This is a genomic window from Brevibacterium sp. LAARM3_SD1, from assembly GCF_057364765.1.
This window is the reverse complement of sequence record NZ_JBNFOL010000024.1, coordinates 1-56204: the sequence shown is the minus strand read 5'-3', so window position 1 is coordinate 56204 and position 56204 is coordinate 1. Positions and strand designations below refer to the sequence as shown.

The following is a 56204-nucleotide window of genomic DNA, read 5'->3' as shown; positions in this document are numbered from 1 at the left end:
CACCGGCAGGCACCGCAGAGTTCTCCGTCTCTGATACGGACGTAGCGCAGCTCCTCTACACTTCCGGCACCACCTCGGCGCCCAAGGGAGCTGTGATGACTCATCGTGCTCTTATCCACGAGTACCTGTCGTCGCTGATGTCGCTCGACTTCGCAGCCACGGATCGTGCCGTCCATGCCTTACCGCTCTATCACTCGGCGCAGATGCACGTCTTCCTGCTTCCGCTGCTGTCGATCGGCGCGCACAACATCATCGTCCCCGCCCCTGTTCCCGATCAGCTGCTGGCGCTGTTCGAAGAACGCGAGATCAATTCGTTCTTCGCAGCCCCCACCGTCTGGGTGGCTCTGGCCAACAGCCCCGACCTCGACACCCGCAACCTCGACAGCCTCCGCAAGGCCTACTACGGAGCTTCGATCATGCCGGGACCGATTCTCGAGCGTCTGCGCCAGCGGCTCCCGCAGCTCGGTTTCTATAACTGCTTCGGCCAGTCGGAGCTCGGCCCTCTGTGCGCAGTCCTGCGTCCCGAGGAGCACGATGGCCACCCGGGTTCGGCCGGACGGCCGGTCATGTTCGTCGAGGCCCGAGTCGTCGACGCCGGCGGCGTCGATGTCGGTCCCGGAGAGGAAGGCGAGATTCTCTACCGGTCGCCGCAGCTGTGCGAAGGCTATTGGAATCGTCCGGAAGCCACCGCTGAAGCCTTCGACAACGGCTGGTTCCATTCCGGCGACCTCGTCAAAGTGGACGAGGACGGCTTCATCGAAGTCGTCGACCGGGTCAAGGACGTCATCAACACCGGTGGTGTCCTGGTCGCCAGCCGTCAGGTCGAGGATGCGATCTTCGATCTGCCCCAGGTCGCCGAGGTGGCCGTGGTCGGCATTGCCGACGAGAAGTGGATCGAGGCGGTCGCCGCCTTCGTCGTCCTCAAGGAGGGCCAGCCTCCCTTGTCCGCCGAGGATGTCATCGTCCACGTCAAATCTCGTCTGGCGGGGTTCAAGGTGCCTAAGAAAGTGGAGTTCGTGGCCGAACTGCCGAAGAACTCGGCTGGGAAGATCCTCAAGCGCAGCCTGCGCCGGTCCTGAACGGAGAACTCTCAGGCATTGGCGGATGCGACGGTGCCTGCGCCGCGTCGGCGGATGACGGGATCGGTGTGGTCGGCCGCCTCGGCGGTGGTCTGAGCATCCGAACAGCAGGTACCGGCCGTCTTCTCTTCCTGGCCGAGGATGGTGATTCCGTTGTCGCGGATCATGGCGAGGTCATCGGCGGCGGCTTGACCTTCAGCGGTGAGATAGTCGCCGAGGAAGATCGAGTTCGCCAGGTGCAGGGCCATCGGCTGCAGCGACTTGAGGCGGATCTCTCGACCGCCGGCAAGTCGGATCTCACGGTCGGGGCAGACGAATCGTGCCGTCGCGACGATATTCATGCACTGCATGGGGGTGAGGTTCCACTGCCCCTCGAGCGGGGTGCCGTCGAAAGGGACGAGGAAGTTGATCGGGATTGATTCCGAGTCGAGAGCCTTGAGCGCAAAGAGCGCTTCGATGATCTGCTCGTCGCTTTCGCCGAGTCCGACGATGAGGCCGCTGCACGGTGAGAGTCCGGCGGTCTTGGCGAGTTCGACGGTGTTCGTCCGGTCCTCATAGGTGTGGGTCTTGACGATGTTGTCGTGGAAGGACTCGGCAGTGTTGATGTTGTGGCTGTAGGCGTCAGCTCCCGCTTCCTTGAGCGATTCGGCCTGCCCTTCCTTGAGGATGCCCAGGCATGCGCAGACTTCGACCTCCGGGTTCTCGCCCTTGAGGCGTCCGACGATCTGACCGACGCGGTCGACGTCCCGACGGCTGGGACCGCGACCGCTGGCGACGAGACAGACTCGCGAGGCTCCCCCGCCGACGCCCATGCTTGCCTGATCCATGGCCTCCTCGGTGCTCAACCACGAGTATTTGAGGATCTCCGCCTTCGATCCCAGCGACTGCGAGCAGTAGGTGCAGGTCTCCGGACACATACCCGATTTGAGATTGACGAGGTAGTTCAATCAGAACCGCGATTTTCTCCTCTGTATCGGACTCCGCATCGGAGTGGGAGAACACCCGAACCGAGCGCATAGGACAATCGCGGACTCGGCGAGATAGCGAGCGGGAGCATAGACTTCTGTCGCCGGCTCGGACCGCTGTCCGACGCTCGGACGACGGCCCGCAAACGGGAAGAACGGAACGAGGAGCACTATGGCGGATTCGGAACAGACGGACACTCACGACGGAACGGGCAGTCGTCGCGGCTGGCGTCTGCACGGAGACGGCCGCACGATCGCTCCCGGTGAGAAGGTTCTGCCCGAGGAGCGTCTGAGCTGGCCGCGGACCATCAGCATCGGCGCCCAACACGTCGTGGCGATGTTCGGCGCGACGTTCCTCGTTCCCCTGCTCACCGGATTCCCGCCGTCGACGACGCTGTTCTTCACCGCCATCGGCACGCTGCTCTTCCTGCTCATCACGAAGGGCATGATGCCCTCGTACCTCGGATCGTCTTTCGGGCTGCTCGCCCCGATCGGCGCCGTCACGGGATTCTCGGCGACAGCCGGAGAGGACCTCGAACCGCACGCCATGGCCTTGGCCCAAGGCGGAATCATCTCCGTGGGCGTCACCCTGGCACTTGTCGGTCTCGTCGTCCACTTCGTCGGCGTTCGCTGGATCGAGGTGACGATGCCGCCGGTGGTCACCGGTGCCATCGTCGCACTCATCGGCCTCAACCTGGCCCCCGCCGCCTGGGACTGGGTCAAGGCCGCTCCCCTGACGGCCGTGATCACGATCATCGCCATTCTACTCACCACGGTGCTCTTCCGCGGTATGCTCGGCCGGCTCTCGATCCTCATCGGCGTCCTGGTCGGTTATGGCGCGGCGTGGCTGCAGGGCGAACTCGACTTCTCCACCGTCACCGAAGCCGACTGGGTGGGTCTGCCCGCGTTCCATGCTCCGGCCTTCGACCTCGGTTACCTCGGCCTCTTCCTACCTGTCGTCCTCGTCCTCATCGCCGAGAACATCGGCCATGTGAAGTCGGTCGCCGCGATGACCGGCCGCGACCTCGACCACCTCACCGGCCGAACGCTCTTCGCTGACGGATTCTCCACCATCCTCGCCGGATCCGGCGGCGGTTCCGGTACGACGACCTATGCCGAGAACATCGGCGTCATGGCAGCCACACGCATCTTCTCCACCGCCGCCTACCTGTGCGCGGCGATCATCGCCCTCATCCTCAGCATGCTGCCGAAGTTCGGCGAAATCATCGCCACGATCCCACCCGGAGTCCTCGGCGGCGCGGCAACCGTGCTCTACGGAATGATCGGCATGCTCGGCGTGCGCATCTGGGTGGAGAACAAGGTCGACTTCTCCAACCCGATCAACCTCAACACCGCCGCGGTCTCACTCATCGTCGCCATCGCGAACTTCACCTGGACCCCGGGCGGACTGCAGTTCGAAGGCATCGCCCTGGGCACCGCCTCGGCGATCATCATCTACCAGGTGATGAAGGCGATCGCCCGGTGGCGGGGCACGGATCCCGATCTCCTCGCAGAGAACTTCGCCGAGGCGGCCCATCGATCCGATGCCGGCTCCCGGAAGCCAGGCTCACCCTCCTGACCGCGAGTCGTGAAGATGGGGGTGCGCTGCATTCGTGCAGTGCACCCCCATCGCGACGATAGCCGGCGGTGAATGCAGAAGTGCCGCATCCTCGCCTGAGCGATGATGCGGCACTTTCCCTTGGTCGGGATAGCGGGATTCGAACCCACGACCTCCTCGTCCCGAACGAGGCGCGCTACCAAGCTGCGCTATATCCCGTGACCAGGAACTACTATAGCGATGGGAACGCGATCTGAAAAATCGGGACCGGCCACTTTGGAAGAATGAAAGGTATGTCTCATTGGCACTGACCGCCGAAAGCATCACCACCACTGCCCTGACCATCCTTTCGCGTTACGGTCTCGGCGATCTGTCCATGCGCCGACTCGCCCGTGAACTCGACGTTCAGCCCTCTGCGCTGTACTGGCACGTCAAGGACAAGCAGTCTCTTCTCATCCTCATCTCGCGCAGCCTCAAGGCCGAAGTCGATACTCTCTGTCCCGCCACCGTCGATCCGCTCGCTGCCGCGATGTCACTTCGCGAGGTGCTGCTGAAATACCGTGACGGTGCCGAGATCGTGCTGCTCGGCTATTCGATCGCCCCAACGGATGTCACTCCGCAGGCGTTGACGACCGATCGGCTGGGAGCCGAACTCTCTCATGGAATCCTCACGCTCACTCTCGGTTCCGTGGCCGTCGAACAGAACCGCAGACTCTTCGACGTCGACCCCGCCGATGCAGCAGAGAACTTCGCAGCAAATGCGGCGCGGCTGCTGCGATCCTCCCGGTCACAGGTCTGATCATCACCGTGTACGCCGGCGCTCCCGTTTCGCTGCTCACCCTCGGGTATGGCATACTGATCAAGCGCTGTCGCAGTCGTCGACGACGCAGGTGGGGCCTATAGCTCAGTTGGCTAGAGCATCTCGTTTACACCGAGAGGGTCGGGGGTTCGAGTCCCTCTGGGCCCACCGTCAAGGCATCCCGTGAGCACGGGGTGCCTTTTCCATATTTCGCCCCGAATCTCGCCGAGGCGGGGCTGGCGCTGAATCGAAAACCGCCGAGGCGGGGTCGGAGTCGCAGACCGGCTCCGGAGTCGAATACCGGGACCGGAGTCGATCACCCCTTGTCGATCTCCGTACGGATCGTGAGCAGGAATGCCGCATCGGTCAGGGCTTCCACCGAGTGCTTCTGAGGGGGAATGGCGATGAGTTCTCCGGCGCTCAGTTCCCAGGTCTCATCGGCCGTCACCATCCGCACCTGACCTGTCACGACCTGCAACGTCGCTTCCGGTGGGGAATCATGTTCTGCGAGCTCGGCACCCGCTCGCAGCGTGAGCAGGGCCTGCCGAAGATAGGTTCCGGTGAACACGCCCTTAGCGGCCCGCCCGCTGCGTACCCCGCGAGCCTTCTCCAGGAGCTCTGCGCTGAGACGCTCCAGGTTCTGTGCCGACGCCTGTTCGGTCATCGTGAATTCCTTCCTCAGTGGTGTACAGCTCGGAGGCTTGCTTCCTTCCTCAGCGTAATCGCGATTTCCCACTGTGGTGATAGTTTCGATGCGGAATCATCGAAGCGACTGAGAGGTATTGCTGTGGCAGACGAACCCGTCATCGACGTCCGGAACATACCGAAGCCGGAGCGGCATCCGCTCATCATCAAGGCGTATGAGGAACTCGAGGTCGGCACAGGCCTGATCCTCGTCAACGATCACGTACCCGAAGGCCTGCGTGTGGAGATGGTCCGCGAGTTCGCCGGTGCGGTCGGTTGGGAGCCGTTGGAGAGCACAGAGGGTGAAGCTCGGGTGCGCATCGTCCGTCGCGCCGGCACACCGGCCCCTCGCGTCGTCCTCGACGTCACCGAACTCAGCGATACCGCCGAGGACTCCGGATCCGTCTGGCAGCTGCCGACGCAGCGGCGTGACCTAGACGCGAATGTCATTGCCCTGGCCCCCGGCGGGGAGATCCGAGAACATACCGGTCCGTCACTCGACGTCCTCATCCACGTCCTCGCCGGTGCAGGCATCCTTGAGACCGAAACGGGAACGATCGACCTGTCCCCCGGCCAGCTCGTGTGGCTGCCCCGTAAGTCCCGCCGCCGATTCCTCGCCGACGCCGAGGCGGGACTCCAGTACTTCTCTGTCCACCAGCGCAAACAGGGGCTGAGTATCACTGCCCGCAGCTGATCACGGACCCGTGATCAGCAAACCGGAGTCATCCATCGGCTTCCAACCGGTGCCTGTGATCAGTCGGCCGGTTCCGGATCGTCGGGACGGGCCGCGGCGATGGCAATGAGTCGGCGCAGCACCGCCTCGTCGATGTTCTCCAAACGACGCACATAGACGCAGCCGGCACCCTCTGTGTACTTCCCGAGTTCCGGGAGCAGCTTCGCCGCCTCGGGCAGGTCCTTGAGTCCGTACAGCGAGAGTTGACTTTTGCGAGGGGAGAACCCTGTCGCGGGCCACTCGCCGTGGTTGCGCGGGTTCACCGGGGATCGATAGTGATAGCGGCCGTAGCCGACGATCGAGGGACCCCACATCACGGGTTCTTCGCCGGTGACCTCACGGAAGATCGAGTCGAGGGCGAGTCCGTCCTCGCGGCGCTTCTCGGGAGTCACCGAATCGAGGTAGACGGCGACATCGGCGTCGGTCGGCTGGGTCTTGTTCTCTGCCATGAGGACAGTATGGCAGTTCAGGGCACCTCTGGGATCATTCCTCGGGGATCCAAGCGGAGCCGTCTTCGACACGATAGATGAGGTTCGTGCGTGTATGGGCCACGGCAGGATACCGAGTGAGATAGTCGAGGACGAAGGACTGTACGGCCGCGGTGTCTGTGGCGACGATGTGGAGCAGGTAGTCGTCGGCGCCGGCCATATGGTACATCCGCACCACCCCCGGGAACTTCGGCGCGGCCGCAGTGAACGCGTCGATCTCGGTCCGATCATGCTTGGCCAACCGAATCGAAATGAGCGCCTGCAGGCCGACTCCCAACGCCGTCGGATCGACGTCGATATGGAAGCCGCGGATGACACCGAGCGATCTCAGTCGTTTGAGACGCAGGGACACCGTCGATTCCGAGATGCCGACGGCCGCGGCCAGAACCGCGCCCGATGCGCGTGCATCGGCATTGAGCTCCTGCAGGAGGCGAAGATCGGTGCCATCGAGTGAGACATTCTGCGACATGAGTCACAGTCTCCCATACCTCATCGCAGATTCTCCTGGAGAGCATCGAATACCTGCAGGTCATTGCACATTCGTTGCGTACATCGGGAGAACTGGATTGAATACGCTTATGACATCTATGCACCCTGAGACCCGAATGGTCCACGGCGGGATGGACGGTCTCGCAGACGAAGGCGTCCACGTTCCCGCAATCGACCTCTCCACCACCAACCCGGTCAACGATGTCCGCACGGGAGGAGATTCCTATGAGAGCCTCGCTGGAGGCCATGCTCTGAAAGAGGGGGACTCTCCTGTCTACCAGCGGCTCTGGCAGCCCGGTGTGGCACGCTTCGAGTCCGCGCTCGCCGAACTGGAGAACGCCGAATCCGCCGTCGCCTTCGCCACTGGAATGGCAGCCATGACCGCTGCGCTCCTCGCCGCGGTCGAGGCTGGCACTCCTCATATCGTCGCCGTTCGCCCACTCTACGGAGGAAGCGATCACCTGCTCGAGTCAGGACTGCTCGGCACCTCGGTGACCTGGGCGAAAGAAGATGAGATCGCCTCGGCGATCCGAGAGGACACCGGCCTCGTCATCATCGAGACTCCAGCCAACCCGAGCCTCGACCTCGTGGACATCGGCGCCGTCGTCGCAGCGGCAGGAGACGTGCCGGTACTGGTCGACAATACCTTCTGCACCCCAGTGCTCCAGCGTCCGCTCGACCATGGGGCAGCTCTCGTGCTGCACAGTGCCACGAAGTACCTCGGCGGTCATGGCGACGCGATGGGCGGGATCATCGCGACGAACAGCGACTGGACGATGCGTCTGCGTCGGGTCCGCGCCATCACCGGAGGGTTGCTGCACCCGATGGGCGCCTATCTCCTGCACCGCGGACTGCGCACGCTGGCAGTGCGGATGCGCGCCGCCCAGGACACCGCAGGCGAACTCGCCCGGCGCCTCCAGACACGCCCCGAGATCGCCCGCGTCCACTACCCCGGTCTCGCCGACTCCGATCCGCGCGGGCTCGTCGGTTCGCAGATGCACGGCGGCGGCGCGATGATCGCCATCGAACTCGCCGGAGGGTTCGAAGCGGCCAGGACCTTCGTCGAACACTGCGATCTCATCGTGCACGCGGTCTCCCTCGGCGGTGCCGATACGCTCATCCAGCACCCGGCCTCGCTCACGCATCGGCCCGTGGCGGCCACCGCGAAACCCGGTGACGGCCTCGTCCGCCTGTCGGTCGCTCGAACATGTCGACGACCTCGCCCGAGACCTGCTCATAGCACTCGACGCCATTCGCGACGCTGCCTGAGTCGGCGTTCCGAGACAGGGTCAGAACTTTCTCCTCGTGTCGATCAATCCGGCCTTGACCTTGACGTTGCGTCAACTTCTAAGCTGTCAAACATGGACTGGTCCATTCAGGAAATCGCGCGGCTGACGGGAACGACGAGCCGAACTCTGCGTCATTACGACGCCATCGGTCTGCTGCCGCCGACCTCGATCGCCGCCAACGGCTACCGCTGCTATGACGAAGCGGCACTGGTGCGACTCCAGCGCATCATGCTGCTCAAGGAGCTGGGTCTGTCATTGACGACGATCGCCGAGGTGCTCGATCGGAGCGACGATCCGGTCGAAGCGCTGTCACAGCATCTGGTCTCGCTCGGACGCGAGAGAGACGGCTCGACCGACAGCTCGCCGCCGTCACCGCGACCATCACACGATTGAAAGCAGGTGAGCCGCTCATGGCTGAAGAGATGTTCGATGGCTTCGACCATCGCCAACACGAAGAGGAAGTGACCAGGCGCTGGGGTGCCGACGCCTACCGGCGGGGAGACCAATGGTGGTCCAGGCAGTCCCCCGAGGAGAAACGGGAGTGGAAGGCCCGCGTCGGCTCTCTGTCCGAGGACTGGATCGCCGCCGCCGAGGATGGGGCACGGCCCGAATCGGACCGCTGCCAGGAACTCGCCGAACGCCATATCGAGTGGCTGCGAGCGGTTCCGGGCACCCCAGCGAATGATCCCGAGGGAAACCTCGCGGGCTACGTACGCGGTCTCGGCCAGATGTACGTCGACGACCCTCGATTCGGTGCCAACTACGGCGGAGCCGTCGGCGCCGAGCTCGTGAGAGACTCGCTCGACCGCTGGCTCGAGGCCCACGGTCTCTGACCCGGCCGAATCCGGCGCCGACTGGCTCAGGACAGTTCGGAGAGCGCCTGTCGGATCTTCTCGGCAGGCGCCTCCAGCTGTTCCGGAGTCTGCATCGGAGCACGGTCAGAGATGTCGAAGTCATCCATCGACGTCGTCGGCAGGACGTGGATGTGCAGGTGCGGAACCTCGTAGCCGACGATGAGGAGGCCGATGCGGTCGCAGTCGAATGCTCGCTTCTGTGCTTCGCCGATCGATTTCGCCACCGCGGTGAGATGAGCGAGAAGGTCCGCATCGGCGTCGATCCAATGGGAGATCTCCTCACGGGGAACGACCATCACATGGCCTTCGGTCATTGGAGCGACATCGAGGAATGCGACGCATTTGTCATCCTGATAGACGAAGGTGCCGGGGACCTCTCCATTGATGATCTTCGTGAACAGCGTGGCCATGAGGTGTCCTCCTCAGCAGTCTCCGAAGGTGCCGACGATCGGCACTTCGGTGGTGGGTCGTTTGTCAGAGGCTGGACAGCGCTGCAGCGAAATCCTCGGAGAAGTCCCGAGTCTCTGTGCGGGCGACCTGCCTGCCTCTCACGATCGTACCCGCAGATGAGATGACGAAGACCCCTCGTTCGGCGACTCCGTGGATCTCATCGAAGACCCCGAAGGCACGTGCGGCTCCACCGTGGGGCCAGAAGTCCGAGGCCAGAGTGACGTCGGCGCTCGCCTGCGCCGCCCACGCCGCCAAGGTGTACTTGGAGTCCGTGGACACCACGATGACGTCGACCGCATGCGAGCCCTGCCGCATCCGCTCCTGCCACCCGTCGAGGGCGGCGAGTTCGTCTCCGCAGATCGGAGAGAAGGCGAACGGAACGAATGCGAGCACGCGGGCAGTGTGCGGGGCAGCCTCGGTGAGGGTGATGACCGATCCGAGATGATCGGGAAGGGTGAGATCCGGGGCCCGGTCACCGGGCCGCAGGATCATGAATAGTTCTTCTTGCCCACGAGCCGAAATCCGGCCCAGTCATCGGCGGCACTGACCGTGGAGGTCACGTGCATTCCGGCGGTGGGAGCCGCTTCGGAGATGTCTGCGGGACTGATGTGTCCCGGGCGGTTCGCCTTCGGGCTGAGCAGCCACACGACTCCGCCCTCCTTCAACGTGGTCTGGGCGTCGACGAGGCCGTCGATGAGGTCATCGTCGTCGGACCGCCACCACATGAGGATCACGTCGTAGACATCATCCTCTTCGCCGTCGGCGATCTTGTCTCCGATGATGTTCTCGATCGCCTCGCAGAGTGCCTGATCGACGTCATCGTCATAACCGACCTCTTGCACATAGTCGCCCTTGTTCAAGCCGAGGTTGTGTCCCAGCTCGTTTGCGAGGGTCGAAGTGGAGGATGTCCTTTCAGAAGCGGAGTTGCTCATGCCTGTATTGTTCCGCCAACAGTGGCCAAGGTGCAAACTATCCGCGCGTCCGCGCGCGGCAAGCGCACTCAAACAGCACCCAAACAGCGCACCGGACTGCGACCATGTCTCATCGCCGGGCACGTGCGTCAGAGAGATCACAACTTCGCGGGAGCGCGAAGTTCGGCTGCGCGTACTAGGCTGACAGGTGTATCGGGTGGCCTCTGGGCTCAGACAACCTGCGGAGCACACACCATCCGATGGACACGGTCTCTACACCAAAGAAGATCGTGGAGCTGAAGAGAGGACCACATCGTGGACAATCGGAATCAGGGCGGACCCATCCTCAACGGGCTGCCCAGCCAGGTGCCCGACATCGACCCGGAGGAGACCGCTGAGTGGCTGGCCTCCCTCGATGGCCTCATCGACGAGGGCGGTCGGTCTCGAGCACGCTATGTCATGCTGCGCATGCTCGAGCGCTCGCGCCAGAAGCAGATCGGCGTGCCCAGCCTCACGGCCACCGACTACGTCAACACCATCGGTCCGGAGAACGAACCTTGGTTCCCCGGCGATGAAGAGGTCGAACGCCGCTACCGCCGCTGGAACCGCTGGAATGCGGCGATGCTCGTCCACCGTGCCCAGCGTCCCGGTGTCGAGGTCGGCGGACACATCTCCACCTATGCCTCCTCGGCGACTCTCTACGAAGTCGGCCTCAACCACTTCTTCCGCGGCAAGGATCATCCCGGCGGCGGAGATCACATCTTCTACCAGGGCCATGCCTCCCCCGGCATGTACGCCCGCGCCTACCTCGAAGGCCGGATGAGCGCCGAGCAGCTCGACGGATTCCGCCAGCAGCAGTCGCACTTCATCGACGGCAAGCCGCAGGGTCTGCCGTCCTACCCCCACCCGCACCAGCTGCCCGACTTCTGGGAGCACCCGACGGTGTCGATGGGGCTCGGACCGATGAACGCGATCGCGCAGGCGCAGTTCGACAAGTACCTGCACAACCGCGGGATCAAGGACACCTCACAGCAGCAGACCTGGGCCTTCCTCGGTGACGGCGAGCTCGATGAGCCCGAGAGCCGCGGCATGCTCCACGTCGCCGCCTTCGAAGAGCTCGACAACCTCAACTTCGTCATCAACTGCAACCTGCAGCGTCTCGACGGACCCGTCCGCGGCAACGGCAAGATCATGCAGGAGCTCGAGTCCTACTTCCGCGGCGCCGGCTGGAACGTCATCAAGGTCGTCTGGGGTCGCGAATGGGACGCGCTGCTGGCCAAGGATCGCGACGGCGCGCTCGTCAACCTGATGAACGCCACCCCCGACGGCGACTACCAGACCTACAAGGGCGAGTCCGGCGGGTTCGTGCGCGACAACTTCTTCGGCCGCGACCCGCGGACGAAGGCGATGGTCGAGAACTACAGCGACGAACAGATCTGGAACCTCAAGCGCGGCGGCCACGACTACCGCAAGGTCTTCGCAGCCTACAAGGCCGCGATGGAGCACACCGGTCAGCCGACCGTCATCCTCGTCAAGACAGTCAAGGGCTACTCGCTCGGACCTCACTTCGAGGCCCGCAACGCCACGCACCAGATGAAGAAGCTCACGGTCGACGATCTCAAGCTCGCCCGTGACCACTTCCAGATCCCGATCTCGGACAAGCAGCTCGAGGACAACCCGAAGCTGCCTCCGTACTACCATCCGGGAGTCGACGCTCCCGAGATCAAGTACATGCAGGAGCGCCGTGCGGCGCTCGGCGGCTACTCCCCCGAGCGTCGGTCGACTCATATCGATCTCAAGCTGCCGTCGGACAAGGCCTATCAGGCCGGGCGCCGCGGATCCGGCAAGCAGGAGATCGCCACCACGATGGGCTTCGTGCGCGTGCTCAAGGACCTCATGCGGGAGAAGGAGTTCGGTCACCGGATCGTCCCGATCATCCCCGACGAGGCCCGCACTTTCGGCATGGACTCGTTCTTCCCGACGGCGAAGATCTACAATCCGCACGGGCAGAACTACGTCTCCGTCGACCGCGACCTGTTCCTCGCCTACAAGGAGGCCACGGACGGTCAGCTGCTCCACGTCGGCATCAACGAGGCCGGAGCGACCGCGGCGCTGACCGCGGTCGGCACCTCGTACGCCACACACGGTGAGCCGATGATCCCGTTCTACATCTTCTACTCGATGTTCGGCTTCCAGCGCACCGGTGACTTCTTCTGGGCAGCAGGCGACCAGATGGCCCGCGGGTTCGTCCTCGGCGCCACCGCGGGACGCACCACCCTCGTGGCCGAAGGTCTCCAGCACGGCGACGGACATTCGCACGTGCTCGCCTCGACCTATCCGTCGGTGGTCTCCTACGATCCGGCCTACAGCTACGAGATCGCGCATATCGTCAAGGACGGCATCCACCGGATGTACGATCCCGCCGATGAGCGTGACCCCGACGTGCTCTACTACATCACGATGTACAACGAGCCGATGGTCCAGCCGGCCGAACCGGAGGACCTCGATGTCGACGGCGTGCTCAAGGGCCTCTACCTGCTGAAGAAGGGCCCCGACAACGGCGGTCCGAAGGTTCAGCTCATGGCCTCGGGCGTCGGTGTGCCGTGGGTGCTCGAAGCTCAGGAGCTGCTCGATCAGGACTGGGGCGTCTCGGCCGATGTGTGGTCGGTGACCTCGTGGACCGAGCTGCGCCGCGATGGGCTCGACGCGGAGAACGAGCGCCTGAAGAACCCGCAGTCCGAACCGCGAATCCCGTATGTCACCGAGAAGATGGCCGAGACCGAAGGACCGGTCATCGCAACCTCGGACTATATGCGCGCCGTTCCCGACCAGATCCGTCAGTACGTGCCCAGCCACTTCACCTCGCTGGGAACCGACGGCTACGGAATCTCGGATACTCGTCCCGCGGCACGCCGCTACTACCTCGTCGACGGTCCGTCCGTGGTCACGCAGGCGCTCATCTCGTTGGCCGACACCGGAAAGATCTCGACCGACAAGGCCGCCGAGGCGGCTGAGAAGTACCAGCTCCACGATGTCCGTGCCGGCAACTCCGGTTCGACCGAAGGGGCAGGTGCCTGAGCTCGCCCGCACACTGAGCGCTGATATGGCCGGAGTCTCCAAGACTCCGGCCATATTTGTCATCTTTTCCGGATATTTGTATGTCGGTGACAACCGGATTGTCCTCAGTCATCTAAACTCGTGCTCATGATGTCTGATGCCGAGACCCTGCGCCGTCGCGCCGAAACCGCCCGCAGACTGCGTGCCGGAGTCGGTGTCCTGTCGTCGGTGACTCTGCAGCGGCTGGAGGCGCAGCTGCCCTGGTACCGCACGATGTCATCATCCGACCGCTCCTGGGTGGGACTGCTCGCCCAATCGGGCATCTCCTCGTTCGTCGACTGGTATCGCAAACCCGATACGAATCTGCGCGTGGTCTCCGACATCTTCAAGACCGCGCCACGCGACCTCATCCGCGCCATCAGCCTGCAGCAGACTCTGCAGCTGCTCAAGATCGTCGTCGAGGTCGTCGAGGAGCGCGTCCCGGACATCGCTCGCCCCGTCGAACAGCCGGCCCTGCGTGAGGCCGTCCTCGTCTACTCCCGTGAGATCGCGTTCGCCGCGGCCGATGTCTACGCCCGCGCCGCAGAGGCTCGAGGCAGCTGGGACGCCCGACTCGAGGCGATGGTCGTCGACGCCCTCGTCCGCGGCGACTCCGTCGACGAGCTCGCCAGCCGCACTGCGGCCTTCGGGTGGCAGTCCGAGGGCCCGGTGTGCGTCATCGTCGGCCGTGCCCCGCAGCGCTCGGCGAAGAAGGGATTGGACGGCATCCGCCGCAAGGCGAGTCGGTGGGCCGATGATGCGCTCGTCGGCATCCACGACAACCGCCTGCTCATCGTCCTCGGCGGGGTCACCGAGCTCGACGATGCCGTCGAGGACCTCTCGGACTGCTTCGGCCCTTCCGAAGTCATCGTCGGACCCGCAGTGCCGGGCCTCGCCGAGGCGGCCACCTCGGCGAAGGCGGCGATCCGGGCGCTCAAGGCGGCGACCGCTCGTCCGGACTCCCCTCGTCCGGTCAAGGCCGATGACCTTCTGCCCGAGCGCGCCCTGTCCGGGGACCAGATCGCTCTGACCGAACTCATCGAACGCTACTACGTGCCGCTGACCTCGGGAACGGGCCAGCTGCTGAAGACCGTGAGCGCCTATGTCGAATTCGGGTCCTCGCTCGAAGCCACGGCCAAGGCGCTGTCCGTGCACCCGAACACCGTCCGCTACCGGCTGCGGAAGATCACCGATGCCATCGGGCTCGATCCGACCACGTCGCGTGATGCCTTCGTCATCCACATCGCCTTGGTCTATGGGCGACTGTCCGAGGACGGCGTATTGTCGAACAACGACAAATCTCATTGAGATCGGCACAGCATCCATTAGATTGATCAACGGAACCCAACGAAAAGAGAACTGAGTGCTTGCAATCACCTGTCCGGGCCAGGGAGCCCAGAAGACCGGTTTCCTGAGTTCGTTCCTCGAACTCGACACCTTCTCGGCACAGATCGACGAACTCTCGACCGCCTCGGGGATCGATCTGCGTCTGCACGGAACCGAATCCGATGACGAGACGATCAAGGACACCGCGGTGGCACAGCCTCTGCTCGTCGCTTCCGCCATCGCCTGCGCTGCCGAACTCGGCGTCAGCCCTGCCGTCGTCGCCGGACACTCGGTGGGAGAGATCGCCGCCGCGCAGATCGCAGGCGTCTTCACACCTGCCGATGCCATGCGCTTCGTCAAGGTGCGAGCCGATGGAATGGCCGCGGCTGCCGCCACCACCCCGACAGGGATGTCCGCCGTGGTCGGAGGCCAGCCCGAGGACGTTCTCGCCGCCATCGAGGCCGCCGGCGCCAGCCCCGCCAACGTCAACGGCGGAGGTCAGACAGTGGCCGCCGGATCCCTCGACGCTCTCGAGGCACTGGCCGAGAACCCACCGGAGCGCGCCCGGGTCATTTCGCTGGCCGTGGCCGGTGCCTTCCACACCGAGTACATGGCCGCGGCCACCGATGATCTCGCTGCCGCCGCCTCGGCGATGGAGGTCTCCGATCCCACCGTCTCGATCCTCAGCAACTCCGACGGCACCGCGGTCGAAACCGGGCGCGAGTACGTCGACCGCCTGGTCAGGCAGGTCACGAACCCGGTCCGCTGGGACCTGTGCCAGGAGACGCTGCTGAGTGCCGGGATCACCGGAATGATCGAACTCGTCCCCGGTGGAACACTCACCGGAATCGCTCGACGCGCCATGAAGGGCGTCGAGACATTCGCCATCAAATCGGCCGCCGACCTCGACGGCGCGCGTGAGTTCGCGGCAGCCCACGCCTGAGAATCGAAAGAAGACGCCATGCCTACACTCAAGACTGCCGAGCCCGGCACTTTCTCCCGCATTGCCGGAATCGGCGCCTACCGTGCGGAGAACCTCGTCAGCAATGACGATATCGCCGGACCGATCAACTCCTCCGACGAATGGATCCGTCAGCGTACGGGCATCATCACCCGTCGTCGTGCCAGCAAGGACGTCGGCGTCCTCGATATGTCCGAAGAGGCCGCGCTCGAAGCGATCGCCTCTGCGGGCCTCAAGCCCGAGGACATCGGCGGCATCATCATCTCCACCGTCACCTTCGAGTACTTCACGCCCTCAGCAGCCTCCGCTCTCACCGCGCGGCTGGGCACCGGCCCGATCCCGGCGTGGGACATCAGCGCCGCGTGCGCCGGCTACTGCTACGGCATCTCCCAGGCCGATGCTCTCGTGCGCGCCGGAACGATGGACAACATCCTCGTCATCGGTGCCGAGAAGCTCTCCGAGGTCATCGACCCTGAGGACCGCTCGATCTCCTTCATCCTCGGCGACGGAGCCGGCGCCGTCGTCGTCAGCTCCTCAGACGAACCCGGCATCTCGAAGACCGTGTGGGGTTCGAAGGGCGAGAACTGGTCGACGATCCGGATGACCGATTCGCTCTATGACATCCGCGACGATCGCGAGCTGCCCTTCCCGACCCTGCGTCAGGATGGACCGACCGTCTTCCGCTGGGCAGTGTGGGACGGCGCCGAGGTTGCCAAGGAAGCCCTCGCCGCTTCCGGAATCGAAGCCGAGGATCTCGCTGCCTTCATTCCGCACCAGGCGAACATGCGCATCATCGATGAGCTCGCCAAGCAGCTGAAGCTTCCCGAGTCCGTCGTCATCGCTCGTGACATCGCCGACAACGGGAACACTTCTGCGGCATCGATCCCGTTGGCCACCGAACGGCTGCTGCGCGAACAGCCCGAGCTCAGCGGCGGTCTCGCCCTGCAGATGGGCTTCGGGGCGGGCCTCGTCTACGGCGCCCAGGTCGTACGCCTGCCCTGAGACACACCCATTCACGGAAAACTCTCCGTGAATGTCCTAAGATATTCGGCGGGACACTCGTCGAAAAGTTCCTCAAACGGTCGAAAAACCCTCGACCGAAATCAGAAAGTAGGAAAGAAATGGCATTCACCGAAGCTGAAGTCCTCGCTGGGCTGGCAGAGATCGTCAACGAAGAGACCGGCCTGGCTGTCGAAGCAGTCGAAGCCGACAAGTCGTTCACCGATGACCTCGACATCGACTCCATCTCGATGATGACCATCGTCGTCAACGCCGAGAAGAAGTTCGGCGTGAAGATCCCCGATGACGACGTCAAGGACCTCGTCACCGTTCAGGACGCTGTCGACTACATCAACAAAGCTCAGGAAGCCTGAGACACAGCAGCCGAACACGGCCCGTCCACAGACGGGCCGTGTCCACACTATCGACGAGGTTTGTACCATGACATCTAAAGTTGTCGTCACCGGAATCGGTGCGGTAACCCCCCTGGGCGCGACTGTCGATGCCACTTGGGAAGCCATCCTGGCAGGTCAATCCGGCGTTCACACAATGGACAACGATTGGTCGGAGAAGTACGGCCTCGCCGTGGACTTCGCAGCGCAGGTCGACCCACAGGTCGTGCCCGACAACCTCAAGCGGGTTCAGGCCAAGCGCCTCGACCCCTCGAGCCAATTCGCTCTCATCTCCGCTCGTGAAGCCATGGCAGACGCCGGCCTCGAGGAGACCGATCCGGAACGCACCGCTGTCTCCTGGGCCACTGGCATCGGCGGAGTCTGGACTCTGCTCGATGCTTGGGACACCCTCCAGGCGGAAGGCCCGCGCCGGGTCATGCCCCTGACCGTTCCCATGCTCATGCCCAATGGGCCCGCGGCCGCGATCGGAATGGAGTTCAAGGCCCGCGCCGGGGTCCAGACCCTGGTCTCCGCCTGCGCATCATCGACCGAGAGCCTCGGCCACGCCTATGACGTTCTCAATTCGGGCCAGGCCGACGTCATCATCGCCGGTGGTTCCGAAGCCGCGATCCACCCGATCACCCTCGCCTCGTTCAATTCGATGCAGGCGCTGTCGCGTCGCACCGATTCGCCCGAGACCGCCTCGCGTCCCTACGACATCGACCGTGACGGCTTCGTCATGGGCGAAGGCGCGGGCACGCTGATCCTCGAGACCGAGGAGCATGCGAAGGCTCGTGGAGCGAAGATCTACGCCGAGGTGGCCAGCTGGGGCATCTCGAACGACGCCTACCACATCACCGGCGGAGAGCCCGAGGGCAAGCACGCGCTGGCTGCCATGCAGCAGGCACTCGATGCCGGCGGCCTCACCGCGGCCGACATCAAGCACGTCAACGCACACGCCACATCGACTCCAGTCGGTGACGTCCCGGAATCGCTGGCCATCAGCGAACTGCTCGGCGACAACGTCTCCGATGCACTGGTCTCGGCCACGAAATCGATGACCGGCCACCTCCTCGGTGGTACCGGTGCCGTCGAGGCGATCCTCACGGTCAAGGCGCTGCAGACTCGCACCGCTCCCCCGACCATCAACATCGACGAGGTCGACCCGAAGGTCAAGGGAATCAACATCGTCCGTGACACTCCGCAGGAGCTGCCGGCGGGCGATATCGCAGCGATCACGAACTCGTTCGGCTTCGGTGGTCACAACGCCGTCGTCGCCTTCCGCTCCGCCTGAGGCTCTGCGCGACCTCAGTCAGCATTACGGCCCACTTTGAGCCGGAAAGCACGGTTTTGAAACTGTGCTATCCAGCTTAAAGTGGGCCGTTTCCAATTGTGCGAAAGAACGTAGCTTGAAAGGATCAGAACGGTCTGCGCATATGCGCATGATCCTGGTGGCGCAGGATGTTATGTTCAGGCACGCGAGCACGCAAAATGGGCACACCCGAGGCAGGTAGGTGTGCCCATTGAGCTTCAGTGAGCGATCTGAACCGTCACGTCACTGTGCGGCCCGGAGGCGAGAGGAAAGGCTCAGCCGACCTTAGTGAGCCAGCGCACCGGTGCGCCCTCGCCTGCGTGGCGGAATGCGTCGAGTTCCTCGTCCCAGGCCTCGCCGAGGGCGATCGCCATCTCCGAGGAGAACTTCGCGGGGTCGCCTGCAGCGCGTTCCATGACGGAGCGGATGCGGTCCTCGGGAACGAGGATGTTGCCGGCGGTATCGGTCACTGCGTGGTAGATGCCCAGATCGGGAGTGTGGCTCCAGCGTCCGCCGTCGACTCCGGCCGAGGGTTCCTCGGTGACTTCATAGCGAAGCGAGTCCCAACCGCGCAATGCGGATGCGATACGAGCTCCGGAGCCTGCAGGCGCGCGCCAGCAGACTTCTGCGCGCACGAGGCCCGGTGCTGCCGGCTGGGGTGTCCAGTCGAAGCGTGCCTGTGCGCCGATGGCCCCGCCCGCTGCCCACTCGATGTGAGGGCACAGCGCACGAGGTGCTGAGTGGACGAAGAGTACGCCCTGTGTCATATCCATTTCTGCCTCCTACCTCGGATACGTCTTCCCCTACGATCCGAAAGGAGGTGCTGACCACATGATAGTCGATGATCGACGTGCAGCCAAGCATCAAAGACGCTGGTGGCGTCGGGTGTCGGTAGTGCCTGTCGTCTATCGGGCGAAGTGATGGGAGCAGGGCTGTCGCAACTCCCTGGACGACGACATCGAAGTGGTGTCGGAGGCGGCGGCGCGCACCATCGCCGAGAAGGGGATTCGGCTTACCCAACTCGTGTTCTCAGAGGTGGGGCCGTGCTGCATGGTGCCCCCGGTCGGACTTGAACCGACGGCCAAGGAATTATGAGTTCCCTGCTCTAACCAGCTGAGCTACGGGGGCCAGCCGAGACAACATTAGCACCATCGGAGTCCACCGCCCCATTCGGTTCACGCACGCGTTCACAGGAGTCGAGACACCCGGACTCGCTCTGCTCAGGCGCGCAGGTTCGCCATCGCGTTGAGAGGGGCGACGCGAGTGAGAACGCTGCGTGCGGCATCGACACAGGTGTAGCGATCGGTCGTGATGTAGACGTCGAAGACAGTCTGTCCGTCGCTTCCCGGATCGTTGCGTTTCGACGCTGCGACCATGCCGGACCAGTCGGGCCCGACCACGACGACGCCGTGTTCATTGCGCATGGGATCCGAGGCATCGACGAGTCCGGTGCGCACTCCGGGAATCGGCGGTCCGTCGAATCCGCCGGAGAACATGGCCGTCAGACCCACCGTGTCACGGATCTTCTCATACCGCAGTCGGGTCGCCTCGGAGAATCCGTCGTCCTCCCCGAACACACCGAGGGCGATAGTCGCCGTTCCCGACGCCAGAGCGCGTTCTTCCAAGGCCGCGATCTGAGCGACGAGGAGTTCGCGGTTCATCACCAAAGGCTCACGCCGGAGTCCCTGCGAGATCGAATACGGCGTGCCGAGTGCCGGCAGGTTGCGAGAGTAGTGGGAGACGAGAGCGTCCTCGCTCGGTTCGGAGAACGACTGCGGTTGCTTCGTGGCCTCACCGAAGTAGGGCCCGGACATGAACCGCGCCCCCAGCGCGCGCACTCGGTCCAGATCGTCTTCGGTCTCGACACCGTCGGCGAGGATGACCGCTCCGGTGCGTTCGAGATGGGCGTGGAGAAGTCGGTTGAGTTCAGCCAGATGGGAGTCGCAGTCGATGCGCAGAACGTCCGGGTGGAGTCCGACCACCGATGGATTGACCAGCGGAACGAATGAGGTGCTGCGCAGGTCGGGACCGACCGAGGACATGCCCACGCCCCAACCCATGGCCCGTGCCGAGCGCACAGAGCGCAGCACCGAGGCCGGAGACGAGGCGACGCGATTGGCGTCGAGCTGCAGAATGACCGAGCGGTCGGGCTCCCCGGTGCGGTCTTCGAGGGTTGCGAAGGATTCGGCTTCGGCGTGGAGGAACAGGCGGTTCGACTTCGGCAGGCCGGCGCCTTCTGCAGTGCGCAGCGCCGAGTCCCGCAGCGAGGCGTCGATATCTCCGGTGATCGTCGAGACGCGCATGGCGTGGCGGAGGTTCTCCGACTCGGCTCGACCCAGTTCCGGATCCCCCGTGGGGGCCTGCAGTATCTGATGGCCGACTCGTTGGAAGGTCAGTGCATCGACGACGGGGGCGAAATAGGTTTCGATCCCGCCCGAGCGCACGAGTTCCTCGAGCGCGAGCTCGTCATCGGGTACCGCCTCGACCACTGTGTTTCCTTCCATGGGCTGATGTGCGTTCACAGTCTTCCACATTCGGACACAGCGGATTGTCTAAAATCCGTAACATTATTGCGCTGACAGCTGACGATGTTGGTGCGGCTCCGGGCATGCCGCGAATGTCCTCTCAGGCGCGGCGGGGACCGCCTCGGCGAACTTCGACGATGCCGACGGCACCGGCGAGGACGACAACGAGTGCGATCGCGACGAACGCCGCGATCATCCCCCAGTGCCAATTGCTCACTGCGGTGATCGAGAACGCCAGGGCAGTCATGATCGCCAGCCCCATCGACGTGCCGATACGCTGCCCCGTCTGGAGCACTCCTCCGGAGGACCCGGCGTATCGCAGCGGGACCTCCTGCAGGGTCAGAGTCTGGTTGGGGCTGATGACCATACCCTGAGCGGTGCCGATGAAGGCCAGGGTGAGCAGCATCCACCACTCGCTGCCGATGCCCCGGGACAGCAGAGCGACGACGCCGATCGTCGCCACCAGGCCCACGAGGCACAGCGCGATCCCCCAGACGACGAGGCGGCGCCCGATCTGGAAGACGAAGCGTCCGGACACATCGGCGGAGACTGCCGAGCACAGCGCGGCCGGCAGACCGATCATTCCCGCAGCCAAGGCCGTATGCCCCAGCCCTTGCTGCATGTACATGGCGACGAGGACCCAGACGCTGGTGACGCCGAGGAAGTAGAGAGCGATGATGATCGAACCGTTGCTGAAGCTGCGGATCCGGAAGAGATCGAGGTCGACCATGGGAGGGCGCCCCAGTCGCGCATAGCGCCGTTCCCACCACGCCCACAGCCAGATTGCGCCGACGCCGAGCGGCAGGGACAGCCAGATGAACCAACCCAGCGATGACTCGACGAAGGGCAGGAGGATGAGAAGCACGCCGACACCGAGGAGGATGACTCCCACCGGATCGAGGTCCTTCCCCTCCTCGGTGCTCTTCCCATCCTCGGCGCTCTTCCCATCTTGAGCGACGGCAGCTCGCCACGCACCGCTCGGCAGCCAGACGCGGGCGAGGAGGAGAGAGGCGATCGCGAAGGGCACATTGACGAGGAATGTCGCCCTCCAGCCGAGGCCGCTGCCGAACAGCGCGATGAGGGCACCGCCGAGCACGGGACCGACCGCCACCGACAGGCCGACGGTGGTGCCCATCAGCCCGAAGGCACGACCACGAGGCGGACCCTGGAAGTACTGCTGCAGCAGGCCCACGACCTGCGGGTTGAGGAATCCCGAGCCCAGCCCCATGGTCACTCGCGAGATGTTGAGCGTCAGCGGGTCCGGGGCGATTCCAGCCACCAGCGAGGAGAGACCGAAGAGACCCACGCCGATGACGAACAGCTGCCCGCGACCGAAGACGTCACCGGCTCGCCCGGCGGCGACGAGGACGACGCCGAAGGACAGCGCATAACCGGTGAGCACCCATTGCAGGGCCGAGGTGGAGGCATGGATATCGGCGGCGATGGCGGGTAGGACGACGTTGATGCTGGAGACCGAGAGCAGGGACATGAAGAGGGGGACGAGGCCGATGATGAGGATGCGCTTCTGCGTCTGCGTCATCTTCGTGCTCTCGCTCACTCGGTCTCCCCTGGTGGTGAATCGTCCCTGGTGATGGATCTTCTCTGATCTCTCACATCATACGTTCGCGGACAGAGCTCTGACGGAACCTCTCAGTGCGCACCTGCAGGCACCCAGCCGAGAGCCGGTGCGACGTGCTTCGCGAAGGACTCGAGGATGTGCAGGTTGTAGTCGACGCCGAGTTGGCTGGGGATCGTGAGCATGAGGGTGTCGGCGGCTTGGATGGCCGCATCGGTCTTGAGCTCCTCGACCAGTCTGTCCGGTTCACCCGCATAGGTGCGGCCGAAGGTCGAACGCGTGTCGTCGATGATCCCGATCTGGTCACCCTGCCCGGCTCCGCGCCTGCCGAAGTAGAGGTCGTCGAGGTCGGTGGTGATCGGGAAGATGCTGCGGCTGACGGACACACGCGGCGTCCAGTCGTGCCCGGCTTCGTTCCACGCCTGGCGGTACCGGGCGATCTGTTCGGCCTGCAGGTCCCCGAATGCGGCGCCGGTCGCCTCGGTGAGCAGGGTCGAACTCATCAGGTTCACCCCCCATGCGAGCCGCACTTTCAGCGGTAGCAGCCGAACCGGCGCCCCACCAGATGCGTCGGTCCAGTCCGGGCGAATGCGGTTCTCCACGCAGCCGCACGCCGGGACCGAACTGCTGGGGATCGGCAGGAGCAAGCTTCTCACCGCGGATGGCGCGAAGGAAGCGGTCGAACTTCTCTCGGGCCATGTTCGCAGCCTTGGGCTCGGTCTGATCCTCGTATCCGAAGGCTTCCCAGCCGCGCAGGGCAGGCTCCGGGGACCCGCGGCTGATGCCCAGCGCCACCCGCTGGTCAGACAGCAGGTCGAGGGCGGCGGCCTCCTCGGCGAGATAGAGCGGGTTCTCGTAGCGCATATCGGGGTTGCAACACTGGTCCACGTAAGCTTGGTTGCATGGTCGAACTGGTAGCGCTGAGGAAGACGAACGAGGTGGCGGCCTACGTCCGCGCCTCCATGGACCGCAAGGGCGACCGCTGGACGGTCGATACCCAGCTGAGGAAGATCAAGGCGCTGGCCGAGGCCAAGGACTGGAACGTGGTCGAGGTCTACGAGGACAACGCGGTGTCGGCGACGAAGAAGCGCCGCGCTGGCACCCGGTGGGCAGAGATGCTGGACGACGCCCGAGCAGGCCGGTTCTCGATGGTCGTCGCCGTGGACATGGACCGCCTCCTGCGCAGCACCAAGGATCTCAACACACTGATCGACCTCGGTCTGCGCGTCGTCACCGTGGACGGCGAGATCGACCTCTCGACGGCGGACGGCGAGTTCCGGGCGACGATGCTCGCCGCCCTCGCCCGGTTCGAAGCCCGGCGCAAGGCAGAGCGCCAGATCAGATCGAACGAGCGCCGACGTACAGAAGGCATCCCCACGTCGGCCTGGAAGGCGTTCGGCTGGACGCGCGATGGCGAGTTGATCCCCGAGGAGGCCGAGGCCGTGCGGCGAGCCTTCGACGCGTTCCTCGGCGAGCCGTCGCTGTCGATCCGACGCATCCGCGAGGACCTGAACAGCGCCGGTCACCTCACCGCGCGCGGGTCGGAGTTCTCAGTCGATGCCGTGAGGTACCTGCTGGCGAACCCGCTCTACGCTGGCTACATCAAGCACTACGCGTCGGGCGAGCTGTACCCCGTGCAGGGCGAGGTGTTCCCGCCAATTGTGAGCGAGCAGACGTGGCGGGCCGCGGTTGCGAAGCTGGAGGACAACGTGCGGAGGTCGGCGAGGCAGGGGAACCAGCCGAAGTACCTACTCTCCGGGATCGGCCTGTGCGGAAAGTGCGGGGCGACGCTTGTCTCGGGGACGAACAGCCGCAAGCAGCCGACGTATCGCTGTGGAGAGCACTTCCACCTCACGCGCCAGCGCGAGCCCGTCGATGCGATGGTCACCGAGGCGGTGCTCACCCGCCTGTCCTCGGTGGACGTGCACGACCTGGTGATGCCGCAGGAGGACGGTAGGCCGGACCGCGAGGAGCTGCTGACCGAGCGGAACGCGCTGGTCGAGCGCGTGAAGGAACTGAGCCCGCTGCTGCGCGACATCCATCAGCCGGTCCTTGAGATCACGGCGGCGATCAATGACGTGAAGGCCCGCATCGACGAGATCGACGCGGAGCTGCTCGACCGCTCGGTGTCGGCGGCGGTGAAGCTGCTCGCGGACGTGGACGAGCTGGTCGGAACCGTGGAGCGCCGGGAGATGGTCGAGTCGAAGTGGAAGGCGCTGGATGTGGACCGTCGCCGGATGCTCGTGGACGAGCTGGTGACGGTGACCGTCGCGCCGATCCGGCCCGGTCACGTGCGGTTCGATCCCGACCTCATCCGGATCGAGCCGCGTCGCGATTGACTCATGATTCGACTCGTCATTGCAATGGTGAGTCGAGTCATGGGAGAATCGTTGCAGAGGCGAATGGACAGCGCTTCGTGGTCCGCGGGGGCAGCGAAGTGGCATGTCCCCGGGCTGGCAAACGGAGTGAACCTCGCGTGAGCGAGGGTGAGACACCCCCGGTGAAACGAAAGCAATCCCCGACGGGCGGGCCACCGTCGAAGCTCCGACCGAGAGGTCGCCAAGAGTGAGGGCTCTTGGAACTCCCGAAGAACGATCTTCGGGAGTTTTCTATGTCCTCGACGGACACCCGCACTTTCACGAGCCTTCCGCCTGACCTCGAGCAGGGGCAGGGGCTCCCTGCCCGCGATGAGGGCCTCGCGCCCGTCATCGCCGCCGCCCGCGCTGCGGGTCGCGTGGCTGGTGAGCGGTTGACTCATACTCCGCTGAACCCGCGCCAGCGCGCCACCGTCGCCGCCATGATGGGCGGTGATCGCTGATGAGCGCGAACTCCGCCGCCTTCGATCACCTGACCGGCTTCCGCTGGCGTCAGGGCGACCCCTCCCTCGCCAACATGGAGGCACGGCTCTACGACCTCGGCGTGCTCCGCTCCGTGCTGGAAGAGGCCGTCGAGATCGCCGTCGCCGACGCCCGCGCCGAGGGCGTGACGTGGGCCAGGATCGGCGACGCCCTCGGCGTCACGCACCAGGCCGTGATCAAGCGTTACCGCAAGGGCGGTGGTCGCTGATGCACCCCGACGCCCGCAACCTCAGCACCGATCCCGTCGACCTGACCCCGCCCGGAGGGCCTGGTCTGGCACCCGCCGAAGGCGGGGTGCCCGGTGCCGTTCCGAGCGACGGGAACCGGGCTCTCCCCGTCGGGGACGATTTTGCCGGAAACGGCTATACGGCTGCACCGACCGATTCCGGCGAGTCCGAGATTCCCGCCGATCTCAGCTCTGACCAGGGAACTGTCGCCGCTCTGCATGCGCGGCCCTCCTTGGGTGGCCGCGCATCCGTTTCGGAAACGGCTGCACCGGCGCCTACCTCGGGTGCAAGCGTGGACTTCGCCGAGCTGGACGTGCCGGGGGCCGATCCCGGTGACGAGGTCGAACCGTTCGTCGTCGAGTCCACGCCTGCGCAGGTCGCCGAGGCGAAGGCGTTCTTCGCCGCCGCGAAGACGGCGGAGAGCCCGGAGCAGGCGAAGCGCACCCGTATGCAGTCACGCGTGTTCTCGGTGATGCAGTACCGCGAGCACCCGGAGACCGGCGAGGTCATGCTCACGCAGGAGCAGATCGACGAGGGCCTCGCGGCGCTGGGCGATCGCCTCCACCGCTGGGCCTACGTGTGGCACCCGTATGACCGCCTGGTCGAGGTGGACGAGGGTACAGGCGAGACGGTGTGCTGCGGGATCAAGGGCCTGCACGCTCACATGGTGTTGTGGGTCGCTGATGCTGATGGTCCGCGTCCTACGATCCGCACCGTCTCCGACGCCTTCTCGATCCCCTCGGCTCGCGTGAAGCCGCCAAAAGAGACTGCCGAGCAGGAAGGCACCGAGCACAAGGGCCGCGGCGCGGCAGAGAAGGCGTTCTTCGATCTCGCTGAGTACCTGCCGCATGAGTCGCGGGGGAAGAACGCCATCCCGGGCATCCACCAGCCGGAGCGGCACTACCTCGTGGACAAGACGCAGGAGGGCATGCCTGGCAAGTACCAGTACGGCCGGGGCCGGATCGTCGCGAACTTCGATTTCGGGCGGGAGCTGGACGCGCACATGGCGATGCGCCGCAACGCCGCTGAGGGCGGAGGCAGGGCGAAGCTCAGCAAGCTCTTCCAGGCCGTGGGCAAGGGCTCGCTGACGCTGAAGCAGGTCCGCGATCAGGAGCCCGCGATCTACTTCGCGAAGGGCAACCTGGCGCACTTCCAGAAGCTGCGCGGCGACTTCCTCGCGTATCAGGACGCACCGGAGTCGGTCATGAACTTCTACGTGTTCGGCGAGGGCGGCACGGGCAAGGACCTGCTCGCGAAGGCGCTGGCTCGCGCTCTGGCCCCGGATGCGGACAAGCCGTACTTCAAGGTGGGCGGCGAGAACGTCTCGTGGGAGGGCTACGACGGCGAGCCGGTCGTGATCTGGGAGGACACGCGCGTCGGTGACATGATCCGCACGGCCAAGAGCCGCGGGATGCTCTTCCGCATTCTCGGCCCGTGGCGCGAGCCGGACGAGAAGCCGATCGTGAACATCAAGGGATCGAAGACTCAGTTGCTCAACCGGGTGAACATCGTTACGGGTCCCGAGGGCTACGAGGAGTTCCTCCGCGGCTTGGCTGGCGAGTACGAGTCGATGCAGGGCGGCGTGCGGGTCAAGCACCAGGCGGAGAACCTCGGGCAGGGGTTCCGCCGCTTCCCGGTGATCATCCCGGTCGCCGAGCGCGAGTTCTCGATCTTCGTGAACTCCGGTGTGCTCAACGGCACCCGCGAGTACCAGCGTTATGAGCGGTACGAGCACATGAGCCAGGACCTGGAGTTGCTGGCGCGCAGGTGCAAGGCGATCAAGGACACCGCGGAGCGCGAGCGCGTGCGCGGAGAGATCGAGGCGCGCACGGTCGCGCCGATCGTGGAGCAGCACGACCGGATAGCGCGCCCCGAACTGGAGGCGATCAACGGGGACGAACTGTTCGCGGAATTCGCTGGAGTCGGCCAGCCGATCCAGCCGAGCGCTGAGGAGATCGCCGCCGCCGAAGAGGCGGCGAAGTGTGACCGTGAGGTCGTCGAGGAGCAGCAGCGCAGGCGGCTCGCCGAGCTGGAGGAGCACAACCGTGAGTTGCAGCTCTGCACGTGTTCCACTCCGCAGGCGGGCGTCTACGCGCGGCATGGGGATGAGTGCCTGGCGCTCTCCGAGGATGAGCGTCAGCGCCGCGCTGAGGCGAAGCAGAAGGTGCTCGATGCGAAGGTCGCGCGGCTCCGCGCGAACGGCGGTCTGCTGGTCGCGGGAGGTGCGGCATGAGCACCGAACTCGATGGGCACTTCCAGGGGATCGAAGGGGGCGCAGCCCCCTCGCAAGCAGGCAAGGAGGACATGAGCGCCAGCGAAATGTCCGACGCGCCTACTGCTTGCCACTCTGGCGTACAGGCGGAGCAGCAGGCCGACTCCCGGGTGAACACCGGTCGGGCTGATGCGGAGGCTGTGCGCCAGAGTCACGGCGGCGCGGAGCGTCGTCGTGGCAGCGGCGGGCGGCTCGATACGCGCTTCGATGACGCCACGCTCGGGGCGGTTCGCACTCGTGCGAAGCGGCTCGGGCTGGCTCCGAGCACGTGGGTGCGGACCGTCGTGCGCGATGCGCTCCATGCATCTCGGAGCGAGGAGCTGGACGCCGCCGTGGCCGCGCACCTGCTCGGGGTCGAGGAGCGCGTGCAGGCGTCTGCTGATGCTCGGGAGCTGGCCGCCCAGGTGCGCCCGCTCGCGATCAACGTCAACGACCTGGACCGCCGTGCTCGCGCGGGTGAGCCGGTGTCGCTGTCGGCGGAGGTGCCCGAGCTGATCGAGCTGCTCCGCGAGATCCGCGCCCTGCTCGGTGATCGGGCGGCCTCATGAGCACGACACATTACAGTCCGAGCGCCAGCGCCGCCGACACCGAGCGCTACATCCGGGGCAAGGAGGACGAGCGCGGCGTCGCGATCACGTGCGACGTGCCGGGAGGCCCCGGCGCGTTCTCGGCGCGCGCCCGCGCGCTCACCCAGAACACGAAGCGCGACGTCGAGGCGCTGCACTACAGGCAGTCGTTCAGCGACGAGGAGTTCGACCCGAAGAATCCGGAGGACGTGCAGCGGGTGAACGATCTGGGCTATCAACTCGCGAAGAAGATGCACCCAGATTCCGACTGCCTCGTGGTCAGTCATGTGGACGGACGCGGGAAGAAGCCGCACAACCACATCTTGGTCATCAACCACAGCAATCGGACGGGAAGAGCGCTCAGCGACTACCGCACGTTCCACGACCGCAAGGCCGGGAACCAGCGGGGCGTTCAGTCAGCGAACGACGAACTCATGCGCGAGCACGGTCTCTCGGTCGTGAAGCGTCTGGAGCACGCACCGAAGGACTGGGAGCTGCGCCGCGAGGACTTCGCCGAGGGCGGGCTCGACCGCGAGATGGGCGACCGGATGAGCGCCGCCCTGGCTGATCCCCGTGCGGTGGACAAGGCCGGTCTCGAAGCGGTGATCGAGGAGCAGAACCAGCAGCTCGGCGATGACGGGGAGCGGGTGCCGCGGATGCGCCTCCACACCGCCATCAGCAAGCGAGGGAAGAACGTCGGCAAGGAGACGTGGACGCTCTACATCGAGGACCGCCGCGGCGAGTCCGGGCGTGCCGAGCGACGCAAGCGCACGAGTGCGCTCTCGACAGATTTCACCCCGGAGGGCGCGCGGGCGTTCTTCGACTACCACCAGCAGCAGGAGGAGCAGGAACATGAGCGCAGCGCTCGACAGTCCGGAGACGATGGAGGCGTTGACCTCGATCCTCGCCGCCGTCGAGGCGCAGAACGCGAGGCTCGACCGGCTGGCCGAGCAGCAGAAGAAGCTCGCGGGGTTCGTGAAGGTCATGGACGAGGAGACGACGAGGCGGCTGGAGCGGATCACGGCCCCGGCGTCAACCTCCTCGCCCTCCAGCGACGTGTCCGCGAGGATCGCGAGTATCGAGAGCAGGCAGAACGAGATCGCGAGCACGCTCGGCGAGTTCGCGCAGAGTCTCAACGGCGAGAGCTTAAACGCCGCGTCGCAGAGCTTGGTCGCGGAGGCGCAGAGGAACCACGTGGCTACGGCATCGGCGATTGAGGGGCTCAAGGCGCAGGCCGCGGCGAACCAGAAGCTCGTCAGACAGGTCGGCTGGGCGGTGCAGCGGATCGAGAAGCACACCGAGGAGCGGGTCCAGAAGGCCGTCGAGCAGGTCACCGGAGAGGCTTCGACTACGATGACCGCGAACCTCGACGCGTCGAACGAACGGGCCGAGCGGATCATCGCCGCCACCGCGAAGCTGGAGGCCCGGCAGCTGTGGTCGGCCGCCGCCGCGATGTGCCTCGCGCTCCTGCCGGTGGTGGTCGTCATCGCTGGGCTCTGGATGGGCATCGCCGGGCTCATCACCGGCGCTCAGTGGGCGCTGGACGTGGACGGTAGCGTGTGGCTCGGGATCGGGCGCTGGCTCGTGATCGCCGTGGGCCTCGCGGCGGCCGGCTACGGGGTCTTCGCGTCCGTCCGCTGGGTTGTTGGTCTCGTGGAGACCTGGAAGGGTCGCGGGATGCCGACGTGGCCGAGCTGGCGACGATGACTGGAGCCACTCGAACTACTGACCCCGGTCAGTAGTCGAACGATTGCCGCAGCCGCCGGTCGAGCGACGTCGGTGCCGCGGCAGTCGCCGGAGGACGATCGCCGCTGTGACGGCCACCCCGACTGCGATCCCGGCACCGATGAGCCAAGGGTTGCCGAGGAAACCTCCGATACCTGCAAGGGCTCCGCCCGCGGCGAGGAGAGGCAGGCCGCAGCAGATCAGCAGCGGAAGCGCGCAGCATGCCAACAGGAGCAAGCCCGTCCCAGCACCGACAAGCACGCCCGCGCGATGCGAGTCGTGGCCCTTATCGCCGCTCATCGTCTGTTCCTCTCCCAGCTGAGCGTTCCCCCCGATTGTCTGCGTGCGCGTTCACGCGCAGCACGACAGGAGCGACGGATCGGTGGTGAAGGCCTTGGCGGCGATCCGGATGCCCTCGGCCATGGTCAGGTAGGGGGCCCAGGCGTCGGCGACCTCGGCGACGGTCTTGCCGAGCACGTGGACCCCGGCGGCGGCGAGCTCGCCGGCGTCCTTGGCGACGGCGGTGATGCCGAGGATCTTCCCCGTGTCGGCGTCCACGACGATCTTGACGAAGCCGCGGGTGTCGCGGTTGACCAGGGCGCGGGGCACGTGGTGCAGGGGCAGGACGCGGCAGTCGCAGCGGATCCCGGCGGCGACGACGTCCTTCTCGGTCATCCCGACCGCGCCGATCGCCGGGCCGGTGAACGTGACCCTCGGCAGCCGGGCGTAGTCCACGGCCCGGTCGGCGTCGGTGAACGCGTTCTCGGCGACGAGGGTGCCGTGCTGGGCGGCGACGTAGACGAATTCGGGGTGGCCGGTCACGTCGCCCGCGGCCCAGATCCGCGGGTGGGAGGACTGCATCCGGTCGGAGACGACCACCTCGCCGAGGTCCCCGGTCTTGACCCCGACCGCGTCGAGGCCGAGCCCGTCGGTGGCCGGTCGTCGTCCGAGGGCGAGGAGCACCTGGTCGGCGCGGAACTCCTCCCGGCCGCCGGCGACGTCCGCGGTGACGACGGCCTGCCCGGTCGCGGCGTCGCGGGACACCCGCGTCGGCAGCGCGCGGCGGACCACCCGGATGCCCTCGTCGGCGAACACCTCCTGCAGCGTCCTGGACACCTCCGGCTCCTCCTTCGACGCGAGCCGGGACCGGGCCAGCACGGTGACCTGGGAGCCGAGCCGGGCGAACAGCTGCGCCTGCTCCAGGGCGACGTAGCCGCCGCCGAGCACGAGCAGGGACTCAGGGAGTTCGGTCAGCTCCATCGCCGTGGTCGAGGTCAGGTACCCGGTCTCGTCCAGGCCGTCGATCGGCGGGGCCCACGGCCGAGAGCCAGTCGCGACCAGGTAGTGCGCGGCCTCGATCGTCTCGGTGCTGCCGTCGTCCTCGGCGACCTGGAGGACCGGTGCGTCGGGGGTGCCGGCGAACGCGGCGTCCCCGCGGCGGACGGCCCACCCGTAGGAGTCGGCGACGTCGGCGTACTTCTCGCCCCGCAGCGACTCGACCAGCGCCTGCTTCCCGGCGATCAGGGCGGGCATGTCCACCGGCCCCGCCGTCGTCTCGATCCCCGGGAACCGGTCGGCGGCGTCGGCCGCGGAGTGCCATGCGTCGGCCGCGGCGATCAGGGCCTTCGACGGTACGCAGCCGGTGTTCACGCAGGTGCCGCCGAGCGTCCCGCGCTCGATCATCACCACCGACTTGCCGAGCGTGGTCGCGCGGATCGCGGCGGCGAACGCACCGCCGCCCGATCCGATGATGGCGAGGTCGTACTTCGTGGGCATCGCAGCTCCTGTCAATACTTGGACTTCCGGTCTATCTCAGCCATACTGGACCTTCCAGTGCAGGGGAAGGTCAAGAGGACTTCTGCCGAAAGAACAGGGGGCCTGCGATGCGCATCGGGGAACTCGCCGAGCGGGCGGGAACGACGGCGAAGACGCTGCGGTTCTACGAGGAGCAGGGCCTGCTGCCCCCGGCCGAGCGCACGCCGTCCGGATACCGCGACTACGCGCCCGAGACGGCCGCCCGGATCGACTTCGTCCACCGCGGCCAGGCCGCGGGCCTCACCCTCGCCCAGATCCGCCAGATCCTCGAAATCCGCGACGGCGGCGCTGCTCCCTGCGAGCACGTGCGCGACCTCCTCGACGCGCGCCTCGCCGAGATCGAGCAGCAGATCGCCCAGCTCACAGCGCTCCGAGACACCATCGCCGAGCTCAGGCACGACGCCGCGCAGCCCGACCCCGACTCGTGCAGCGCGGACCAGGTCTGCCGATACCTGTAAACGGCAGAGCCGTTTGCGCCAACGCCACAACCCCGACATGCGCTACCTCATATCGATGACTCCGGTGCCCACCTCGATCGCGCGGGTCTTCGCGGCGATCGTCGACAGCAGCGGAATCGGAGAGGCCGCCTGGGTCGCGAAATGGTGGACGCGGAAGTACGCGCCGTTGACGCCCAGCTCGTCGGCACCGACGGAGATGTCCACCGCATCGCGCAGCATCTGTCCGGCATCGAGGTCGCCGTCGGAATCGTAGTGACCGAAACTGAGGAATCCGAAAGACTTCATGCCTGGTGAACCCGCTGCGCACCACGCCTATTCCCGCGGCTGTCCGGCGATAGCGACCACGGCATCAGGCCTCGATCAAGGCGGAGCGCGGATATCGCACTGTCCACGGGCCGACAGACGCGCTGCGACTTGATCGAGCGCACGAGAGGCGGTGCTCCGAGATGACCGGGCACGACGAAGGCCCCGTCCGATCGGACGGGGCCTTGGTGGCTCCCCCGGCTGGGCTCGAACCAGCGACCCTTCGATTAACAGTCGAATGCTCTGCCAACTGAGCTACGGAGGAATGCCGCAGTTTCCTGCGGACGTGTGTTCCAGCTTAGCAAACCCCTGGGCCGGCGAACAAAACCGCGACGAGTGCTTTAGCTCACAACGATGAGGGTTTCCCCACCCGTCGCCCCGGGGTTGCCTTACAGTCAGCACAAACACAGTCCACGGCCATCTTCGGCGTCGGTCCGCGCGATAGACTCGAAGCGATCTGCTCCCCGCATCCGCACCGTCGAAACCGGAAGACTCATCGTGACCATAGTGGCAATCGCCCTCGCCGTCGTCTCGGCTGTGGCACTGGCCTATGGCGCCCTGTATCAGCACGATGCGGTTGCCGGGCAGGATGACTCCCACAACGGACTCAGCTGGGCACATTTCACCGAGCTGCTGCGCAACCGCCGGTGGCTGCTGGGACTGAGCATCCTCGGTGTGGGCACGGCCGGCAACTTCGTGGCTCTGGCACTGGCACCTGTGATGGTGGTGCAGCCGATCGGGGCATTCTCACTCATCGTCTCCGTGCTGCTCGGCGTCCGTCACCGTGGGCTCAAGGTCAACAGACGGCTCGTCCAGTCCGTCGTCTGGTGCACCGCCGGGGTGACGCTCTTCGTCGCGCTCTCGGCCACGACAGCGCAGTCGGAAGTCCACCTCGGTGCCGATGCGATGCCGCTGTTCTGGATCACCGCCGTCGCCGTCGTCATCGGCCTGGTGATCATGTTGGCCTTCCGTCACGCCCCTCAGCTCGTGCTCATCATCGCAGCCGGGCTGCTCTTCGCCTGTGTGGCGACGAACGCGCACCTGGTCAGCGTCCAGTTCCTGAAAGCCGGACTCGATCAGGTCACCTGGATCAACGTCGCAGCACTGCTGGCGGCGGTGGCACTGGGGTCCCTGTTCGTCCAGAACGCCTATGCGGCAGGACCCCCCGAGATGGTCATCGCCGGGCTGACCGTCATCGACCCGATCGGGGCCGTCATCCTGGGCACCGTCGTACTCGGCGAGGCGGCCCACTCCCCCGTCTGGCTCATCGTTCTCATCACCCTCACCGGATTGGTCGCCTGCGCGGCCGTCGTTGTATTGTCGCGGTATCATCCCGATGTCAGAGATCGAGAAGCTCAGCGCAGGAACGCCCGGCGTTCCGACACCATGACCGACACCGAGGAGAGCTGAATCCTGTCTGCGCACCGTCCCACTCCGAATCGCCGAATCCTCATCCCGGCGGAGACGTACGCCCCTGAAGTCAACGGTGCCGCGAAGTTCGCCGAACGGTTGGCCGAGGGCCTTGCCGCCCGCGGCAATCACGTCCACGTCGCGTGTCCTTCGCCGACAGGCAAGCCCTCCGTCGGTGTCGAGAACGGGGTCACCGTTCACCGCCTCACCGCTCACAGGTGGCCCCTGCACCCGACGTGGATGATCTGCATGCCGTGGGAGACGAAGCCCGAGCTCTCGCGCCTCCTCGACAGCGTCCGCCCCGATGTCGTCCACACTCAGGCGCACTTCGTCATCGGCCGCTATGCGTTCTCCGAATCGATCAGGCGCGGGATCCCCGTCGTGGCCACGAACCACTTCATGCCCGACAATGTCCGCCCCTATCTCAAAGCCCCGAAGGCCGTGCTCGACGGCGGCACTGCCATCGCCTGGTGGGACCTGCGTCGCAAATTCCAGTCCGCCGATTCCATCACGGTACCCACACAGCTGGCCGCCGATCTGCTCACCGAGAACGGGTTCTCCTCGCCTATCCGGGCGGTCTCCTGCGGAATCGACCTGCAGCGCTTCGCCCATCTGCGCGAACTCGACTGCTCCGCATCACGCGCCATCCCGCCTCGAGTCCTCTTCGTCGGGCGCCTGTCGTCGGAGAAGCATGCCGCAGACATCGTCGAAGCCCTGGCGAAGACCGACCCGGAGCTGGGGCTCGAAGCCGATATCGTCGGCGGCGGCGACCAGGAGGAACCGCTGCGGCAGCTGGCCGCCGAACACGGCGTCGCCGATCGCGTGCATGTCCTCGGGAAGATCAGCGACAAGGAGCTCATGGACGCCTACCAGCGCTGCACTTTCTTCTGCATGCCCTCGACCGCCGAACTGCAGTCCATCGCCACGTTGGAGGCACTGGCTTCACGTAAACCGGTGGTGCTTGCCGACGCGGTGGCACTGCCGCACCTCGTCCGCGACGGCGTCAACGGGTATCTGTTCCCACCGCGTGACACCGATGCGCTGGCCGATCGCTTCACCCGCATCTGCCGGATGCCGGACGACGACCTCGATGACATGTCGAAGGCGTCGCTCGACGTCGTGGCCAAACACGATATCGAATACACCCTCGACACCTTCGAAGCGATCTACGACGGGGTCATCCGAGACGCCATCGACGCGTCCGCAGCCTGACGGCCGATCGGCCTCAGGGTGCTGCGGGCGGGACGAAGACCGCCGGCGCTGACGACATCCGAGCGAAGTCGACACCATTGACCATGTCATCGACGGACCGCCACCGGCGACTATCTCCGCCGAATCCCAACGACTGCTGCATCCAAGCGAAGACGTCCTCGATGGTCCACCCGAGGCTGCGCAATTGCTGATAGGTCACCGCACCATCGCGTTTGGCCAGTCGCTGCCCGCTTTCACTGAGCACCAGAGGCACGTGCACCCAGCCCGGTTCGGGCAGCCCCAGCAGCTTCGACAGATATGCCTGCCGTGGCGCCGAGGAGGCGAGATCGTCCCCGCGCAGGATCTCGTCGATTCCGCTCGCTGCGTCATCGACGACGACGGTGAGGTTGTAGGCGAATACGCCGTCACCTCTGCGCAGCACGAGGTCGTCGACAAGCGCGTCCACCCGGCCGAGCACCACATCGTCGATGCGGTGCTCTCGATTGTCCGCGCGCAGGCGCAGAGCCGGCTGCCGGTTGTTCGCCGCGAGTCGGCGCCGGGCCGTCTCACGCTCATCCTCGCCGAGGCTGCGGCAGGTTCCGGGGTACGCTCCGGGTGGAGCGTGCGGAGCGCTCGGTGCCTGGGCGATGTCCTTGCGTGAGCAGTAGCATTCGTAGACGAGACCATCGGCCGCCAGCTTCGCGATCGCGGCCGAGTATTCGGCAGTCCGCGCAGACTGGACAAGAGGCGGTTCGTCGGGTTCACCCCGAGTTCGGCGAAGACTTCGAGCTGTGATTCGGCTGACCCGGCCTTCACCCGATCGAGGTCTTCGATCCGCCACAGGAATCGCCGGCCCGTCTGCCGGGCCCGCACATAGCTGAGCAGTCCGGAGCGGATGTTGCCGATGTGGAGGTCACCACTCGGGCTCGGAGCGAAACGGCCCGCTCCGCAGCCGGCGGGGTGGGACTCGGTCACTGATGGGCCACGAGATCGCCGTACTGCGGGAACCGTTCGAGGTAGTCCTGAACATAGGAGCAGGTCGGCACGATGGACGCCTCATCCGCTCGGATGAGGTCGAGCACCTGGGTGACGAGGGTGCGGGCGAAGCCTCGTCGGGAGAAGCCTTCGGAGATGATCGTGTGCTGCAGTTCCACGGTGTGGTCATCGATGACTTGGTAGGCGAGGAACCCGATGAACTCCCCCGGGGTCTCATCGGTGAACAGTTCGTACCGCTCGCGGTCGATGTTCTTCACCACGCGGACCGGTGTGGGGCTGAGTTGAGGCTGTGGCATTGATGCACTCCTTCATTGCCGACTCCTATCTGAACGATACATGGTTGAGCGGGACCCGGTCGCCAGCGACCGGGCCCCGTCACGCATACACGGAGACCGTCCCGGCCAACCGTGAGCCCCGCCGGAGGGTCCGATGACGACGACAACCTCGCGTTCGGCGATATCGAGATTGACGTTCTTCAATGCGTGGAAGTCGCCGTAGTGCTTCTCGACATTGCCCAAGGACACCAGTAATGGTGATTCAGCTCTCATATGTTGTGATCCCAGTGAATATGGGCGCGCAGAAGTACGGCACGCCCCGGGACGACAGAACTGCAACCGACTTGTGACCTCGAGCACTCATCCGGCTGCAGTTCCTGCCGGGATGCGCTCGCAGCCCTCAGGCGTCGGCCGTGTGAGCGAGCTTCTCGCCCTCTCTGCGCAGCTCGACCTTGCGGATCTTTCCCGACACCGTCATCGGGAACGACTCACGGACTTCGACATAGCGCGGAATCTTGAAGTGGGCGAGCTTGCCGGAGCAGAACTCACGCACCTCTTCGGCGGAGAGCGAATCGAATCCGTCTTTGAGGATCACCCAGGCCATGAGCTCCTCACCGTACTTCTCGTCGGAGACGCCGACGACCTGGACGTCGCGGATCGCAGGATGGTGGTAGAGGAACTCCTCGACCTCGCGCGGATACACGTTCTCGCCTCCGCGGATGACCATGTCCTTGATCCGTCCGGAGATGTCGACGTATCCGTCGTCGTCCATGATGGCCAGGTCACCGGTGTGGATCCACCGTGCTGCATCGATGGTCTCGGCGGTCTTGTCCGGCTGATTCCAGTAGCCGAGCATGACGGCGTAGCCGCGAGTGCAGAATTCGCCCTTCTGACCACGCGGAACGGTCTGTCCGGTGACAGGGTCGGCGATCTTGATCTCAAGGTGAGGCATGACGCGGCCGACTGTCTCGGTGCGCTTCTGCAGGGAGTCGTCCACTCGGGTCATCATCGATACCGGTGCGGTCTCCGTCATTCCGTAGCAGATGGCGACCTCGGACATGTTCATATCGTCGATGACTCGACGCATCGTGTTGACCGGGCAGGGCGATCCCGCCATGACGCCGGTGCGCAGTGAGGAGAAGTCGAATTCCGCGAACTGCGGATGCTCGAGCTCGGCGATGAACATCGTCGGCACACCGTAGAGCGATGTGGCCTTCTCCTCGGTCACTGCCGTCATCGTCGCCACCGGGTCGAAGGCAGGCGCCGGCAGCACGATCGCGGAGCCGTGGCTGAGTGCGGCGAGATTGCCGATGACCATGCCGAAGCAGTGGTAGTACGGCACGGGAACGACCACGGTATCGGCGGGTGTGTAGGAGAGCATCTCGCCGATGAAGAACCCGTTGTTGAGGATGTTGTGGTGGCTGAGCGTCACACCCTTGGGGAATCCGGTCGTTCCGGAGGTGTATTGGATGTTGATCGGATCATCGGCCGAGAGGTCGTCGATGACCTGCTGCAGCCGGACCTCGTACTTCGTTCCCGCGTCCTCGAGCATCTCGCGTCCCTGCCCGATGAGATGGGCGAAGGACTCCCGCTCGCCCACTGTGACGTCACCGATGAGGTCGTCGGAGACGGTGTCGAGGAAGACGAGGTCGAGGCTGGGGACCTTGGCGGCCACCTCGGTGGCGATGGCGTGGAAGTCCGAGTGCGGAGGAGCGACGATCTGCGAGATCATCAGGCTCATTCCGGACTGTTCGACGACGAATTCGAGTTCGTGGCTGCGGTAGGCGGGGTTGACGTTGACGAGGATCGCACCGATCTTCGCCGTGGCGTACTGGACGAGCGCCCATTCGCCGACGTTCTGCGCCCAGATCCCGACCCGGTCGCCCTTCTTCACCCCGCGCTCGAGGAGACCGATGGCCGCTGCGTCGGTATCGCGATCGAAGTCGGAGTAGGTCCAGCGGCGATTCGAATGCCGGTCGACCAACGCCAGTGCATCGGGGTTCTGCGCTGCTGTGCGTTTGATGTGCTCGGCGATGGTGATCCCGAGCAGCGGTTCTGTCGATGTTCCCGACGAGTAGGACAATTCGGACACTGCGGTGTGCTCCCTTGTTTGCCGACCTTCAATGTGATTGATTGCACACTATTCCGTCGCGGTCCCGCATGCAAAAGCTGGTGAGGAAATCGGCACCCTCACCTGCGGCTTCGGGGTCGACTTGTCCCACCGGGGCGGAGTGGACGACGGTCCCGTTCTCCACTTGGACGAGCGAATCGGCCAACGCTTTCACGTCATCGATGTCGTGTGTGACGAGCAGTGCGCTGCGCCCGTGGAGCAGTTGGACCAGCACCTGCCTGGTCTCGACCGCCACATCGACATCGAGCGCGGCCAGCGGCTCGTCGAGCAGCAGCAGCTTCGGTTCGACGACGAGTGCACGGGCCAAAGCGATGCGTGCCGCCTGTCCGCCGGAGACGGCATCGGGCCTGCGGTTTGCTAATCGCCCCACGCCGAGACGGTCGAGCATCGCCTGCGCCCGTTCACGCGCCGTGCCGCGTGGAGAACCATGAGCGCGCAGCCCGAAGCTGACATTGTCGATGACGTTGAGATGGGGGAACAGGAGGGGGTTCTGCGCGAGATGGACGATTCCGCGGTCGTGGACGGGCGGCCACAGCCCGGCATCGATGTCGAACACTGTGTCCTGTCCGATGCGCAGGCGTCCCGAATCGGGGGTCAGAGCCCCGGTGAGCGCATGGAACAGGGTGGACTTTCCAGCCCCGTTGCGGCCGATGATCGCGGTGGTTCCCGGCAGATCGGAGGCGAGGTCCAGGTCGATTCCGCGGGCATCCAGCCGGACTTTCGCGCTGATGAGCTGCGCCGATCCCGTCCGGCCAACGGACCGCGCCTCCGGTGGCACCTCTCCCCCAGGTTTCGGTTCGGTGACTATGGAGCGCGGAGCCGCCTCGGCGGGGGTGGGTGTCGGAACGGTGTGTGGGGATTTCAGTCGGGGAGCATGCGGGGACCGGTAGGCGAGGATGATGATGAGCACGGCGATGACGATGAGCAGGAGGGAGAGGCCGATGGCCGCCTGCGGATCGGATTCGCGCACGAGGTAGACCTGCAGCGGCATCGTGCGGGTCACGCCGGACAGCGATCCGGCGAAGGTCAGCGTCGCCCCGAACTCACCGAGTGAGCGTGCGAAGCACAGCACGGCGCCGGTGATGATTCCGTGCCTGAGCAGAGGCAGAGTGATTGTGAAGAACACACGGTTCGGTTTCGCACCGAGCTCGGCGGCGGTGAGCTCATAGCGGCGGCCGAGCCCCGCGGTGGCGGTCTCGACGGACATGACCATGAACGGCAGGGATACGAATACCTGCGCCATGATCACCGCCGAGGTGGTGTAGGCGAGGCTGAGTCCCACCGATTCGAGTCCCCCGCCGAGGATGGCCGACCGGCCCCAGGTGTAGAGCAGGGCGAGGCCGCTGACCACCGGCGGCAGCACGAGGGGCAGCAGGATGAGGGTGCGCACGATGCGCTGGCCCGGGAACGGGCGGGTGGCGAGCAGGTACCCGAGGGGGAAGCCGATGAGGACGCTGATGAGTGCGGAGGTCACCGAGGTCAGCAGGGACAGCTGCATCGCGAGGCGGGATTCCTCGGCGGTGATCACGGCGAGCAGGCTCTGCAGGTCGACCCGGGTGAGCATACCGATGATGGGCAGGAGCAGGAACACGATGCCGATGACGGCTGGCAGCCACAGCCAACCGGGAACCAGCGAATCCGTTCTGCGCCGCCTCGATGGGCGAGGCGGGGATGCCTCCGGGCGGGTTGACGGTGTCTCCGGTTGGGGCGGGGTTGGTGCGGGCATGGTCAGGCTGCGGCGAAGCCGGCATCGCGCAGCAGCTTCTGGGCGGCGTCGGAGCCGAGGAACTTCACAAAGGCGTCGGCTTCGTCCTGATTCTCGCTGGCTTTGACGGCGGCGGCCGGGTATCTGTTGATGACTTTGTCGGCACCGTCGAGGTCGACCTGTTCGACTTCCCCGTCGGCGCGTGCGATGTCGGTGACGTAGACGATTCCCGCGTCGGCCTGTCCGGCGCTGACCTTGCCGAGCACATCGGTCACCGAGTTCTCTTCGCTGACCGGATCGAGTGCGACGTCATTGAGGTCGGCCCACTTCTCGGTGGCTGCCCCGCAGGGCACCTGAGGCGCGCACACGACGAGGTCGTTGCCCGTGAAGTCCTCTGAGTTCGTGATCGCCTTCGGGTTGCCCTCGGCCACGGCCAGGGTGAGCGCGTTCGAGGCGAACATCTGGGGATCGCCGGCGAGCAGGTCCTCGGATTCGAGGGTCTCCATCGTCTTCTCGTCGGCGGTGGCGACGACGTCGGCGGGGGCGCCTTCGGAGATCTGGGAGACGAGGTCGGAGGAGCCGGCGAAGGAGAACTTCACCTCGGGAGCGTTCTCATCGGCCTTTTTGAGTGCGTCGGCGATGTCCTCGAAGACCTCGGTGAGCGAGGCCGCGGCGAAGACGGTGATCTCAGTCGGCTGATCCGCTTCGGCCCCGGAATCCGGTCCCGAGGAGCAGGCGGACAGGGTCAGGGCTGCGGCGGTGCAGAGCCCGAGAAGGGTTTTCTTCATGTGCCTATTGAACCCGCGGATGCGGTTCCCTGTCGACTTCTGCTCCGATTATGAGACTTGCTGACGTCCAGCTTCCCGTATTTGCTGACCGGCGCTCAGGAATCCGGGACGGTGTCGATCGAGACCATCGTCGCCTTCACGGAGGCAGTTGCGAGGCTGCCCGGCTCGAGTTCGAGCTCGCGGCAGGCTTCGGCCGACATCAGCGACACCACGCGGAAGGGGCCGCACTGCATGCTGACCTGCGCCATGACTCCGTCGATGCTGACGTCCGTGACGAGACCGGCGAATCGGTTGCGTGAGGAGCTCACGACTCCGCTGGGGTCGGGCAGAGCGCCTGCTGACGACTGGGCGAGTGCGGCGAGTTCGCTGCCGTCGACGACCGCTCGGTTCGAGGCATCCTTGTGCTGGGACAGTCGACCGTCGGCGACCCACCGGCGCACTGTGTCATCGCTGACGCCGAGGAAACGTGCCGCATCGCTGATGCGCAGCCGGGTCATTCGAGCGCTCCTACCCATTCGTCGGTGCCGTCGCTGAAGTGCTGGTGCTTCCAGATCGCCACCCGTGCCTTGACCTCGTCGATGAGTTCGGAGCAGGCAAGAAAGGAATCCTTCCGGTGGGCGGAGGCGACGACGGCAGCCAGAGCCACGTCGCCGATCGAGAGGTCGCCGACGCGGTGGACGACGGAGAGCCTCACCGCAGGATGGCGGGCGGCGATGTCCGCAGCCACCTCGGCGATCTGAGTGGTGGCCAGGGGGTGGGATTCGTAGTGCAGACGAGCAACTCCCCGGCCTTCGTCGTGGTCGCGGATGACGCCGGAGAAGGTGACGACCGCACCGCAGGTGTCGGTGAGAACCTCGGGTTCGAGCTCAGCAGTCGAAATCGGGGTCTCGACGACTCCCGTGGTCACAACTGTCCCGGTGGTCATGATTCCCGTGTCCAATCTCCGCTTTTCCCGCCGGTCTTCTCGACGACCTTGATGTCGCTGATGACGGCTTGGTTGTCGACGGCTTTGATCATGTCGAAGACCGTCAGTGCGGCAGTGGTCACGGCCGTCAGGGCCTCCATTTCGACGCCGGTCTTCGACACTGTCTTCACCGCGGCGGTGATGGCGACTGCGTCGTCGCGGAGCTCGAACTCGACGTCGATTCCCGTCAGCGGCAGCGGATGGCACAGCGGGATGAGGTCGGAGGTGCGCTTGGCTCCCATCACGGCGGCGATGCGCGCCACGGGCAGGGCATCGCCCTTGGGCAGTCCCGCCTCGGCGATGAGGTCGATGACCTCGGGACGGGTGGTGATGAGGCCGGAGGCGACGGCTCGGCGCTTCGTGACGTCCTTGTCGCCGACATCGACCATCTGCGCGGTTCCGGAGGCGTCGACGTGGCTGAGTTTCATGCGATCTTCCACGTCATCAGCCTATCTCCCGCAGCTGAGTACGGATCGTCTGCGCCCGATTCCTCGGGAGAGACGAAGACGAGGTGGGTGGCTTCGGCATAGCTGTGGAGCAGGTGGGAGCGGGAGTCCCCGACGAACGCGAGGCCAGCATCCGTGAGTTGGGCGCGGCGAACCTGGAGCTTTCCTGCCGGAGGGGCTTCGTCGAATCCGTGGGCCAGACGGTGGTAGGCGACCTCCCGGGGAGCCTCGTGGCCGGCCAGGCCGAGCAGAGCGGGACGGATGAAGAGCTCGAAGCTGATGAGCGTGCTCACGGGGTTGCCGGGCAGGGCGATCCATGCATGATCGGCCAGGCGACCACAGCCCTGCGGTCCCCCGGGCTGCATAGCGATGGGTTCGAACGTCATCGCCGATCGCCCGTCGAGATCGGCGGCGAGTTTGACGACTTCGTGTGCCCCCTTCGAGATCCCGCCGGTGGAGATGACGAGCTGCGCATCGCTGCTGCGCACTCGGTCGAGCAGCTGCTGCGGGTCGTCGGGGACGAACGCAACCTCGGCCTCGATGCCGAGGCGGCGCAGCCCGGCCGACAGCGTCACGGAATTCGCGTCGTTGATCCCGGCGGCCGCCTCGGCGGCGATCTCATCCCCTGTGCTCACGACGAGGACGCGCGGCAGGCCGAGCACCGGCAGCTCATTCACCCCGCACGCGGCGGCCACGCCGAGGTGGGCGGGCGTCAGCATGGTGCCCTCTCTCAGCACGGTCTGACCTGCGCGGACGTCGGAGCCGCGGCGACGGACGAATGTTCCCGGCGCGGGCTCGACCTCGGCGGTGATGGTCACGGTGTCGGCACCGAAGCGTCCCGGCGAGGTGTCCTCGATCTTGACGACCAAATCGGTGCCCGGCGGCAGCGGTGCCCCGGTCATGATCTCGACTGCGGTGCCCGGTTGCACCTGCTGACCGCGTGCTCCCGCGGCGACGCGGCCGCGCACGGGAATCGGACGTCCGCACAGCTCCTCCACGGTGGCGGCGGCCAGGGCATAGCCGTCCATGCTCGAGTTGTCGAAGCCGGGCACATCGATCGGTGATTCAACGTCGGCGGTCAGCCGCTTCGGCGCCTCCAGCAGGGACGTCAGCGGCAGGTCCACCGGTTCGGTCAGTGGGGCGATCGTCTCGAATACCCGCTCACGGTGCATCTTCGCTGTAGTCATGGGACGATGATATCGACACGCTTTCAAGGAGGATGACGCAATGGAGAAGATCGGCCTGCCCATGCCGGTGCTGAGAACTCCGACGGTGGACCCGGGCGAGGAGTTCACCGCTCATAAGGAGGACTCACTGCTCGACACCTTCGATCGCCGCGCTCGCGACCTCCGCATCTCCCTCACGGACTTCTGCAATCTGCGCTGCACCTACTGCATGCCGGAAGAGGGCGTCGAGTTCATGTCCCGCGACTCCGCGATGTCCGGTGACGAGATCGTCCGCTTCGTCCGCATCGCGGTGGAGAAGTTCGGTGTCGACCAGGTCCGCTTCACCGGAGGCGAACCTCTCACCCGCAAGGACATCAACGAGATCATCGCCGGTGTCGCAGCACTGGAGCCGCGACCGAACATCGCACTGACGACGAACGCGATCGGTCTGGACAAACGCGCCACGGGGCTGAAAGCGGCGGGACTGGATCGCATCAATGTCTCTCTCGACACGATCGATCCGGAGACCTTCGCGACCATGACCCGGCGCCCGTTCCTCAAACGTGTGCTCGAGGGCATCGACGGGGCGAAGGCCGCCGGGCTCGACCCCGTGAAGATCAATGCCGTGCTGTTGCCGGGGGTCAACGATGCGCAGGCTCCCGATCTGCTTAAGTGGTGCCTCGAGCAGAGCCTGAGTCTGCGGTTCATCGAGCAGATGCCCTTGGATGCCGGCCATTCCTGGAATCGGACGTCGATGATCACGGCCGCCGATATCTTCGCGCTTCTCGAGCCCCGCTTCGTCCTCACCCCGGACTCGGCGCCGCGCAACGGCGCCCCGGCCGAGAAGTTCCTCGTCGCCGATCGACGCCGGCCTGACACGATCCTCGGCACCGTCGGCATCATCGCTTCGGTCACGCGTCCGTTCTGCGCAGACTGCACCCGCACCCGGCTGACAGCGGAGGGACGTGTGCGCACCTGCCTGTTCTCCCGCACCGAGGTCGATCTGCTCACCGCGATGCGCGATGGTGCCTCGGACGAATCGATTGCGAACCTGTGGAAGGGTGCGCACTGGAAGAAGCTCGCCGGTCATGGGATGGACACGGATTCGTTCGAGCAGCCGCAGCGTCCCATGAGCGCCATCGGAGGATAAGTGCCCACCATCACCGTTCGGTTCTTCGCCGCAGCCCGGGAGGCGTTCGGCGCCCGCGAATCACAGATCCGTGCCGGATCCGTCGATGAACTCGTGGGCACCCTCGCCGAGGCGGCCGATCCCCAAGCCGCGACTGTGCTGTCGCGTTCGAGCTTCCTCGTCAACTCTGTGGCCGCGACCGACCGTTCCGTGGCCCTGTCCGATGGTGACACCGTCGATGTCCTCCCGCCGTTCGCCGGCGGGTGAGGTCTCGTCAGTGACAACCGACGCTGAGAAACGGGGACGTCTGGCGGGCTGAAGTCTCGTCAGCGCCGTTGAGGTGTCGGCTGCGACAGAAATGCGAGGTAGCCGCCGTTGATCGAGGCCACCCCGATGCCCTGTGAGCGCAGCTGCGCCGCCGTCTTCGCAGAGCGCACGCCCGACCGGCAATAGAGCGCAAGAGCGGACTGCTGCTTGGGATCCTGCTCGCCGGGCAGTCCGTCGGGGTCGGCGAGCAATTCTGCCATCGGAATGTGGATCGCACCGGGGACCATCCCCGAGGCGACCTCATCGTCCTCGCGTATGTCGACGAGGATGGCGCCGTCGTCGATGTCCGCCCAGGTCAGAGTGGCCGGCCCCAGGGCGCTGTCCTCTGTGTTCGGTTCGGTTCGGTCCCCTTCGACGTCGCCTTCTGTATGGAGGGAGTCGAACGAGTGCTGTGCATAGTCGCTGCGATGCTGCTCGAGGTCGGTGACCGGAGGCCTGCCGGGGTTCGGTCGGACAGGCACTGTCTCCCAACCGGCGTCGAGGCTGCTGTGGATGGCCACGCTGTCGAACAGCGGTGTGCCGATTCCAGTGAGCACCTTGATGGTTTCCATCGCCATGGCAGATCCGATGCTTCCGCACAGTGGTCCGAGGACTCCGGCGACCGAGCAGTCGGGCACACTGCCGGGAGCGGGAACCTCGGGATAGAGGTCGCGCAGAGTCGCACCGTGCTTCGCGTCGAAGACGGCGACCTGTCCGTCGAAGCCGAGGATCGTCCCCCAGACCAATGGGATGCCGAGGATCTCGCAGGCATCGTTGGCGAGGTACCTGGTGGCGAAGTTGTCGCTGCCGTCGACGACGATGTCGACGCCGTCGAAGAGGCCGAGTGCGTTGTCCGGGGTCAGAAGCTGAGGAATCGTGCGGACCTCGATCGACGAGTTGACCTCGCTCATCCGCTCCTGTGCGGAATCGATCTTGCGAGTGCCGATGGTCGCCTCGGAGTGGATGACCTGTCGATGCAGATTGCTCAGCTCGACGACATCGGGATCGACCACGGTGATCGTGCCGATACCCGCGGCCGCGAGGTAGCTGAGGATCGGTGCGCCGAGTCCTCCTGCGCCGATGACGAGGACATGCGAATCGAGCAGTGCCGCCTGTGCGCTCTCACCGAATCCTGACAGCCGGATCTGGCGAGCGTAGCGGGCCCGATCGGCAGGGTTGAGGCGTGAAATGGACATGTTTCCATCCTAATGCGGCGATCTTTGGTGTGCCCGAGCCGCTCCGGCCGCGGCTGCGTCCTGGCTTCGGCGGCAATTGTGCTCTGAACTCGGCAATGTCTGTGCTCTGACTTTGGCGTCAGCACTCAAGGTATTCGATGACCGTGCCCGCGCTCAGCTCCCCTGAGCTGCGTGGGGAATCTGAGTCGCGCTCTGAACCAGTGCCGCGTGGGATTCTGATGATCACATCGGCGGAGGCGAAGTTCGGCAGTCTGGCCCGATCAGCTGCAAGGATCTCCCCCGATTCCGTGAAGGTGCCGGGACGGAAGGTGACGGCCCTGCCGTGTTGTCGCAGGCTGGGGCCGGCGAGGATGCCCTTCCGCCATCTCTGCCGCAGACTCTTACCCGTCAGCAGCGAGCTGACGAACAGGTGGAAGGCAACAAAAGCGCCCTGTGGAGTGCCGGGCAGATGGATCAGCGGCAGAGTCCCGAAGCGTCCGAATCCCTGAGGGGAACCGGGGCGCATATCAAGTCGACCGAACGTCGAATGGTCGGACTCCAGTGCCTGGCGGACGACCTCGAAGGCGCCCGCGCTGATTCCGCCGGTCGTCACGACGAGGTCGGCCTCAGCCTGCATCGAAGTGAGCACGCTGATCAGCTCCTCAGCGTCGTCTCTGCTCGTGGCTTCGATGGGTACGGCGCCCAGGCCGCCGACTGCGGCGGCGAGCATCGGCAGGTTCGAGTTGAAGATCGAGGCGGCGGCCGCCTCGGTGGGGGTGGGGGTGTCATCTGTCGGGTCGGTGACCTGGATTTCGTCTCCGGTGACGATCAGACCGATGCGGGGTGTGCGCATCGTTTCGACTTCGGTGATGCCGAGCATCGCCAGGACGCCGAGCCCGGCGGCGGTGATCCGCTCCCCCGCGGTGAGGACGGGGTCACCGCGTTTCATGTCCTCACCGATTGCGCGGATGTTCCATCCGGGTGGCACGGAACTCGGGAGAGAGTCGATCCGAATGGTTTCGGGGGCGGGCCCGGTCTGCCGAGCGTCGGTGAGTTCGACGGGGACGACCGCCTCGGCGTCGGTGGGCACGGGAGCCCCGGTCATCACCCGCACCGCACATCCCGGCTGCAGAGCGACGGCTCGGTGGCCGGCGGGGATGTCGCCGATGACACGGATGGGATTGCCGATGCGGGCGGCGTTCAGAGCTGCCCCGTCGAGGGCGAATCCGTCCATCGCCGAGGCGGCGAAGTCCGGCACCGATCGCGGAGCGATGATGTCCGTCCCCGTGATGCGTCCGACCGCGTTGCGTATCGGCGTCGTCTCAGTACGCAGATCCGGTGCCAGCCCGGCGACGAGCTCGGAGTAGTCCTCTGGGTCCAATGATGTCCTTCCCTCGAGTCGATCCTACTGCCGAATCGAGGCTGACCCCGATGATTCGGTGCAGGCCGGATGATTCGATGCAGGCCAAGCCCGGTTAGTTCGGTGCAGCTCGCGCCGGGTTCGTCTACAGTGTGGAGCGTGGACACTGACCGAGCAGTAACCATCGCGCCCTCGCAGTTGAAACCGATCAGCTGGGAGGCCGCCGCGACTGCCCTTTTGGCGATCTCGGCGGTGGTGCTCTTCGGTCTGGGAACGACGTTTCCGCAGGTCCGCGCCTTCGGATACGCGCCTATGCTCGCGGCCTTGGCCATCGCATGGAACGTCAACCGTGGATTCGCCAGGGACCTCAGCATCATCGCCGGATGTCTCGCGCTCATCTCGGCGATCTCGGTCGAGGCGGACATCTCCTGGACGAATATCGCCCGCATGGGTGTGGTGCTCTCCACCGTCGTCTTCGGCCCGTGGCTGGTGACCCGGTACGTCTTCAAGGATCACACGATCCAGTTCCCGATGCGTCGCGGACAACCGTGGACGCGGCTCGAATGGGCATGGCTGGTCTTCGTCGTCGTGGTCGCCTGGGCGGTGCTGCCGCAGTACTTCATGCGCACCGGGGTCTACCTCAACTGGCCGCCGCTGACGAACTGGTCGGAGATCATCCGTCTGTTCTTCGGGGTCAACGCTGTGGGCATCTGGGATGAGCTGTTCTTCATCTGCACGGTCTTCGCTCTGCTGCGCAAACACTTCTCGTTCTGGACGGCGAATGTGTTCACCACGGTCATCTTCGTCTCGTTCCTCTGGGAGCTCGGCTACCGGTCGATCGGGCCGCTGCTGACGATCCCCTTCGCGCTGGTGCAGGCCTTCATCTTCACCCGCACGAAGTCACTGCCCTATACGGTCACGGTCCACCTGCTCTTCGACGCGCTCGTGTTCCTCACGATCGTCCATGCCCATCACCCTGATGCGCTGCCCATCTTCATCGGAGTCTGACTGCCTTAGTCAGTCTCTCGACGAGCACCAGCATCACTCACCCGGACTCGCATAGCCTCCGGCTGGTTCTGCATCCATCACTCGTCGGGCCGCATCGTCGTGCTGCAACGCTCTGAAGCGACACTTACGGTGGGGGACGGTCGCCCGGTACGCCGACGGCCCCTCCGGGTCGGTGACTCGGAGGGGCCGTCGAACTGCGCGACCTCAACGCGCCGCAGCTGAACTCAGCGGATTCCGCGCAGCAGCCCCAGCATCGGCTTCGTCAGCGTCAGCGCGAGCAGGCCGAGCACGACCGACGAGCCGCCGACTGACAGCCAGTACGGTGTCTGGTTGGCGGTGTCGAAGTAGCCGCCGAGCACACCGGACAGTGCCGTGCCCACGCCCGAGGCGAGGAAGAACACTGCGATCATCTGCGACTGGAATACCTTCGGCGCGACCTTCGTGGAGAACGAGAGACCCACCGGCGAGATGAGCAGCTCACCGAAGACGAACACTGCGAGGGTCAGTGCCACCCACAGCAGCGGAGTCTGGTTGGGGCCGGCCTCTGCGAAAGGCAGGAACATGAGGAAGCCGATGCCGATGAGCACGAGAGACAGGCCGGCCTTGACCGGCGTCGAGATCTGCTTCGGCCCGAGCTTCATCCACACCGTCGCGAACAGCGGGGCGAAGACGATGACGAAGAACGCGGGGATCAGCTGGATCCAGTTGATCGGCATCTCCCATCCGAAGATCGAACGGTTGAGCTGCGTATCCGAGTAGACGGTGAGCACACCGAAGATCTGCTGGTACATCGACCAGAACACCACGACCGTGATGAAGAACGGGATGTATGCGAGGACACGTGAGCGTTCGTCGCCATTCGTCTGCGACGAGGTGTACATGACGATGAAGTAGCAGGCGGCCGCGCCGGCAGAGATTCCGGCGATCCACCAGTCGAGGTTCTCGGGGTTGACGATCTTCGTCATCCACAGGATGACGGCGAGGAGAACGACGACCACGATGGCCACGATGAAGAGGTAGAGCTTGTTCTTCGGCAGCGGGTTGACGGCGATACGGGACTCCGGCGGCAGATTCTTTCGGCCGGTGAGGTAGATGATGAGACCGAGGGCCATGCCGACAGCGGCTGCCCCGAATCCGTAGTGGAAGCCGACTTTCGACTGCAGCAGACCGGTGATGAGCGGACCGAACAGGGCACCGATGTTCACACCCATGTAGAAGATAGTGAAGCCGGCGTCACGGCGCGGGTCCTTCTCTTCGTAGAGTTCGCCGACCAGTGCCGAGGCGTTCGCCTTGAGACCGCCGGAGCCGAGCGCGACGAGGATGAGGCCGGCCGCCACTCCCCCGAACCCGGGGATGAGCGCCAGGCAGATGTGTCCGACCATGATGATGATCGCAGAGTAGAAGAGGACTTTCTCCGCACCGGCGAGGCGATCGGCGATCCATGCGCCGAGGATGGTGGCGAGGAAGACAGCACCGCCGTAGGCGCCGACGATTCCGACGGCCGTGCCCTGCTCCATCCCCATGCCGCCATCGGTGACGCTGAAGTAGAGGTAGAGGGCGAGGATGCCGTTCATCCCGTAGTAGGAGAAGCGCTCCCACAATTCGAGGCTGAAGAGCTGCATGAGCGGCAGAGGGTGTCCGAAGAAGCGGGTATCGCTGCGGACGGCCTCGGTCGTCGAGGTGCTTGTAGACATTGTGTGCTTTCCGTAGTGGTGTGAAGGGCCACGATCGGTGGCGCAGTTCACGATGGACCAGCGGACATCCTACTCCTCGGTTTTGCCGTGGTCACACCTGGGAACGCCTGGGACACACCGTCCCAAAAAGCGGAAAGTCGGAGTGATTCAGGTCTCGTCTTCGGCGTCGGTCACGCGCTGCCGTGACGGCTTGACTGCCTTTCGGTCGCTGCGTCGTCCGATGAGCAGATTGAGCAGGCCGGCGCACAGGACGATCGCCGAGGCGGCCACGGGAACTGCCATCGCCACAGCCGTTCCCTGATCCTCGGCGAGGATGCCGTTGATCGCCGAGGACACCGATTGGCCGACGATGATCGCCGATCCCGCCATCGACATCACCGTCGCCGATCGCCCGAGCGGTGCGCGTTCGGCGGCGAGGCTGAACAGGGTGACGAGGCTCGGTCCGATTCCCGTGCCCATGAGCAGCAGCGCAATGACGATGACCGGCATCGATTCCGTCGATGCGAGGATGACCGATCCCGTGACCAGGATGGGCGCAAAGCACAGCAGGCGTGCCCACAGCGCGAACGCCGCGGGGAAGAGCGCCACCGAGATCGCGAGCACCGCGGAGCCGATGCCCATCACCCCGTAGATGAGACCGGCTTCCTCCGGCCGCCCGATGTCATTGGTCAGGGCGGTCAGAGCGGTGAGTGTCGAGCCGAACACCATTCCGACGCCGAATACGCCGAGGATGATGACGAAGACTCCGGCAGTGAACATGTCCTTCGCCGGTGCACGCTCACCGAGGCTGTTCGACGTCCCGATCCGCCTCGACCTGCCCGTCGGGTGCAGTGCGAAAGCGGAGACGAACACAAGAGTCATCACGATCGCACCGATGATGGGGGCGACCGGGGTGAAGAACGTCGCCAGCAGACCGACGAGGAAGGGGCCGAAGACGAAGATGACCTCATCGGCGGCGGATTCGTAGGCCATCGTGGCGTTGAGGACCTTCGGCCGCCTCGGTGACGGCAGAACCGACATGACGATGTCGACGATGCGTGAACGCGACATCGGCGCCACCTGAGGTGAGGTGGCACCGATCGCGAAGGCGGCGATGAAGACGACGAAGTCGGGCAGCGGGCTGAAGACGACCCATGCCATGAAGGTCAGCGCCGCACAGTTGAGGATCCCGGCGACGAGCAGCACGTAGCGCTGTCCCCAGCGATCGGCGGCGGCCCCGATGAAGGACCCGAACAGTGCGGTGCCCAGTCCGACCATGGCGGAGTTGATTCCGCCGAGGCTGAGCGATCCGCGGCCGGCCACGACGAGGGTGAGTACACCGACGACGATCATGGCGAACGGCATGCGCGCGACGAACGCTATCGGGAAGTAGCTGCGGCCGACGGACGATAACAGAGTCGGTGAGGACTGCTGTGGCTCGGTGTGCTGAACCGAGGCGGGAATTTCGCTGTCTGTCATATCAATCCAGTTTCTGCTCCCGCTCGTCCGGGAGGTCGTGCCGCCGTGGTGACCTGGATCAAATCACTCGGTAGGTGCACGCAGTTGTTCTGAGAAAGTCGAGCCGAAAGGCTCACCTTCAGGCTACTGCGTTTGGCGGCCCGTTTCGAGTGGGAGACCTCCAGGCGACGTTGAGTTTCATCACCATGGCACGGACTTCATTCCCATCCTCGACTCAGTAAGAATGCAGATCGGTCTGCGAGGATGACGCTCATGAACTTCTTGTCTCGCGTCATTGTCAACGCCTGTGCGATCTGGGTGGCCGCCTGGATTCTGCCGGGTGTGACGATCACAGGGAATCGGGTCGTCGAGGAGCAGGCCGGAGCCATTCCGGCGATGATCATCTCCTACCTCGTCATCGGTCTCATCTTCGGGCTTGCGAATGCCTTCATCAAACCGATCCTCAGCTTCGTCTCGGCCCCGATCACGTGTCTGACCCTGGGACTGTTCTCCATCGTCATCAACGCGATCATGTTGGCGCTGACGAGTTGGCTCAGCGGGTTCACGCCCTTCGAGTTCACCATCGATTCGTTCTTCTTCTCCGCCATCCTCGCCGCGATCATCGTCTCGATCGTCTCCGCTCTGCTCGGTTGGCTGGTCCCGGAGCGAAGCGCCGATCACGACCGGAGATGAGCAAAGTCCTCTACGCGATGTAGACTGTTGCTGAGAGTCAGCTGACCACCAGAAACATCGCCGGAGGAGACCATGTCCGATATCGCCGCCCCGAAGAGAACCCGCAATTCCGCATCGTTTGCCGATGTCATCGTCTTCGTCTTCGCCTTCGCGCTCTTCCTGTTCGGGCTCTACCTCTTCGGAGCTTCGTTCTCCTCACCTGAAGGCACCGAATTCTGGGTGTTCTGGGGCGGTCTGCTCGCATCGAGCTTCGCCTTCCTCGTGCCGATCGTCTACCGCTGGGCTCGCGACTCCCACCGCTGATCTCCAGATCGCTACACGTTCGGCCGCTGCGCTGATGCGCAGCGGCCTTTCGTCGTTTCCCGGCGGTTCGTCCTTCGCCGTCAGAGACGTCGGTGACAGAAATCCATGATCGCCGAGGCGGCCTCGACCGACCGCTCATAGTGCACAAGGTGGCCCACCCCGCCCAGTTCCACGAATTCGACGTCGACGAGTTCGGCGACGAATTCGCGGGTGGGTTCGATCGGGGCGATCGCATCCTTATCGCCGGCGATGACGAGCGTGGGCATCGTCAAGTGGTCGGCCACCTCGGTGACGGTGTGCGCGACGGATGTCGCGAACGCCTCTGACAGGGACTGCCTGTCGGCGAATGACGAGAAGTGCTTGCCGTGCTGATCATGGATGTACCGACGCAGGCCGGGGTCATGCGTCGTGGCCATGGCAACGCTCATGGCCCGGACGATCACCGGGTTGCTCAGCAGGGAGCGACCGGCTCGTTCGGGCAGCCGCGCGCCGAGGGCGTAGTAGGCGCGAGTCACCGCGGTGAGGAATCGTGCGGGACCTTCCAGGGCAGGGCTGGTGATCGGGTTGATGAGCACGAGTTCGTCGACGGAGTCCCGGTGGGACGCGGCGAGATGGCTGACCAGGATCGACCCGAAGGAGTGTCCCACGAGGATCGGAGTCACCCCCCTCTGCCGAGCGATCTCAGCGCGCAGCGAGACGAGGTGGTCGACGAAGGCGGAGAGCGATGAACCCGCGTCCAACGCAGCAGTGAGCCCGAATCCGGGCAGGTCGGGCACGATCACTTCGCGGTCGGTGATGCTGCCGGCGATGAGGTCCATTCCATGGTGGTCGCCGCGGAATCCGTGGACCATCAGCAGGGGACGCTGGTGCGGGTCACCCCGGTAGATCCACGCGGCAGTGCTGTGCGAACCCAGCTGGATGTCGGAACGCTGCGATTGTCGTGTCCGCACCTCAGGCCGTTTGCAGTCGGCTGTCGGCCCGGCGGGGAACGACGACGACGGGGACGGGCAGGATGCGCAGCAGTCGGCGGGCTCGCGCACCGATGGCGACCTTGCCGCCGCGGCCCAGGCGGCTCGAGCCGATGAAGGCGAGGTCGCCGGGCTGCCAGTCGATAGTCTCGGCCGCCTCTTCGATATCGGCACCGGCCTTCGTTCTCACCGCCGCTCGTCCTGAGGACAGCATCTCCGATGCCTGGTCTGCCACGACCGCTCCCCCGTACTGTTCGGCGAATTCGGTGATCTCGGCGACCTCGTCGTCGTACAGGCCGTCGTTCTCGATCAGCGAGAGCAGTCTGAGGTCGACTCCGAGTCCGACAGCCGATTCGATGGCGGCACCGATGACCGACGCAGCACCGGGCCGAGCACCGTAGAGTGCGGTCACGCGCGAGATCGGTCCGATATCGGACCTGCCCGAAGGTGCGAGTACGACTGGCACGGTCGACGAGTGCAGCAGCGACGAGGCGACCGTGCCGATGCGCAGCTGGCGCATGAGGGTGGTGGCCCGTGCCCCGATGACGATGCCCAGGGCGCCTTCCTTCTCGGCTACCTCCATGAGGCCCTTGGCCTCGTTCGAGGCGATGTGGATCGACCCTCTGGCGTGGATGTCATCGGGGATGAGGGCCAGGGCTTCGTCGAGCCAGTCGTCGATCTGCTGAGCCACGATCCCGGCACCGTCCTTCGGCACGGCGCTGCCGGCGAGGATCGTCGAGGATTCCGGACGGACGATGGTGACCACGAGTTCGACATCGATGGACCGCGCGATCGAAATGGCCAGTGAGATCGCGTCCCGGCCCCGATCCGTGGCGATGTATCCGACGACCAGACGTCTGGTGGTGGCGGTCTCTGACATTCTCAACTCCTGTAGCTGCGCGTCCGACTGATGCTCGTCTCTCCCGATTCTACGTCGGCGCAAACAGAGCATCGACCTGACGATTTCGAGAGTCCCTTTTCAAGCACATACAGACGAAGTGAAATTGTTTGGGAAAATAATGAACAAAACTCCCACAGGCCTTGAAAGCTGTGCTAAATTCGACAGTGCAATTACGGATTCGCAGACATCAACCTGATTGCAACCTGACAATAGCGGACGTTGACGCCGTCCCCACGAGATCCACGACCATGAAAGGAGAGCAGTGACGATGATGAACTTTCTTGCAGGCCCCGACCTTCGACCGGCTTGGCATGAAAATGCTGCCTGCCCGATTGGCGGACAAGGACTCGTCGGCTGACACAGCCGTCTCTTACGTCTTTTCCACCGGTTGGCTTCCGGCCACCGTTGTCCTCTGAGCCACCGGTTGCCTGATACCCGGCATTCTTCACGTCCGGCACGTGTCCAGATCATTCCAGCATGCTCTTCGGCGCTGTAGCGCCGCCAGCAGCCAGTCCTGATCCGGTCACATCACGCCGACATCTTTGAGCTCGGTCGCTGACCGGCGGTCATCGCGTCCGCGCACGGTTCGATCGTGTGCCTTCTGCCTGACCTCCGGCCATACCGGCTTCAAAGCTTTTCCGGATTCCGTTGCCGTTTCAATGAGTCAGTCATCTCATTGGCCCATTGCGACAATGGCAATTATCCGCCTTTGCCAATTGCACCCATCTTCGGGTGATTCATTGCCATTAGACGGCATTTTCGGAATCTGTTTATCTCACCGTCATTCCGGGATACCTCCTGCCCTTTTGCGGATATCCCCTGCCCGAAAACCACGAGGAAGAATTGTGTCGACCACGTTCCCATTCACCTATCCACGCCGCTGGGCCCTGACCACCGGGATGAAGCTCATCCGGTGGGCTCGCCGCCCGGCCCCGACCGCGGAAACCCGTCGCCTCAAGGCAGCCCGTCGCCAACAGGCTCGCCTGCGCGAACACGCTCGCGAACAGCGTGTGCGCGAACAGCGCGAACGGGACATCGTGCGCTACCTCAGCCAGGTCCGGCCATTCATCTGAGCCGCCGTGGAGAATCCTCCTCGAGCAGCCGACTCGCCACGGCCCGGGTTCACAGGACTCGGGTCGTGGAGCGACCATTGGCGGGGTGGAGCGACCCGAGATGAGCACTTCACCAACAGATTTACAGCAGCGTCATGCCATGTGGCGAGCGTCACTCTCCGCCGATTTGGTCTCCCACCCGCACCTGGGTAGTATTGTTCAGGCAAGCGGGGGTATGGCGCAGTTGGTAGCGCGTCTCCATGGCATGGAGAAGGTCAGGGGTTCGAATCCCCTTACCTCCACCGCCGAAGGGCCGGGGATCCGATAAGGATCCCGGCCCTTCCTCTTCCCCAATTGCTACCTGACGGCGGCCCAGCAACCTCGCGCGAGGTTGCT

53 protein-coding genes, 5 tRNA genes and 6 pseudogenes (1 of these 64 running past the window's edge) are annotated in these 56204 nt (G+C 65.1%); 31 read left to right on the top strand and 33 right to left on the bottom strand.

The features are described from left to right. A protein-coding gene (locus tag AC2W7L_RS13385) for a fatty acyl-CoA synthetase (protein WP_486004844.1) crosses the window boundary here: on the top strand, window positions 1-1079 show its 3' portion. 463 nt of this gene lie to the left of the window's left edge; only the last 1079 of its 1542 coding nucleotides appear in the window; the start codon falls outside the window, past its left edge; it ends in the stop codon at window positions 1077-1079. 11 nt (window positions 1080-1090) lie between these two features. On the opposite strand, the gene bioB is transcribed toward AC2W7L_RS13385, so the two are convergent. Continuing rightward, window positions 1091-1996: a biotin synthase BioB gene (bioB, locus tag AC2W7L_RS13380; protein ID WP_486004852.1), complete on the bottom strand. Its 906-nt coding sequence runs from the start codon at window positions 1994-1996 to the stop codon at window positions 1091-1093. Window positions 1997-2216: 220 nt separating this feature from the next. Between bioB and AC2W7L_RS13375 the strand changes: the two genes are divergently transcribed. Further along, entirely contained in the window at window positions 2217-3623 is a 1407-nt protein-coding gene (locus AC2W7L_RS13375) for a uracil-xanthine permease family protein (protein WP_486004843.1), read from the top strand. A gap of 121 nt (window positions 3624-3744) precedes the next feature. Here the strand turns inward: AC2W7L_RS13375 and AC2W7L_RS13370 are convergent. Beyond that, window positions 3745-3821 (bottom strand) — tRNA-Pro (locus tag AC2W7L_RS13370). A gap of 82 nt (window positions 3822-3903) precedes the next feature. On the opposite strand from AC2W7L_RS13370, the gene AC2W7L_RS13365 reads away from it, so the two are divergent. Continuing rightward, complete coding sequence (locus AC2W7L_RS13365; RefSeq protein WP_101554024.1) at window positions 3904-4401, top strand: TetR family transcriptional regulator; 498 nt, start codon at window positions 3904-3906, stop codon at window positions 4399-4401. A gap of 94 nt (window positions 4402-4495) precedes the next feature. Further along, a tRNA-Val gene (locus AC2W7L_RS13360) sits at window positions 4496-4569 on the top strand. A 148-nt stretch (window positions 4570-4717) separates the two neighbouring features. On the opposite strand, the gene AC2W7L_RS13355 is transcribed toward AC2W7L_RS13360, so the two are convergent. Continuing rightward, window positions 4718-5065 carry a cupin domain-containing protein gene (locus AC2W7L_RS13355; protein WP_486004842.1) on the bottom strand — a complete coding sequence of 116 codons (348 nt, stop codon included), beginning with the start codon at window positions 5063-5065 and terminating at the stop codon, window positions 4718-4720. Between the two features lie 123 nt (window positions 5066-5188). Here AC2W7L_RS13355 and AC2W7L_RS13350 point away from each other — a divergent pair, with 123 nt between their 5' ends. Continuing rightward, window positions 5189-5779 carry a DUF2249 domain-containing protein gene (locus AC2W7L_RS13350; RefSeq protein ID WP_486004841.1) on the top strand — a complete coding sequence of 197 codons (591 nt, stop codon included), beginning with the start codon at window positions 5189-5191 and terminating at the stop codon, window positions 5777-5779. Between the two features lie 59 nt (window positions 5780-5838). Here the strand turns inward: AC2W7L_RS13350 and AC2W7L_RS13345 are convergent, their stop codons facing one another. Beyond that, entirely contained in the window at window positions 5839-6267 is a 429-nt protein-coding gene (locus AC2W7L_RS13345; protein WP_486004840.1) for a DUF1801 domain-containing protein, read from the bottom strand. A 34-nt stretch (window positions 6268-6301) separates the two neighbouring features. Beyond that, entirely contained in the window at window positions 6302-6775 is a 474-nt protein-coding gene (locus tag AC2W7L_RS13340) for an Lrp/AsnC family transcriptional regulator (RefSeq protein WP_101554022.1), read from the bottom strand. Window positions 6776-6884: 109 nt separating this feature from the next. On the opposite strand from AC2W7L_RS13340, the pseudogene AC2W7L_RS13335 reads away from it, so the two are divergent. From AC2W7L_RS13335 to AC2W7L_RS13325, 3 genes and pseudogenes are all read left to right on the top strand, one after another. Then, window positions 6885-8064 (top strand): annotated as a pseudogene (locus tag AC2W7L_RS13335) (trans-sulfuration enzyme family protein). A gap of 92 nt (window positions 8065-8156) precedes the next feature. Then, on the top strand, window positions 8157-8477 hold the full coding sequence (locus tag AC2W7L_RS13330) for a MerR family transcriptional regulator (protein ID WP_486004839.1): 321 nt from the start codon (window positions 8157-8159) through the stop codon (window positions 8475-8477). Between the two features lie 17 nt (window positions 8478-8494). After that, window positions 8495-8917: a TipAS antibiotic-recognition domain-containing protein gene (locus AC2W7L_RS13325; RefSeq protein ID WP_486004838.1), complete on the top strand. Its 423-nt coding sequence runs from the start codon at window positions 8495-8497 to the stop codon at window positions 8915-8917. 26 nt (window positions 8918-8943) lie between these two features. On the opposite strand, the gene AC2W7L_RS13320 is transcribed toward AC2W7L_RS13325, so the two are convergent. The 3 genes from AC2W7L_RS13320 to AC2W7L_RS13310 form a co-directional block, all read right to left on the bottom strand. Next, a complete protein-coding gene (locus AC2W7L_RS13320; protein ID WP_167196034.1) occupies window positions 8944-9348 on the bottom strand; it encodes an HIT family protein in 405 nt (134 codons plus the stop codon). A 64-nt stretch (window positions 9349-9412) separates the two neighbouring features. Further along, window positions 9413-9880 (bottom strand): redoxin domain-containing protein, encoded by a 468-nt coding sequence (locus tag AC2W7L_RS13315; protein ID WP_486004837.1) that lies wholly within the window; start codon window positions 9878-9880, stop codon window positions 9413-9415. Continuing rightward, window positions 9877-10320 carry a DUF3052 domain-containing protein gene (locus tag AC2W7L_RS13310; protein WP_025780561.1) on the bottom strand — a complete coding sequence of 148 codons (444 nt, stop codon included), beginning with the start codon at window positions 10318-10320 and terminating at the stop codon, window positions 9877-9879. The genes AC2W7L_RS13315 and AC2W7L_RS13310 overlap by 4 nt, the downstream gene beginning before the upstream one ends. Before the next feature lie 294 nt (window positions 10321-10614). Between AC2W7L_RS13310 and aceE the strand changes: the two genes are divergently transcribed. The 6 genes from aceE to AC2W7L_RS13280 all read left to right on the top strand — a co-directional run bounded on the left by aceE (window position 10615) and on the right by AC2W7L_RS13280 (window position 18367). Beyond that, complete coding sequence (gene aceE, locus AC2W7L_RS13305) at window positions 10615-13377, top strand: pyruvate dehydrogenase (acetyl-transferring), homodimeric type (RefSeq protein ID WP_486004836.1); 2763 nt, start codon at window positions 10615-10617, stop codon at window positions 13375-13377. A 126-nt stretch (window positions 13378-13503) separates the two neighbouring features. Further along, window positions 13504-14703, top strand: coding sequence for a PucR family transcriptional regulator (locus AC2W7L_RS13300; RefSeq protein WP_101554016.1), 1200 nt, complete (start codon window positions 13504-13506; stop codon window positions 14701-14703). Between the two features lie 55 nt (window positions 14704-14758). After that, on the top strand, window positions 14759-15664 hold the full coding sequence (locus tag AC2W7L_RS13295) for an ACP S-malonyltransferase (RefSeq protein ID WP_486004835.1): 906 nt from the start codon (window positions 14759-14761) through the stop codon (window positions 15662-15664). Between the two features lie 18 nt (window positions 15665-15682). After that, window positions 15683-16684: a beta-ketoacyl-ACP synthase III gene (locus tag AC2W7L_RS13290; RefSeq protein ID WP_486004834.1), complete on the top strand. Its 1002-nt coding sequence runs from the start codon at window positions 15683-15685 to the stop codon at window positions 16682-16684. A gap of 119 nt (window positions 16685-16803) precedes the next feature. After that, window positions 16804-17055: an acyl carrier protein gene (locus AC2W7L_RS13285; RefSeq protein ID WP_025776743.1), complete on the top strand. Its 252-nt coding sequence runs from the start codon at window positions 16804-16806 to the stop codon at window positions 17053-17055. A gap of 67 nt (window positions 17056-17122) precedes the next feature. Next, a complete protein-coding gene (locus AC2W7L_RS13280) occupies window positions 17123-18367 on the top strand; it encodes a beta-ketoacyl-[acyl-carrier-protein] synthase family protein (RefSeq protein WP_486004833.1) in 1245 nt (414 codons plus the stop codon). Window positions 18368-18660: 293 nt separating this feature from the next. On the opposite strand, the gene AC2W7L_RS13275 is transcribed toward AC2W7L_RS13280, so the two are convergent. The 6 genes and pseudogenes from AC2W7L_RS13275 to AC2W7L_RS13250 all read right to left on the bottom strand — a co-directional run. Further along, a complete protein-coding gene (locus AC2W7L_RS13275; protein ID WP_039211244.1) occupies window positions 18661-19152 on the bottom strand; it encodes a DUF3145 domain-containing protein in 492 nt (163 codons plus the stop codon). Between the two features lie 284 nt (window positions 19153-19436). Next, window positions 19437-19513, bottom strand: a tRNA-Ile gene (locus AC2W7L_RS13270). A gap of 92 nt (window positions 19514-19605) precedes the next feature. After that, window positions 19606-20889, bottom strand: coding sequence for an EAL domain-containing protein (locus AC2W7L_RS13265; RefSeq protein WP_486004832.1), 1284 nt, complete (start codon window positions 20887-20889; stop codon window positions 19606-19608). 121 nt (window positions 20890-21010) lie between these two features. Continuing rightward, complete coding sequence (locus tag AC2W7L_RS13260) at window positions 21011-22468, bottom strand: MFS transporter (RefSeq protein ID WP_486004831.1); 1458 nt, start codon at window positions 22466-22468, stop codon at window positions 21011-21013. A gap of 92 nt (window positions 22469-22560) precedes the next feature. Further along, window positions 22561-22989: an LLM class flavin-dependent oxidoreductase gene (locus tag AC2W7L_RS13255; RefSeq protein WP_486004853.1), complete on the bottom strand. Its 429-nt coding sequence runs from the start codon at window positions 22987-22989 to the stop codon at window positions 22561-22563. Between the two features lie 70 nt (window positions 22990-23059). Next, a pseudogene (locus AC2W7L_RS13250) lies at window positions 23060-23350 on the bottom strand (LLM class flavin-dependent oxidoreductase); the annotation flags it as partial. 38 nt (window positions 23351-23388) lie between these two features. Here AC2W7L_RS13250 and AC2W7L_RS13245 point away from each other — a divergent pair. The 7 genes and pseudogenes from AC2W7L_RS13245 to AC2W7L_RS13215 form a co-directional block, all read left to right on the top strand. Beyond that, entirely contained in the window at window positions 23389-24825 is a 1437-nt protein-coding gene (locus tag AC2W7L_RS13245; RefSeq protein WP_005464717.1) for a recombinase family protein, read from the top strand. Window positions 24826-25097: 272 nt separating this feature from the next. Next, the gene (locus tag AC2W7L_RS13240) at window positions 25098-25304 is read left to right on the top strand and encodes a hypothetical protein (RefSeq protein ID WP_005464719.1); all 207 of its coding nucleotides are present in this window, start codon (window positions 25098-25100) and stop codon (window positions 25302-25304) included. Further along, on the top strand, window positions 25304-25552 hold the full coding sequence (locus tag AC2W7L_RS13235) for a helix-turn-helix domain-containing protein (RefSeq protein WP_005464721.1): 249 nt from the start codon (window positions 25304-25306) through the stop codon (window positions 25550-25552). The genes AC2W7L_RS13240 and AC2W7L_RS13235 overlap by 1 nt, the downstream gene beginning before the upstream one ends. Continuing rightward, the gene (locus AC2W7L_RS13230) at window positions 25552-27804 is read left to right on the top strand and encodes an RNA helicase (protein WP_486004830.1); all 2253 of its coding nucleotides are present in this window, start codon (window positions 25552-25554) and stop codon (window positions 27802-27804) included. The genes AC2W7L_RS13235 and AC2W7L_RS13230 overlap by 1 nt, the downstream gene beginning before the upstream one ends. Beyond that, window positions 27801-28391, top strand: coding sequence for a hypothetical protein (locus AC2W7L_RS13225; RefSeq protein ID WP_005464726.1), 591 nt, complete (start codon window positions 27801-27803; stop codon window positions 28389-28391). Before AC2W7L_RS13230 ends, AC2W7L_RS13225 begins: the two co-directional genes overlap by 4 nt. After that, window positions 28388-28849, top strand: a pseudogene (locus AC2W7L_RS13220) (relaxase/mobilization nuclease domain-containing protein); the annotation flags it as partial. The gene AC2W7L_RS13225 and the pseudogene AC2W7L_RS13220, both read left to right, overlap by 4 nt. A gap of 387 nt (window positions 28850-29236) precedes the next feature. Further along, window positions 29237-30116: pseudogene (locus AC2W7L_RS13215) on the top strand (hypothetical protein); the annotation flags it as partial. Window positions 30117-30485: 369 nt separating this feature from the next. Here AC2W7L_RS13215 and merA read toward each other — a convergent pair. Further along, window positions 30486-31910, bottom strand: coding sequence for a mercury(II) reductase (merA, locus tag AC2W7L_RS13210; protein WP_005464728.1), 1425 nt, complete (start codon window positions 31908-31910; stop codon window positions 30486-30488). Between the two features lie 107 nt (window positions 31911-32017). Here merA and AC2W7L_RS13205 point away from each other — a divergent pair, with 107 nt between their 5' ends. Further along, window positions 32018-32407 (top strand): heavy metal-responsive transcriptional regulator, encoded by a 390-nt coding sequence (locus AC2W7L_RS13205; RefSeq protein ID WP_005464729.1) that lies wholly within the window; start codon window positions 32018-32020, stop codon window positions 32405-32407. Between the two features lie 42 nt (window positions 32408-32449). Here the strand turns inward: AC2W7L_RS13205 and AC2W7L_RS13200 are convergent, their stop codons facing one another. Then, window positions 32450-32692 carry an LLM class flavin-dependent oxidoreductase gene (locus AC2W7L_RS13200; RefSeq protein ID WP_486004829.1) on the bottom strand — a complete coding sequence of 81 codons (243 nt, stop codon included), beginning with the start codon at window positions 32690-32692 and terminating at the stop codon, window positions 32450-32452. Between the two features lie 207 nt (window positions 32693-32899). Continuing rightward, window positions 32900-32975, bottom strand: a tRNA-Asn gene (locus AC2W7L_RS13195). Between the two features lie 233 nt (window positions 32976-33208). Here AC2W7L_RS13195 and AC2W7L_RS13190 point away from each other — a divergent pair. After that, on the top strand, window positions 33209-34120 hold the full coding sequence (locus AC2W7L_RS13190; RefSeq protein ID WP_486004828.1) for a DMT family transporter: 912 nt from the start codon (window positions 33209-33211) through the stop codon (window positions 34118-34120). Further along, entirely contained in the window at window positions 34121-35332 is a 1212-nt protein-coding gene (locus tag AC2W7L_RS13185) for a glycosyltransferase (RefSeq protein ID WP_486004851.1), read from the top strand. Between the two features lie 13 nt (window positions 35333-35345). Here AC2W7L_RS13185 and gluQRS read toward each other — a convergent pair. The 10 genes and pseudogenes from gluQRS to AC2W7L_RS13135 form a co-directional block, all read right to left on the bottom strand. Continuing rightward, window positions 35346-36286, bottom strand: a pseudogene (gluQRS, locus tag AC2W7L_RS13180) (tRNA glutamyl-Q(34) synthetase GluQRS). Then, the gene (locus tag AC2W7L_RS13175; protein WP_486004827.1) at window positions 36283-36603 is read right to left on the bottom strand and encodes a GNAT family N-acetyltransferase; all 321 of its coding nucleotides are present in this window, start codon (window positions 36601-36603) and stop codon (window positions 36283-36285) included. The pseudogene gluQRS and the gene AC2W7L_RS13175 overlap by 4 nt, the downstream one beginning before the upstream one ends. 120 nt (window positions 36604-36723) lie before the next feature. Further along, window positions 36724-36855, bottom strand: a pseudogene (locus AC2W7L_RS13170) (amino acid ABC transporter ATP-binding protein); the annotation flags it as partial. Window positions 36856-36982: 127 nt separating this feature from the next. Beyond that, window positions 36983-38674 (bottom strand): AMP-binding protein, encoded by a 1692-nt coding sequence (locus AC2W7L_RS13165; RefSeq protein ID WP_486004826.1) that lies wholly within the window; start codon window positions 38672-38674, stop codon window positions 36983-36985. Between the two features lie 28 nt (window positions 38675-38702). Next, a complete protein-coding gene (locus AC2W7L_RS13160; protein WP_486004825.1) occupies window positions 38703-40439 on the bottom strand; it encodes an ABC transporter permease in 1737 nt (578 codons plus the stop codon). Between the two features lie 2 nt (window positions 40440-40441). Then, window positions 40442-41206: a molybdate ABC transporter substrate-binding protein gene (gene modA, locus AC2W7L_RS13155; RefSeq protein ID WP_486004824.1), complete on the bottom strand. Its 765-nt coding sequence runs from the start codon at window positions 41204-41206 to the stop codon at window positions 40442-40444. Window positions 41207-41301: 95 nt separating this feature from the next. Continuing rightward, entirely contained in the window at window positions 41302-41703 is a 402-nt protein-coding gene (locus AC2W7L_RS13150; protein WP_062242372.1) for a TOBE domain-containing protein, read from the bottom strand. After that, a complete protein-coding gene (locus AC2W7L_RS13145) occupies window positions 41700-42131 on the bottom strand; it encodes a molybdenum cofactor biosynthesis protein MoaE (RefSeq protein ID WP_486004823.1) in 432 nt (143 codons plus the stop codon). The genes AC2W7L_RS13150 and AC2W7L_RS13145 overlap by 4 nt, the downstream gene beginning before the upstream one ends. Further along, the gene (gene moaC / locus AC2W7L_RS13140; RefSeq protein ID WP_486004850.1) at window positions 42128-42598 is read right to left on the bottom strand and encodes a cyclic pyranopterin monophosphate synthase MoaC; all 471 of its coding nucleotides are present in this window, start codon (window positions 42596-42598) and stop codon (window positions 42128-42130) included. Before moaC ends, AC2W7L_RS13145 begins: the two co-directional genes overlap by 4 nt. Further along, window positions 42595-43803, bottom strand: a complete 1209-nt coding sequence (locus tag AC2W7L_RS13135; RefSeq protein ID WP_486004822.1) for a molybdopterin molybdotransferase MoeA — start codon at window positions 43801-43803, stop codon at window positions 42595-42597. Before AC2W7L_RS13135 ends, moaC begins: the two co-directional genes overlap by 4 nt. 40 nt (window positions 43804-43843) lie before the next feature. Between AC2W7L_RS13135 and moaA the strand changes: the two genes are divergently transcribed. Together moaA and AC2W7L_RS13125 are read left to right on the top strand one after the other, a co-directional pair. Continuing rightward, window positions 43844-44932, top strand: a complete 1089-nt coding sequence (gene moaA, locus AC2W7L_RS13130; protein ID WP_486004821.1) for a GTP 3',8-cyclase MoaA — start codon at window positions 43844-43846, stop codon at window positions 44930-44932. Further along, window positions 44933-45178 carry a MoaD/ThiS family protein gene (locus tag AC2W7L_RS13125; protein ID WP_486004820.1) on the top strand — a complete coding sequence of 82 codons (246 nt, stop codon included), beginning with the start codon at window positions 44933-44935 and terminating at the stop codon, window positions 45176-45178. It abuts the gene before it with no gap. Window positions 45179-45237: 59 nt separating this feature from the next. Here the strand turns inward: AC2W7L_RS13125 and AC2W7L_RS13120 are convergent, their stop codons facing one another. Together AC2W7L_RS13120 and AC2W7L_RS13115 are read right to left on the bottom strand one after the other, a co-directional pair. After that, on the bottom strand, window positions 45238-46413 hold the full coding sequence (locus AC2W7L_RS13120) for a ThiF family adenylyltransferase (RefSeq protein ID WP_486004819.1): 1176 nt from the start codon (window positions 46411-46413) through the stop codon (window positions 45238-45240). 118 nt (window positions 46414-46531) lie between these two features. Further along, entirely contained in the window at window positions 46532-47773 is a 1242-nt protein-coding gene (locus AC2W7L_RS13115) for a molybdopterin molybdotransferase MoeA (RefSeq protein WP_486004818.1), read from the bottom strand. A gap of 138 nt (window positions 47774-47911) precedes the next feature. On the opposite strand from AC2W7L_RS13115, the gene AC2W7L_RS13110 reads away from it, so the two are divergent. Further along, window positions 47912-48760 carry a CPBP family intramembrane glutamic endopeptidase gene (locus AC2W7L_RS13110; protein ID WP_486004817.1) on the top strand — a complete coding sequence of 283 codons (849 nt, stop codon included), beginning with the start codon at window positions 47912-47914 and terminating at the stop codon, window positions 48758-48760. Window positions 48761-48984: 224 nt separating this feature from the next. On the opposite strand, the gene AC2W7L_RS13105 is transcribed toward AC2W7L_RS13110, so the two are convergent. Together AC2W7L_RS13105 and AC2W7L_RS13100 are read right to left on the bottom strand one after the other, a co-directional pair. Further along, window positions 48985-50454, bottom strand: a complete 1470-nt coding sequence (locus AC2W7L_RS13105; RefSeq protein ID WP_486004816.1) for a peptide MFS transporter — start codon at window positions 50452-50454, stop codon at window positions 48985-48987. 147 nt (window positions 50455-50601) lie between these two features. After that, entirely contained in the window at window positions 50602-51912 is a 1311-nt protein-coding gene (locus AC2W7L_RS13100; RefSeq protein ID WP_486004815.1) for an MFS transporter, read from the bottom strand. 252 nt (window positions 51913-52164) lie between these two features. Between AC2W7L_RS13100 and AC2W7L_RS13095 the strand changes: the two genes are divergently transcribed. After that, complete coding sequence (locus AC2W7L_RS13095; protein ID WP_486004814.1) at window positions 52165-52584, top strand: phage holin family protein; 420 nt, start codon at window positions 52165-52167, stop codon at window positions 52582-52584. A gap of 72 nt (window positions 52585-52656) precedes the next feature. Then, on the top strand, window positions 52657-52887 hold the full coding sequence (locus tag AC2W7L_RS13090; RefSeq protein WP_486004813.1) for a hypothetical protein: 231 nt from the start codon (window positions 52657-52659) through the stop codon (window positions 52885-52887). A gap of 80 nt (window positions 52888-52967) precedes the next feature. Here the strand turns inward: AC2W7L_RS13090 and AC2W7L_RS13085 are convergent, their stop codons facing one another. Both AC2W7L_RS13085 and AC2W7L_RS13080 read right to left on the bottom strand, forming a co-directional pair. Next, window positions 52968-53837 (bottom strand): alpha/beta fold hydrolase, encoded by an 870-nt coding sequence (locus AC2W7L_RS13085; protein ID WP_486004812.1) that lies wholly within the window; start codon window positions 53835-53837, stop codon window positions 52968-52970. A 1-nt stretch (window position 53838) separates the two neighbouring features. Further along, entirely contained in the window at window positions 53839-54735 is an 897-nt protein-coding gene (locus tag AC2W7L_RS13080) for a universal stress protein (protein ID WP_486004811.1), read from the bottom strand. Between the two features lie 866 nt (window positions 54736-55601). Here AC2W7L_RS13080 and AC2W7L_RS13075 point away from each other — a divergent pair. Continuing rightward, window positions 55602-55829, top strand: coding sequence for a hypothetical protein (locus tag AC2W7L_RS13075; RefSeq protein ID WP_098731034.1), 228 nt, complete (start codon window positions 55602-55604; stop codon window positions 55827-55829). Window positions 55830-56037: 208 nt separating this feature from the next. Next, window positions 56038-56110, top strand: a tRNA-Ala gene (locus tag AC2W7L_RS13070). Window positions 56111-56204 lie beyond the last annotated feature (94 nt).

Coding starts and splice junctions, on each gene's coding strand:
- AC2W7L_RS13275 (WP_039211244.1), bottom strand. CDS start 19,152: ATGACACAGGGCGTACTCTTCGTCCACTCAGCACCTCGTGCGCTGTGC.
- merA (WP_005464728.1), bottom strand. CDS start 31,910: ATGCCCACGAAGTACGACCTCGCCATCATCGGATCGGGCGGCGGTGCG.
- AC2W7L_RS13095 (WP_486004814.1), top strand. CDS start 52,165: ATGAACTTCTTGTCTCGCGTCATTGTCAACGCCTGTGCGATCTGGGTG.
- AC2W7L_RS13300 (WP_101554016.1), top strand. CDS start 13,504: ATGATGTCTGATGCCGAGACCCTGCGCCGTCGCGCCGAAACCGCCCGC.
- AC2W7L_RS13235 (WP_005464721.1), top strand. CDS start 25,304: ATGAGCGCGAACTCCGCCGCCTTCGATCACCTGACCGGCTTCCGCTGG.
- AC2W7L_RS13285 (WP_025776743.1), top strand. CDS start 16,804: ATGGCATTCACCGAAGCTGAAGTCCTCGCTGGGCTGGCAGAGATCGTC.
- AC2W7L_RS13205 (WP_005464729.1), top strand. CDS start 32,018: ATGCGCATCGGGGAACTCGCCGAGCGGGCGGGAACGACGGCGAAGACG.
- moaA (WP_486004821.1), top strand. CDS start 43,844: ATGGAGAAGATCGGCCTGCCCATGCCGGTGCTGAGAACTCCGACGGTG.
- AC2W7L_RS13290 (WP_486004834.1), top strand. CDS start 15,683: ATGCCTACACTCAAGACTGCCGAGCCCGGCACTTTCTCCCGCATTGCC.
- AC2W7L_RS13080 (WP_486004811.1), bottom strand. CDS start 54,735: ATGTCAGAGACCGCCACCACCAGACGTCTGGTCGTCGGATACATCGCC.
- AC2W7L_RS13240 (WP_005464719.1), top strand. CDS start 25,098: ATGTCCTCGACGGACACCCGCACTTTCACGAGCCTTCCGCCTGACCTC.
- AC2W7L_RS13315 (WP_486004837.1), bottom strand. CDS start 9,880: ATGATCCTGCGGCCCGGTGACCGGGCCCCGGATCTCACCCTTCCCGAT.
- AC2W7L_RS13100 (WP_486004815.1), bottom strand. CDS start 51,912: ATGACAGACAGCGAAATTCCCGCCTCGGTTCAGCACACCGAGCCACAG.
- AC2W7L_RS13330 (WP_486004839.1), top strand. CDS start 8,157: ATGGACTGGTCCATTCAGGAAATCGCGCGGCTGACGGGAACGACGAGC.
- AC2W7L_RS13160 (WP_486004825.1), bottom strand. CDS start 40,439: ATGCCCGCACCAACCCCGCCCCAACCGGAGACACCGTCAACCCGCCCG.
- AC2W7L_RS13245 (WP_005464717.1), top strand. CDS start 23,389: ATGGTCGAACTGGTAGCGCTGAGGAAGACGAACGAGGTGGCGGCCTAC.
- modA (WP_486004824.1), bottom strand. CDS start 41,206: ATGAAGAAAACCCTTCTCGGGCTCTGCACCGCCGCAGCCCTGACCCTG.
- AC2W7L_RS13200 (WP_486004829.1), bottom strand. CDS start 32,692: ATGAAGTCTTTCGGATTCCTCAGTTTCGGTCACTACGATTCCGACGGC.
- AC2W7L_RS13175 (WP_486004827.1), bottom strand. CDS start 36,603: ATGCCACAGCCTCAACTCAGCCCCACACCGGTCCGCGTGGTGAAGAAC.
- AC2W7L_RS13230 (WP_486004830.1), top strand. CDS start 25,552: ATGCACCCCGACGCCCGCAACCTCAGCACCGATCCCGTCGACCTGACC.
- bioB (WP_486004852.1), bottom strand. CDS start 1,996: ATGTGTCCGGAGACCTGCACCTACTGCTCGCAGTCGCTGGGATCGAAG.
- AC2W7L_RS13340 (WP_101554022.1), bottom strand. CDS start 6,775: ATGTCGCAGAATGTCTCACTCGATGGCACCGATCTTCGCCTCCTGCAG.
- AC2W7L_RS13375 (WP_486004843.1), top strand. CDS start 2,217: ATGGCGGATTCGGAACAGACGGACACTCACGACGGAACGGGCAGTCGT.
- AC2W7L_RS13255 (WP_486004853.1), bottom strand. CDS start 22,989: ATGAGTTCGACCCTGCTCACCGAGGCGACCGGCGCCGCATTCGGGGAC.
- AC2W7L_RS13090 (WP_486004813.1), top strand. CDS start 52,657: ATGTCCGATATCGCCGCCCCGAAGAGAACCCGCAATTCCGCATCGTTT.
- moaC (WP_486004850.1), bottom strand. CDS start 42,598: ATGAAACTCAGCCACGTCGACGCCTCCGGAACCGCGCAGATGGTCGAT.
- AC2W7L_RS13320 (WP_167196034.1), bottom strand. CDS start 9,348: ATGGCCACGCTGTTCACGAAGATCATCAATGGAGAGGTCCCCGGCACC.
- AC2W7L_RS13150 (WP_062242372.1), bottom strand. CDS start 41,703: ATGACCCGGCTGCGCATCAGCGATGCGGCACGTTTCCTCGGCGTCAGC.
- AC2W7L_RS13280 (WP_486004833.1), top strand. CDS start 17,123: ATGACATCTAAAGTTGTCGTCACCGGAATCGGTGCGGTAACCCCCCTG.
- AC2W7L_RS13225 (WP_005464726.1), top strand. CDS start 27,801: ATGAGCACCGAACTCGATGGGCACTTCCAGGGGATCGAAGGGGGCGCA.
- AC2W7L_RS13105 (WP_486004816.1), bottom strand. CDS start 50,454: ATGTCTACAAGCACCTCGACGACCGAGGCCGTCCGCAGCGATACCCGC.
- AC2W7L_RS13310 (WP_025780561.1), bottom strand. CDS start 10,320: ATGAGCAACTCCGCTTCTGAAAGGACATCCTCCACTTCGACCCTCGCA.
- AC2W7L_RS13345 (WP_486004840.1), bottom strand. CDS start 6,267: ATGGCAGAGAACAAGACCCAGCCGACCGACGCCGATGTCGCCGTCTAC.
- AC2W7L_RS13120 (WP_486004819.1), bottom strand. CDS start 46,413: ATGTCCATTTCACGCCTCAACCCTGCCGATCGGGCCCGCTACGCTCGC.
- AC2W7L_RS13145 (WP_486004823.1), bottom strand. CDS start 42,131: ATGACCACCGGGACAGTTGTGACCACGGGAGTCGTCGAGACCCCGATT.
- AC2W7L_RS13135 (WP_486004822.1), bottom strand. CDS start 43,803: ATGACTACAGCGAAGATGCACCGTGAGCGGGTATTCGAGACGATCGCC.
- AC2W7L_RS13265 (WP_486004832.1), bottom strand. CDS start 20,889: ATGGAAGGAAACACAGTGGTCGAGGCGGTACCCGATGACGAGCTCGCG.
- AC2W7L_RS13355 (WP_486004842.1), bottom strand. CDS start 5,065: ATGACCGAACAGGCGTCGGCACAGAACCTGGAGCGTCTCAGCGCAGAG.
- AC2W7L_RS13325 (WP_486004838.1), top strand. CDS start 8,495: ATGGCTGAAGAGATGTTCGATGGCTTCGACCATCGCCAACACGAAGAG.